40 protein-coding genes and 11 pseudogenes (2 of these 51 only partly in view) are annotated in these 57,671 nt (G+C 69.7%); 22 read left to right on the top strand and 29 right to left on the bottom strand.

The features are described 5' to 3' along the window. Both OHT74_RS06130 and OHT74_RS06125 read left to right on the top strand, forming a co-directional pair. Positions 1–70 (top strand): annotated as a pseudogene (locus tag OHT74_RS06130) (transposase) (its annotated part extends 340 nt beyond the left edge of the window); the annotation flags it as partial. 534 nt (positions 71–604) lie between these two features. After that, positions 605–2,386, top strand: a complete 1,782-nt coding sequence (locus OHT74_RS06125) for a reverse transcriptase/maturase family protein (RefSeq protein WP_328619621.1) — start codon at positions 605–607, stop codon at positions 2,384–2,386. 397 nt (positions 2,387–2,783) lie between these two features. Here OHT74_RS06125 and OHT74_RS06120 read toward each other — a convergent pair. From OHT74_RS06120 to OHT74_RS06100, 5 genes and pseudogenes are all read right to left on the bottom strand, one after another. Continuing rightward, positions 2,784–3,181, bottom strand: a pseudogene (locus OHT74_RS06120) (helix-turn-helix domain-containing protein); the annotation flags it as partial. A gap of 78 nt (positions 3,182–3,259) precedes the next feature. Beyond that, positions 3,260–4,323, bottom strand: a pseudogene (locus OHT74_RS06115) (NAD-dependent epimerase/dehydratase family protein). 125 nt (positions 4,324–4,448) lie between these two features. Next, complete coding sequence (locus OHT74_RS06110) at positions 4,449–4,859, bottom strand: nuclear transport factor 2 family protein (RefSeq protein ID WP_328619620.1); 411 nt, start codon at positions 4,857–4,859, stop codon at positions 4,449–4,451. Positions 4,860–5,736: 877 nt separating this feature from the next. After that, positions 5,737–6,388, bottom strand: a pseudogene (locus OHT74_RS06105) (PucR family transcriptional regulator); the annotation flags it as partial. Between the two features lie 8 nt (positions 6,389–6,396). Beyond that, positions 6,397–7,192, bottom strand: a pseudogene (locus OHT74_RS06100) (NAD-binding protein); the annotation flags it as partial. 185 nt (positions 7,193–7,377) lie between these two features. Here OHT74_RS06100 and OHT74_RS06095 point away from each other — a divergent pair. Further along, positions 7,378–8,034: a class I SAM-dependent methyltransferase gene (locus OHT74_RS06095; protein ID WP_266998534.1), complete on the top strand. Its 657-nt coding sequence runs from the start codon at positions 7,378–7,380 to the stop codon at positions 8,032–8,034. Positions 8,035–8,426: 392 nt separating this feature from the next. Continuing rightward, positions 8,427–8,588 (top strand): annotated as a pseudogene (locus tag OHT74_RS06090) (pirin family protein); the annotation flags it as partial. Positions 8,589–9,447: 859 nt separating this feature from the next. Here the strand turns inward: OHT74_RS06090 and cas7c are convergent. The 3 genes and pseudogenes from cas7c to OHT74_RS06080 all read right to left on the bottom strand — a co-directional run bounded on the left by cas7c (position 9,448) and on the right by OHT74_RS06080 (position 13,159). Next, a pseudogene (gene cas7c, locus OHT74_RS06085) lies at positions 9,448–10,344 on the bottom strand (type I-C CRISPR-associated protein Cas7/Csd2). A gap of 70 nt (positions 10,345–10,414) precedes the next feature. After that, positions 10,415–10,663 carry a type I-C CRISPR-associated protein Cas8c/Csd1 gene (locus OHT74_RS42080; RefSeq protein WP_353962365.1) on the bottom strand — a complete coding sequence of 83 codons (249 nt, stop codon included), beginning with the start codon at positions 10,661–10,663 and terminating at the stop codon, positions 10,415–10,417. Positions 10,664–10,888: 225 nt separating this feature from the next. After that, positions 10,889–13,159 (bottom strand): MMPL family transporter, encoded by a 2,271-nt coding sequence (locus OHT74_RS06080; RefSeq protein ID WP_328619619.1) that lies wholly within the window; start codon positions 13,157–13,159, stop codon positions 10,889–10,891. A 175-nt stretch (positions 13,160–13,334) separates the two neighbouring features. Between OHT74_RS06080 and OHT74_RS06075 the strand changes: the two genes are divergently transcribed. From OHT74_RS06075 to OHT74_RS06045, 7 genes and pseudogenes are all read left to right on the top strand, one after another. After that, the gene (locus OHT74_RS06075) at positions 13,335–14,507 is read left to right on the top strand and encodes a sensor histidine kinase (protein WP_328619618.1); all 1,173 of its coding nucleotides are present in this window, start codon (positions 13,335–13,337) and stop codon (positions 14,505–14,507) included. Beyond that, positions 14,482–15,144 (top strand): response regulator, encoded by a 663-nt coding sequence (locus OHT74_RS06070; RefSeq protein ID WP_030832911.1) that lies wholly within the window; start codon positions 14,482–14,484, stop codon positions 15,142–15,144. Before OHT74_RS06075 ends, OHT74_RS06070 begins: the two co-directional genes overlap by 26 nt. 580 nt (positions 15,145–15,724) lie before the next feature. Next, a complete protein-coding gene (locus OHT74_RS06065) occupies positions 15,725–16,642 on the top strand; it encodes a caspase, EACC1-associated type (RefSeq protein ID WP_328619617.1) in 918 nt (305 codons plus the stop codon). A 354-nt stretch (positions 16,643–16,996) separates the two neighbouring features. Continuing rightward, a pseudogene (locus tag OHT74_RS06060) lies at positions 16,997–17,191 on the top strand (cation:proton antiporter domain-containing protein); the annotation flags it as partial. Positions 17,192–17,690: 499 nt separating this feature from the next. Continuing rightward, positions 17,691–17,870: pseudogene (locus tag OHT74_RS06055) on the top strand (response regulator transcription factor); the annotation flags it as partial. 669 nt (positions 17,871–18,539) lie between these two features. Beyond that, entirely contained in the window at positions 18,540–18,746 is a 207-nt protein-coding gene (locus OHT74_RS06050; RefSeq protein WP_328619616.1) for a hypothetical protein, read from the top strand. 92 nt (positions 18,747–18,838) lie between these two features. Then, on the top strand, positions 18,839–19,075 hold the full coding sequence (locus OHT74_RS06045; protein ID WP_443047291.1) for a transcriptional regulator: 237 nt from the start codon (positions 18,839–18,841) through the stop codon (positions 19,073–19,075). A 66-nt stretch (positions 19,076–19,141) separates the two neighbouring features. Here OHT74_RS06045 and OHT74_RS06040 read toward each other — a convergent pair whose 3' ends face one another. The 6 genes from OHT74_RS06040 to kdpF all read right to left on the bottom strand — a co-directional run bounded on the left by OHT74_RS06040 (position 19,142) and on the right by kdpF (position 27,202). Further along, complete coding sequence (locus OHT74_RS06040; RefSeq protein ID WP_328619615.1) at positions 19,142–21,685, bottom strand: sensor histidine kinase KdpD; 2,544 nt, start codon at positions 21,683–21,685, stop codon at positions 19,142–19,144. Positions 21,686–21,742: 57 nt separating this feature from the next. Further along, positions 21,743–22,432 carry a response regulator gene (locus OHT74_RS06035; protein WP_328619614.1) on the bottom strand — a complete coding sequence of 230 codons (690 nt, stop codon included), beginning with the start codon at positions 22,430–22,432 and terminating at the stop codon, positions 21,743–21,745. 152 nt (positions 22,433–22,584) lie between these two features. Beyond that, on the bottom strand, positions 22,585–23,301 hold the full coding sequence (locus tag OHT74_RS06030) for a potassium-transporting ATPase subunit C (RefSeq protein WP_328619613.1): 717 nt from the start codon (positions 23,299–23,301) through the stop codon (positions 22,585–22,587). Between the two features lie 23 nt (positions 23,302–23,324). Beyond that, positions 23,325–25,430: a potassium-transporting ATPase subunit KdpB gene (gene kdpB, locus OHT74_RS06025; RefSeq protein ID WP_328619612.1), complete on the bottom strand. Its 2,106-nt coding sequence runs from the start codon at positions 25,428–25,430 to the stop codon at positions 23,325–23,327. Next, a complete protein-coding gene (gene kdpA / locus OHT74_RS06020) occupies positions 25,427–27,106 on the bottom strand; it encodes a potassium-transporting ATPase subunit KdpA (protein WP_328619611.1) in 1,680 nt (559 codons plus the stop codon). Before kdpA ends, kdpB (OHT74_RS06025) begins: the two co-directional genes overlap by 4 nt. Before the next feature lie 6 nt (positions 27,107–27,112). Then, positions 27,113–27,202, bottom strand: a complete 90-nt coding sequence (kdpF, locus tag OHT74_RS06015; protein ID WP_328619610.1) for a K(+)-transporting ATPase subunit F — start codon at positions 27,200–27,202, stop codon at positions 27,113–27,115. A gap of 433 nt (positions 27,203–27,635) precedes the next feature. Between kdpF and OHT74_RS06010 the strand changes: the two genes are divergently transcribed. The 3 genes from OHT74_RS06010 (at position 27,636) to OHT74_RS06000 (ending at position 34,029) form a co-directional block, all read left to right on the top strand. Then, a complete protein-coding gene (locus OHT74_RS06010) occupies positions 27,636–29,510 on the top strand; it encodes an APC family permease (protein WP_443047290.1) in 1,875 nt (624 codons plus the stop codon). A 262-nt stretch (positions 29,511–29,772) separates the two neighbouring features. Further along, on the top strand, positions 29,773–31,923 hold the full coding sequence (gene kdpB, locus OHT74_RS06005) for a potassium-transporting ATPase subunit KdpB (protein ID WP_328619608.1): 2,151 nt from the start codon (positions 29,773–29,775) through the stop codon (positions 31,921–31,923). Positions 31,924–32,091: 168 nt separating this feature from the next. Next, on the top strand, positions 32,092–34,029 hold the full coding sequence (locus tag OHT74_RS06000; RefSeq protein ID WP_328619607.1) for an amino acid transporter: 1,938 nt from the start codon (positions 32,092–32,094) through the stop codon (positions 34,027–34,029). A gap of 72 nt (positions 34,030–34,101) precedes the next feature. Here OHT74_RS06000 and OHT74_RS05995 read toward each other — a convergent pair. Beyond that, a pseudogene (locus OHT74_RS05995) lies at positions 34,102–34,218 on the bottom strand (helix-turn-helix domain-containing protein); the annotation flags it as partial. 135 nt (positions 34,219–34,353) lie between these two features. Between OHT74_RS05995 and OHT74_RS05990 the strand changes: the two are divergent. Beyond that, positions 34,354–35,544 (top strand): cytochrome P450, encoded by a 1,191-nt coding sequence (locus OHT74_RS05990; protein WP_328619606.1) that lies wholly within the window; start codon positions 34,354–34,356, stop codon positions 35,542–35,544. A gap of 311 nt (positions 35,545–35,855) precedes the next feature. Here OHT74_RS05990 and OHT74_RS05985 read toward each other — a convergent pair whose 3' ends face one another. Beyond that, the gene (locus OHT74_RS05985) at positions 35,856–36,218 is read right to left on the bottom strand and encodes an SAV_915 family protein (protein ID WP_328619605.1); all 363 of its coding nucleotides are present in this window, start codon (positions 36,216–36,218) and stop codon (positions 35,856–35,858) included. Positions 36,219–36,449: 231 nt separating this feature from the next. After that, positions 36,450–38,147: a flavin monoamine oxidase family protein gene (locus OHT74_RS05980; protein WP_328619604.1), complete on the bottom strand. Its 1,698-nt coding sequence runs from the start codon at positions 38,145–38,147 to the stop codon at positions 36,450–36,452. Between the two features lie 479 nt (positions 38,148–38,626). Here OHT74_RS05980 and OHT74_RS05975 point away from each other — a divergent pair, with 479 nt between their 5' ends. After that, the gene (locus OHT74_RS05975) at positions 38,627–39,040 is read left to right on the top strand and encodes a hypothetical protein (protein ID WP_266661374.1); all 414 of its coding nucleotides are present in this window, start codon (positions 38,627–38,629) and stop codon (positions 39,038–39,040) included. Positions 39,041–39,055: 15 nt separating this feature from the next. Next, positions 39,056–39,481: a hypothetical protein gene (locus OHT74_RS05970; RefSeq protein ID WP_328619603.1), complete on the top strand. Its 426-nt coding sequence runs from the start codon at positions 39,056–39,058 to the stop codon at positions 39,479–39,481. A gap of 204 nt (positions 39,482–39,685) precedes the next feature. Here the strand turns inward: OHT74_RS05970 and OHT74_RS05965 are convergent, their stop codons facing one another. Both OHT74_RS05965 and OHT74_RS05960 read right to left on the bottom strand, forming a co-directional pair. Continuing rightward, a complete protein-coding gene (locus tag OHT74_RS05965) occupies positions 39,686–40,681 on the bottom strand; it encodes a Vgb family protein (protein WP_443047690.1) in 996 nt (331 codons plus the stop codon). 703 nt (positions 40,682–41,384) lie between these two features. Next, complete coding sequence (locus OHT74_RS05960; RefSeq protein WP_328619601.1) at positions 41,385–41,843, bottom strand: nuclear transport factor 2 family protein; 459 nt, start codon at positions 41,841–41,843, stop codon at positions 41,385–41,387. A 277-nt stretch (positions 41,844–42,120) separates the two neighbouring features. On the opposite strand from OHT74_RS05960, the gene OHT74_RS05955 reads away from it, so the two are divergent. The 3 genes from OHT74_RS05955 to OHT74_RS05945 all read left to right on the top strand — a co-directional run bounded on the left by OHT74_RS05955 (position 42,121) and on the right by OHT74_RS05945 (position 44,888). Then, positions 42,121–43,002 (top strand): NmrA/HSCARG family protein, encoded by an 882-nt coding sequence (locus tag OHT74_RS05955; RefSeq protein ID WP_328619600.1) that lies wholly within the window; start codon positions 42,121–42,123, stop codon positions 43,000–43,002. Positions 43,003–43,090: 88 nt separating this feature from the next. Continuing rightward, positions 43,091–43,624 (top strand): DUF1611 domain-containing protein, encoded by a 534-nt coding sequence (locus OHT74_RS05950; protein ID WP_328619599.1) that lies wholly within the window; start codon positions 43,091–43,093, stop codon positions 43,622–43,624. A gap of 820 nt (positions 43,625–44,444) precedes the next feature. Continuing rightward, positions 44,445–44,888, top strand: coding sequence for a transglycosylase SLT domain-containing protein (locus OHT74_RS05945; protein WP_266998588.1), 444 nt, complete (start codon positions 44,445–44,447; stop codon positions 44,886–44,888). A 128-nt stretch (positions 44,889–45,016) separates the two neighbouring features. Here OHT74_RS05945 and OHT74_RS05940 read toward each other — a convergent pair whose 3' ends face one another. The 7 genes from OHT74_RS05940 to OHT74_RS05910 form a co-directional block, all read right to left on the bottom strand. After that, on the bottom strand, positions 45,017–45,250 hold the full coding sequence (locus tag OHT74_RS05940) for a hypothetical protein (protein ID WP_328619598.1): 234 nt from the start codon (positions 45,248–45,250) through the stop codon (positions 45,017–45,019). A 294-nt stretch (positions 45,251–45,544) separates the two neighbouring features. Continuing rightward, positions 45,545–46,051 (bottom strand): Pycsar system effector family protein, encoded by a 507-nt coding sequence (locus OHT74_RS05935; RefSeq protein WP_328619597.1) that lies wholly within the window; start codon positions 46,049–46,051, stop codon positions 45,545–45,547. Further along, the gene (locus tag OHT74_RS05930) at positions 46,048–47,214 is read right to left on the bottom strand and encodes a hypothetical protein (protein WP_328619596.1); all 1,167 of its coding nucleotides are present in this window, start codon (positions 47,212–47,214) and stop codon (positions 46,048–46,050) included. Before OHT74_RS05930 ends, OHT74_RS05935 begins: the two co-directional genes overlap by 4 nt. A 12-nt stretch (positions 47,215–47,226) precedes the next feature. Next, positions 47,227–49,563 (bottom strand): hypothetical protein, encoded by a 2,337-nt coding sequence (locus OHT74_RS05925; RefSeq protein ID WP_328619595.1) that lies wholly within the window; start codon positions 49,561–49,563, stop codon positions 47,227–47,229. Then, positions 49,556–50,509 carry a hypothetical protein gene (locus OHT74_RS05920; RefSeq protein WP_266661351.1) on the bottom strand — a complete coding sequence of 318 codons (954 nt, stop codon included), beginning with the start codon at positions 50,507–50,509 and terminating at the stop codon, positions 49,556–49,558. The genes OHT74_RS05925 and OHT74_RS05920 overlap by 8 nt, the downstream gene beginning before the upstream one ends. Before the next feature lie 68 nt (positions 50,510–50,577). After that, entirely contained in the window at positions 50,578–51,285 is a 708-nt protein-coding gene (locus tag OHT74_RS05915; protein ID WP_328619594.1) for a Crp/Fnr family transcriptional regulator, read from the bottom strand. A gap of 234 nt (positions 51,286–51,519) precedes the next feature. Next, a complete protein-coding gene (locus OHT74_RS05910; protein WP_328619593.1) occupies positions 51,520–53,352 on the bottom strand; it encodes a copper resistance CopC/CopD family protein in 1,833 nt (610 codons plus the stop codon). Positions 53,353–53,833: 481 nt separating this feature from the next. On the opposite strand from OHT74_RS05910, the gene OHT74_RS05905 reads away from it, so the two are divergent. Beyond that, the gene (locus OHT74_RS05905) at positions 53,834–54,565 is read left to right on the top strand and encodes a CPBP family intramembrane glutamic endopeptidase (RefSeq protein ID WP_328619592.1); all 732 of its coding nucleotides are present in this window, start codon (positions 53,834–53,836) and stop codon (positions 54,563–54,565) included. 16 nt (positions 54,566–54,581) lie between these two features. Here OHT74_RS05905 and OHT74_RS05900 read toward each other — a convergent pair whose 3' ends face one another. Together OHT74_RS05900 and OHT74_RS05895 are read right to left on the bottom strand one after the other, a co-directional pair. Beyond that, positions 54,582–55,001, bottom strand: coding sequence for an alpha/beta-hydrolase family protein (locus OHT74_RS05900; protein ID WP_328619591.1), 420 nt, complete (start codon positions 54,999–55,001; stop codon positions 54,582–54,584). Beyond that, positions 54,937–55,662: pseudogene (locus OHT74_RS05895) on the bottom strand (alpha/beta-hydrolase N-terminal domain-containing protein); the annotation flags it as partial. The gene OHT74_RS05900 and the pseudogene OHT74_RS05895, both read right to left, overlap by 65 nt. 108 nt (positions 55,663–55,770) lie before the next feature. Here OHT74_RS05895 and OHT74_RS05890 point away from each other — a divergent pair. Beyond that, positions 55,771–57,108: a diacylglycerol/lipid kinase family protein gene (locus OHT74_RS05890; protein ID WP_266661343.1), complete on the top strand. Its 1,338-nt coding sequence runs from the start codon at positions 55,771–55,773 to the stop codon at positions 57,106–57,108. Positions 57,109–57,152: 44 nt separating this feature from the next. On the opposite strand, the gene OHT74_RS05885 is transcribed toward OHT74_RS05890, so the two are convergent. Next, positions 57,153–57,671, bottom strand: partial view of a SulP family inorganic anion transporter gene (locus OHT74_RS05885; protein WP_328619590.1) — the 3' end only. The gene runs 1,287 nt beyond the window's last position; only the last 519 of its 1,806 coding nucleotides appear in the window; its start codon lies beyond the right edge, outside the window; the stop codon is at positions 57,153–57,155.

The raw sequence follows: 57,671 nt of genomic DNA, 5'->3' as shown, positions 1-57,671 counted from the left end.
CGCGATCGCCCGCCGCGGAGTCCCACACGGCTCCGGCCTCGGCGTCTACCGGTGGGTCGTAGAGCGGACCATGTGCGCCACGAGGCGCTCTGTTTGTATCCCCGGCTGAGCCGGGAGGAACTCGGAAGGAGGTTCCTGGGCCGAATGACTTACCTGGATCCGAAAGGTGAAGGGGACAACAGCATGTCAGGAAACCAGTAACCGGGCCCAGTTGTCAGGGACGGTGTACTGGGCGGCCCGCGCGATATGGCGAAGACTGGATTGTTTGAAGCCCAATCTCCAGAAGATGCAAGTTCCCATCCGCCGGAAAGACTACTGAAACCGGCGCCGCACTCTGCTTTGGCTTCGATTGTTGGCCGGGGCACTTCCGGGGTGCGGGGCGATGTCCAGCGAGGACATTCAAGGAGATGAGTGGGACGCCTAAGTCGCGCTAGAACGTACAGATAGAGACGAACGTGGGATCGCCTACGGGACGCGAGTCCCATGGCGACGGAGGCCTCGTAGTAGTCGCCGGAGTCACGACCGGCCAAGGGGGACGGGAAAGCTGTCCGCAGGGCGAAGGGGGCCAGGTGATTCGGACACCGAGACCTGGGAGGTATGCGTAATGCAGAGCGCCAAAACGGTGCTGGGTGTCCTGCGTGAGCGCGGCAGGCGCGGCCTGTCGTGCGACGAACTGTATCGACAGCTTTTCAACCCGCAGTTGTATCTCATGGCCTACGGTCGCATCTATGCCAACCATGGTGCGATGACGCCCGGGGTCACGCCGGAAACCGTGGACGCGATGTCTCAGCGGAAGATCAGCCGGATCATCGAAGCGGTGCGTCACGAGCGATACCGCTTCCGGCCGGTCCGGCGCGTGTTCATCCCGAAGAAGGATGGGAAGACACGCCCGCTGGGATTGCCGACCTGGTCGGACAAACTCGTCGGTGAAGTCGTCCGCCTCTTGTTGGAGGCGTACTACGATCCGGCATTCTCCGACCGCTCTCATGGGTTTCGCCCCCGCCGGGGCTGCCACACCGCTCTGCGGGAGGTGGCCCACACGTGGACCGGGACATCTTGGTTCATCGAGGGCGACATTGCCGATTGCTTCGGCAGCCTGGACCACGAGGTCCTGCTGTCGATCATTGGCGAGAAGATCCATGACCAGCGGTTTCTGCGGCTGGTGCGCAACATGCTGACAGCCGGATACCTGGAGGACTGGAAGTGGGGCGCCACACTCTCCGGAGCGCCGCAAGGTGGAGTGGCATCCCCGGTCCTGTCCAACATCTACCTGCACAAGCTGGACGAGTTCGTCGAGAAAGTTCTGATCCCGGAATACACCCGGGGAGACCGCCGGGCCCGCAACCCCGCCTATCTGGAGTTGCAGAATCTCCTGGCGAAAGCCCGCCGGCGCGGCGACCGGGCAGAAGCCCGGGCACTTCGTCAGCAGATGGTCAGCCTGCCGAGCGCGGATCCGAACGATCCTGGATACCGGAGGCTGCGTTACATCCGCTATGCGGACGACCATCTCCTCGGATTCACCGGACCGAAAGCCGAGGCCGAGCAGATCAAGCACCGCCTGGCGGAGTTCCTGCGTGACGAACTCAGGCTGGAACTATCCCAGGCCAAAACGCTGATCACTCATGCCCGTACCGGGGCTGCGAGGTTCCTCGGCTACGAGATCACGACTCAGCACAACGACACGAAGAAGACTGGCCGTTACCGGCGTGTCAACGGCCAGATCGCACTCCGTGTCCCACGGGACGTGATCAAAGCCAAATGTTCCCCTTACCTGTTCCGCGGGAAACCCGCGAGAAGGAACGCTCTGATCAACAGTGGCGATCATGCGATCGTCGCGACCTACGGAGCGGTCTACCGGGGCATTGTCCAGTACTACCTGCTTGCCGGAGATGTTTTCCGGCTGCACCGCATGCAATGGGTCATGGAGACCTCCATGCTCAAGACCCTCGCGGCCAAGCACCGCTCGACGGTGTCGAAAATGGCGGCCAAGCACAAGGCCAGGATCGATACACCCAACGGGCCCCGAGTCTGTTTCGAGGCCCGCGTCGAGCGGAAGAACAGGAATCCACTGGTGGCAAGGTTCGGTGGAATTCCACTCCAGCAGCAACGGTCGGCGAAGGTCGTCGACCGTCGCCCCGCCTGGGTGGACTATCCGCAGAAAGAGCTGATCACACGGCTCCTGGCGGATACCTGCGAGATCTGCGGAAGCATCGGGGATGTTGAGGTACATCACATCCGTGCACTCGCTGATCTCGCGCATTCCGGATGGCCGCCGTCCGACTGGGCGCGCGTGATGCTCGATCGGCGCCGCAAGACAGTTGTGGCCTGTGTCAGCTGTCATGACCGTATCCATGTCACACGATCGGCTGAATCACTCACGCGGTGATCACTGGAGAGCCGGATGATCGGGAAACCATCACGTCCGGTTCGGCGGGAGGCCGCGCGGAAAAGGAACCTGCCAACAGCAGACACCTCGCCGCGCGGCCGACCCAACCGCCTGGCTCCACGGCTTCCGCCGACTACGGATCCGGTAGCTCTGCAGGCGATGGAGGACGCCGGGGAGGAGGTTTTCCATCTTTGCGCCGCACCGCAGCGGAGCGGCAGCCCGCGAGGCCTGACGTCTCCTTCGCTGCTGACGCGGCGATTCCCGGAGACGCCGCCCGCCAGGCTGGTGCTGTCGGCACGGTCACGATCGCATCCAGATCTCTCGAGTCGCCCGCCCCCGGGCAGTGGCCGTGGCGAACCAGCGGGTTCCCGCTCTACGAGCACGCCACAGAGCTACCTGCCTTGCGGTGCAATACATTCCGCACAGGCTCACCGGTCGCGTCGGATTCCTCCACGGCTTGGGCGAGGAGCTTTCCGGCCAGCTCGTAACGGCGGTCCGGCAGGTTGACGGCGACCTGCTTCGCCGAGCGGAGGTAGAGCTTGGCCGGCCTCCCCGCGCCCGCGCCGGAGCGTCCGCTGCGGCGCTCGTAGACGACAGCAAGCAGTAACTCTCGGCCAGCCGGTCAAGGTGTAACGCCGCTGTCCTACGAGCCAGCCCAAGGGCAGCGGCAGCCTCGTCCCGGCTGACCGGGCCGGGCTGGCGCACCACGTAGTCGTAGAGCCTCCTGCGGGTCGACTCGTCGATCGCGGCGATGGCGGAGACGTCGGGGTCGCGTACTTCCTTAGGGGCATCCAGGTGACGCGGGTGCTGTCCAACCTGCTGGTCAACGCCATCCGTCACACCCCGGCCGACGACGTCGGCCGGTTCCCGGGCTCAGCCGATCACACCCGCCGACTCGCGCTGGCCGGCCCGGGCGAACTCGGCCATCCCTTCGGCGAAGCCGACCGTCGGATGCCAGCCCAGCTCCTTGCGCAGCCGGGCGGAATCGGCGGTGATGTGCCGTACGTCGCCGAGGCGGAACTCGCCCGTCACCACCGGGGCGGGTCCGCCGTGCGCCGAGGCGAGCTCGGCGGCCATCTCTCCGACCGTGTGCGGTTCCCCGCTGCCGGTGTTGTACGCGGACAGTGTGCCCGCACGCCGGGTACCGGCCGCCTCGATCGCCACCGCATTGGCCGCGGCCACGTCCGTGACGTGGACGAAGTCCCTTCGCTGCGCACCGTCTTCGAAGACCCGGGGGCTTCGCCCCGGGCGAGCGAGGAGCGGAAGAAGGAGGCCACCCCGGCGTACGGGGTGTCGCGCGGCATCCCCGGCCCGTACACGTTGTGGTAGCGCAGCGACACCGCCCGACCCTCCACGCACCGGGCCCAGCTCGCCGCGAGGTGCTCCTGGGCCAGTTTCGTCGTCGCGTACACGTTCCGCGGATCCGTCGGGGCGTCCTCACCGACCAGGCCCGGCGCGAGTTCGGCTCCGCAGTCGGGGCAGCGGGGTTCGAACCGGCCCGCCGTCAGGTCCTCGGTCCGACGCGGCCCGGGGCGTATCGTCCCGTGCCGTTCGCACGTGTACCAGCCCTCCCCGTAGACCACCATCGACCCGGCGAGCACGAGCTCCCGCACCCCGGCGGTCGCCATCTCCGCCAGCAGCACCGCTGTCCCGAGATCGTTGCAACCGACATAGTCCGGGGCGTCCGCGAAGTCCTTGCCGAGGCCGACCACGGCCGCCTGGTGGCACACCGCGTCGATCCCGCAGAGCGCGGCCCGGACCGCGACGGCGTCCCGTACGTCGGCGCGCACGAACCCGGCGTCGGGCAGGGGCGGGGTGCCGGGGTGGGCGGCTGGGAGCAGGGCGTCGAGGACGACGGACTCGTGTCCGTGGGCCGTGAGGGCGGAGACGATGTGGGAGCCGACGAACCCGGCCCCTCCGGTGACGAGTACGCGAATGCTCCGGACGCTACGCAGTGCGGAGTATGCGGAGGGTCTCCCACGCGTGCACGTAAGACTTCCGTCATACGGGAGCGCTGGGAACGGCGACCGGGGCGTGACGGCCGGGGGCTTCGGGCGGGAAGTCAGTGGTGACCGAGGTGGTCGTGGTCCTTCCAGATGCCGTCGCCCGGCATGTCGAGGCGGGCGGTGAGCGGTCGGCGCCACGAGGGAGTGGCGGTGGGTTCGCCCCAGTAGTCGGTGACCCGTACGGCCCGGCCGTCGCGGAGCTCGGCGATGGTGACGTTGCGGTAGAGGCGGCCGTCGCCGTAGTCGCAGGTCCATTCCACGACGATGACGTCGTCGTCGAGGCGCAGCCGCCGCCCCACTTCGAGCGTGAGCTCGGGGAAGTTCCCCTCGACCTCACCGATGAGCTTGCTGCCGCGGACGACCTCGCCCATCTGGGGCCACTGCCGCTCGACGTCCGGGGCGAGCGGCACCCCGAGGATGTAGGCGAGGCGGGTGTGGCCGTTCGATTCCGGTGTCGGCTCGTTCATTGCCATCAGTCCTTCCTGTGCGGTGGGCGGCGGACCGGATGGGGCGCGCGTCGTGGTGCGCCGGAGCCGTCGACCACGCTGCCGATGTGGAAGCGGACCCGGCGGCCGGTACCGCCCTCATCGTCGTCGGAGCCACCAGGAGACCACTCCAGGACCGCGGTGCCGGACAGGTGCACGGTGCGCCCCGTGGCGAAATCGGCGAACAGCAGTGCCGCGGTGCTGTCGACGGCCAGATTGCCGAGGCTGTTGGCATGAGGCCGCCTCGTCCGCGGTGGTGAGCGTCCCGTTGACCCGGAAGCGACGGCGGGTGGCGAAGTCGATGGCCAGCAGGCCGACCAGTTGACCGTGAGGGAGCCCGTGAAGCGGCGCGCGACGACTCCAGCCGGCTGTGGATCTCACCGCTGACCGGACCGCCTGGCGCCTTCGACGTCATCGCGGCATCCACTCCGCGCGTACGCACGGCACCCGCCGCCGACGACCCACCCACCCGACCTGCGTGGCGTGGCGGGGCGGCCAGCTTCCTCGCCGCCCGCACACTCGCCGCGACAGCGGTGGGGAGCGCGGGCGTCTGGTCGGGGTCGTGACGGCCGCGGCCCTGATGCAGCACTTCCTCGCTGCGGGGGACCAAGTGTGAGCGACTGGCACAGCTGGGCCGCGATCGCCTGTTCGCCGGCGCGTACGCGCTGATCATCAGCGAGAAGGTGCACCGCCACCGCCATCGGAGCTTCCGCCAACGTCGTGGTGCTCGGTATCGCCGAGCGCAACCGCCACCCCATCAGCTTCTGGGAGTTCACCACGTACGGCCTCGTGGTCATGGTGGCGACCGTCGCCCTCTCCGCCCTCTACCTGTGGCTGCGCTACTTCGCCCTCGCCTGGATCAGCTTTCGTCGCCGGGCCAGCCGAGGAGCCGGGCGCCGATCACGGCGGTCTGGAGGTGTGGCGGTTCACGGGGTCGGCCGGGTCGGCGGCGGTGAGGGAGTGGATGCGTTCCAGCCGGTAGGTGAGCGCCCGAACGCTCAGCGACAGGCGGCCTCGGTGGAGACGCATCCGCTGTCGAAGTAGGCGGTGAGCGTGTCGATCAGGGGCTGGGCGCCGCCCCGGGCCGTGCTCAGGGGACCGAGCGTGCTCTCCACCAGGTCTTCCATGGCCTGCCGGTCCCGGGTCAGGACCGGGTAGACGAGGAGGTCGACCGTGTGCAGTACGGGCCCGTCGAGCCCCATGCGCTCCGCGATGTCGAGGGCGCTCAGGGCTTGCTCGTAGGAGTGGACCACCCCGCCGGCACCCGGGTGGGAGCGCCCGATGGCGATCCGGCCGCCATCGGTGGCGGCGTAGGCCTGTTTGGCAAAGAAGGACAGGACGTCCGGCTGGTCCCCGGGAGCGACACAGATGAGCCGGCCGTCCTTGGTGGTCAGCAGGATCTGTCGGCCCGGGAAGCGGGTGAGCACAGCCGTCTCGATGCCCCGGGCCACAAGGAAGCCGTCGCCGTACGGCTCTGCCCCGGCCGCGACGGCCACGGCGTGGGCCTGAGCCTGGCTTGGGACGCGTCCGTGTGGGCGACCGTCTCCAGGGCCACGATGTCCCGTCCCGTCGCCGCGGCCACGGCCCGGTCGTCGGGCAGCAGTTGCGGGCCGCGATCCCCGCTGGACTCCGCGCCCTCCGCGTCGGCCGGGTCACTCGTCGTCGCGGACAGGAGGGCGAGGGTGCACAGTCCCGGATCGGCCACCTCGCCCCTCCCTGGAGGCGTACGCTCCACCGCTCGCAGCAGGAGGCCGTCGGCCTGGACCACCTTGCTGGTACCGGCGACGGCGCTGGCCGCCAGCGCGGGGGGCCGTGGTGTCGGCGTCCGAGGCACGGTCGTCGAGGAGTCCAGCTCCCGCAGGTCGATCCCGGGCACCGCCACCATCGCGGCCTGGTCGAGGAGTTCCTCCAGGTGCTGGCCGAGCTTGCGGTTGTACAGCCGGATCACGAGCCGCAGCCTCGGGTTGAGCCGACGTGCGACCAGGGCGGCCCGGATGTTGGTATCGTCGGCCTCGTACACCAGGGCCAACGGGGGTGGCCCCGGCCACCCCCGCAGCGGCCAGCACCTCCTCGTCGGGCTCCACCGCCTCCAGGACCCATGGCTCCCGCGCCGGCGGCCGTTCCCCGGCAGGGTTCCGCAGCCGCGTGAGCGAGACCCGGCCCAGCAGGCCTCGTCCCGGTGCGCCGGTTGCACGGCCCACGCTCGGCTGGGCATCACGGTCGGCAGGCGCTACGAGCGTCACCCGTTCCTTGTAGACCTCCTGTAGCTCGGAGGCCAGACGACGGGCCAGCCCGTCGTCACCGCACACGACCATCCGCCCATCGGCGTACGGCGGTTGAGGCTGCGCTGATATCGAAGACACCGCCTCAGGATGTCCTGAGTAGTGGCGGGTCCCGCCCCGCCCGCCCACGTGTCGCCGTGATCGTGGGGAGGGGGCCGTCCGGGGGAATCATTGGTCCGGAACGCACCACGGTCACGGGTCGCGGCGAGACATGGGGGATGACCGCTCATGAATACCGGGCCTGGAGCACCGGCTCCTACGCGCGGGCGATCCACGCCCCACAGAGTGCCCTGTCCCTGTGCGATGCGGAGGGCTGGTCCTTCCCCCTGGACCTGGAAAGGTGGTGCGCCCGGGCGGACGCGGCCGACAGGACCGTGCTGCGGCGGTGCACCGGCCGGGTACTGGACATCGGGTGCGGCGCCGGCCGTATGGTCGAGGCACTTGCGGGGCGTGGCCACCACGTCCTCGGCATCGACGTCTGTCCTGTCGCAGTGATCACGACCGCCTGCCGGGGTGGCTCAGCGGTGAGCAGATCGGTCTTCGACCCGCTCCCCGACGAGGGCCGGTGGGGAACGGCGCTGCTGATCGACGGCAACATCGGGATCGGTGGCGAGCCCCGGCGGCTGCTGCACCGGATCAGGGAAGTCGTGGCTCCGGAGGGACTCCTCCTGGTGGAGACCGCAGTCGGGGAGGTCGACGAGCGCCGCCGCGTCCGGATCCACTCCGGCCACCAGCCGGTCAGCACCGTCTTCCCCTGGGCCGTGGTCGGGGCTACCGCCCTCGGCGGCCATGCCACGGCGTCGGGGTGGACCGAGGCCGAACGGTGGAGCAGCGCTCGCGGTCGTCACTTCGTCGCGCTGCGCGCCTGCCGCTGAGCCCGGCTCCAGCGCCAGTCTCAGCGGTGTGCTCGCGGAACTGCATTGCGCCGTACTTCTGGATGCGCTCGGCCTTGCCTTGGTTCCTTGGGGCGGCCTTCTTCTCCTGGTAGACCGTGGTGAGGCGATCGATGGCCTTGTCCTGGGTGGGGAAGCCGGCCTCCTCGGTCTGCTTACCGGCCGCACTGCGGTAACGGATCGTGTACTCGTGCGGGCACTTCGACCAGCGGGACTGCGGGTGCTCGCAGTCCTTGAAGAAGGTGCACATTCCGTGGGCGAGCGACTTCGTTGCCAGCGGTGCGGGACCCCTCGGGCGCCAATGCTGACCCTTTGCTGACGCCGGAGGGTCCACCATGTTCCTGACCTGCACGAAGACGGATATCTCGTCTACGTTCTGGAACTGGATCGGACGGTCCCAAGAGGACATCGCAGGCTTCCGCGAGGACTGGATGAACGGCACCCGCTACGGCGAGGTGAAGGGCTATGACGGCGCTCCGATTCCGGCCCCAGAACTCCCCCCAACTCGCCTGAAACCTCGGGGTCGTGTGCGCTGACCTGTGTTGATGCCGGAAGCGGGGTCGCGTGAGTGGCTACGTAGGCCCTTCCGCTTGTGGTGCCCCTTCGGAAGTCGACACGGCAACCGAAGGGGCCAGTCGATCTTGCTCTTGGATATCAAGTGAGGCGGTCTGTGGTCGACTCTGGTCGGACGGATGCTGACACTCTACTGACGAGTAGTTAGATTGTTGAGGGGCCCGAGGAGTGTGCCCCTGTCTAAGGGCGGCAGGACTGCGCGAGGCGCATCAGCCTAGATCTGAGTCTCGTCATGGAAGCCTGATCCGAGCTGTCGGCCGGGGTGAAGGACGACCGCCGATTCGGCGGTGAGCCCATCGACGAGTTGTGGACAGTCGCCAAATGGTGCCGCGCGATGAAACCTGGACGACCACCAGGACACCTCCCGGCGCCTGGACAGGCTCAGGCAGCGTCCCAGGCCGGTGGAGCGCCCGCTGCATGCTTACCTTGTAGGAGCGGACCGAGTTTCACACTGCGCCCGCTCCGGAGGACGTTCTGCCACGACCGCCGAGCGATCCCAGACCCCCGTGGAGGGATCACGTTGCGGCCCTCGGCTGCCCCGGAGGGCGACCGCCATCGGGTCCTGATCATCCAGCTCGGGCGAGGGTGGTGTGTTGCGATCCTCGGCTCCCGGAGGACGAGCGCCACTACGGGCGCGCAGACGCGGGCCGACGCCAACTACCGGGCGTTGCGATCCTCGGTCACCCGGAGGGCGACCGACGCGCCCACGGGTGCCGCTCCGCCGCCCCAAAGGGCCGTGAAGGGGGGCTGGTCTTCGGAGCCTTGGCGGACGGCCGAGGCAATTCGGCTGTCGGGCGACTACTCGCCTGTCGGAGTGTGCGTTCAGCCGATGAGGCGGGTCAGGGTGATGCCGGCGGGAAGGTCGGTGTCGCGGATCTCGACGGTGCCGTAGTCGGTGAAGCTGCGGGCGCTGACGTCGCCGAGGGGCTTGATGTGGATTCGGTCGAGGAGGGTGTGGGCTGGGGCGCGGCCGAAGGCGTCGTCGTGGGTGAAGACGTACAGTCCGCGCAGTGCGAGGGCGCCTCGGGCTGCGGCCCGGTCGTGGTCGAGCATGAGGGTGAATGCGCGCCAGAAGGCTGCAAGGTCTTCGCTGGTGACTCCGGTCTTGGCGGCGAGTGGGGCGCTGAAGTGGCCGGCGCCGCGGTAGAGACCGTAGGGGACGATGTGCTTGGAGCCCATCTCGGTCTCTTTGCCCTTCTTGCCTTCTTCGGGGTTGTGTCAGGCGTCGATGTCTTCCTGCTTGGTGGGGGTGACGCGGGTGACGCCGATGTCGAAGGGGGTGATGGGGTCGATGGAGCGGGAGAAGGAGATTTGCATGGGCCCTTGGACGCGGCCGGCTGTCTTGTCCCTCTTGCCGGTGGACATGACGGCGCCGAACATGCGGACGTCGAAGAAGTTGCGGCACATCCAGGTGCGGGCTTCGCTCTGGTTTGTGGCCCCGTTCTCGGGGGTGTAGGCCCTTTCGTGCTGGGCGTTGAGGGCGACGCCGGCTTCCACATAGATCTCGTAGCCGGGCTTGTTCTCGTCGCGGTTGATCAGGGCGATCGTGTTGCGGATCTTCCGCTTGATGGCGACGTCGGCGATCAGGCCTTGGCCGGTGACCGGGTCGGTGCGGGGGATGCCGCCGTTGTCCGGGTCTCTGTTGGGGTTGCTGTCGGTGGCGTCGATGAGGAAGACGAAGTCGTGCTTGCGGGTCGGGTCGAGGTGCGCCTGGGTCATGTCGGTCCGTTCTCGGGAGGCTGCCAGCTGTGGGTGGTGTCCGTTGAGGGCGTGGCTGTCCGGAGGTGGGTCATGGCTGAGACGGGAGGCTGACGCTCTTGTCGTCGGTGCTGCGGGACTTGGCAGCGGCCCGGTCGGCGGCGCGCTGCTGTTCGTAGCCGATGACGAAGCGGCCTTGCTCGCGGGGTGTTAGGTGCAGGGGGAGGTCGTCGCGGAAGGCGCTGAAGACCTCACCGAGCCGGCTCTCCAGTGCGACTCCTGCCCCGGGACGGTCCCTTCGCAGGAACTGCGCATGATTCCGCGGGCTGTTCGCAGGCAGGGGTGGGAACGCGGGTCCACCACACCATCACGCTGTCTCTCAAAGCATGGCGAGGCATCGCCACCCGATACGACAAGACTCCCGACAGCTACCCCGCCGGTCTCCACCTGCGCGCCTCGATGATCTGGATCAAGGACCTCACCAGGACCACCCGATGATCACGACTCGATATGCCCCTAGGTGACGCGCTGAGGTGCCGGACGCCAAGGGCGGGCAGGAGTTGAGTCAACGGTCAACCGGCCGTGGACGCGGGGCCTCACCCGTGGATTCCGCGTCGGTGTCGTCGGTGCCGACCGGGCCGCGGGGAAGCATCCGGTCCAGCCACTTCGGCAGCCACCAGTTGGTCCGGCCGAGGAGTGTCATGGTCGCCGGTACCAGCACCATGCGTACGACCGTGGCGTCGATGAAGATCGCGGTGGCCAGGCCGAGCCCGAACATTTTGGTGGAGGGGTCCTCGGCGACGGCGAAGGACAGGAAGACCGCCACCATGATGAGGGCGGCCGAGGTGATGATCCGGGCGGTGCCCGAGACGCCCTCAACGATCGCGGTGCCGTTGTCGCCGGTGCGCAGGTACTCCTCGCGTACGCGGGAGAGGAGGAACACCTCGTAGTCCATCGACAGGCCGAACAGGATGGCGAAGAGGAACATCGGGATGAACGACACGATCGGAACCGTCGCTTCCAGCCCGATGAGTGCGCCTCCCCAGCCCCACTGGAAGACCGCGACCATGATGCCGTAGGCCGCGCCGATGCTCAGCAGATTCAGCAGTACCGCCTTGAGCGGTACGAGTATCGAGCGGAAGACCAGCATCAGCAGCAGGAACGACATCGCCAGCACGGCGGCGACGAACACCGGCAGGCGTTGGCTGGTGCGTTGGCCCACATCGGACAGGCTCGCGGCGGCGCCGCCGACGTGGGCCCTGGCCGGGCCGTGCCCGATCGCCGTGGGCAGCACGTCGGTGCGCAGCCGGGCGATGGTGTCGGCCGTGGCCTTGTCCTGAGGGCTGGTGGTCGGGAACACCACGAGGGTCGCGATGCCGGTGGCCCGATCGATGTGCGTCGGCGCGACGGATGCGATGCCCGGATCCGCTGCGACTGTTGCGACGAGTCGGTCCAGCACTCCCGGATCACGGGCGGGGTCCGCGGCGATGACGAGGGGACCGTTGGTGCCCGGGCCGAACCCCTCGGCGACGAGGTCGTAGGCCCGGCGCTCGGTACGGCTGTGGGGCAGTGAGCCGTCGTCGGGCAGGCCGACGCGCAGGCCGAGCACGGGCAGCGTCGCCGTCAGCAGCAGCCCCGCCGCGCCGATCGCGTACAGCACCGGGTGCCGGCTGACGTGCCCGATCCAGCCCCGCCAACCGGCGGCGGGAGCGGCGCCCGCCACCGTGTCCCGCTGCCGTGCGAGTCGGCCCAGCTTCCCGGTCTGCAGAGCCCGGCCGATCCGGCCGGCCCGGGCCAGGCGTGGGCCGGCGGCGCCGAGGAAGGCTGGCAGCAGCGTCACCGACGCGAGCACCATGGTCAGGACGACGATCGAGACGGCAACCCCGCCCACCGTCATGAACGGCACGTTCGCGACCGCCATGCCGAGGATCGACACGACGACGGTTCCGCCGGCGAAGACCACCGGCCGCCCCGCCGTGGCCACCGCTCGTCCGGCCGCCTCGTGCGGATCGAGCCCGCGCGCGAGGTACTCCCGGTGCCTGGCGAGCACGAACAGCGCGTAGTCGATGCCCACTCCGAGCCCGACCATGCTGCCCAGGACCGGTGCGAAGGTGGGGACCTCTGTCACCCCCGCCAGTACCGTCATCGTGGCGACCCCGACGGTCAGTCCGAAGACCGCCATGCCGATCGGCAGCGCGGCGGCGGCGAGCGAACCGAACGCCAGGAACAGGATCGCGGCCGCGGCGAGGAGGCCGATCAACTCGCTCGCGCCGCCGTCGGGGTCGGAGAAGGCGTAGAAGAGGTTCCCGCCCATCTCGATGCGCAGGGGCAGCTCGGCGCGCAGCCGGTCGCCGAGATCGACGAGGGCGTCGAGGTCTTCGGCCGACAGCCGGCTCTGGTCGGGATACTGCACCCGGACGACCGCGATCCGCCCGTCGGCCGAGACAAGGCCGCCGAGCACGGCGGTGTCCCCGCCCGCGTCGAGTGCCCCCGCCGGGTCGCTCGTGCCGAGCACGTGCGGCAGCCGCTTCACCTCGGCCCGCAGCCGCGTGAGAGCGGTGCGCGCGCTGTCGTCGTCGAAGAACGTCGCACCGTCGTCGAGGGGGGTGACGACCACTTGGGCGGTCATCCCCTCCTGGCCGGTGCCGGCCCGCTCGATCAGTTCCGCGGCCCGTCGGGAGTCCAGCCCCGGAGCGGTCATCGAGTCCGCGGTCCGCCCGCCGAAGGCGATCGCGGCGAGGACGGCAAGCGTGGCGGCGATCAGCCATGCCGCGATCACCCGCCAGGGATGGCGGGCGGCGCTTGCGCCCAGGCGCAACAGGGCTTTCGAGAGCATCGGGTCCTCCAACCACCTCGGCGGCCGTCCTTGTACGGCCGCCGATGTCGAGGCTCGTCGCCACGGCGCTCCGCGGCATCGGCCCGCGGGCCGCGGATCCGTCGGCCCCGGGGCGGAGTGACGACCCGTCCTTTCGGCCGATGCGCGGCACGCCGCGGTCCCTAGGCTGAGAACCGTGCTACGAGACGACCTGCGAACCCTGTGGACCGAACCCCGGCCGCCCGACGCGCCCGCCCGGGTGCGGCGGGACTGGGCGCTGCTCGCCGCGGGCCTTGCCGGTGTGGCGCTGGAGGCCACCCTGCGCGAGAACGTCGTGTGGCGGCCGGTGGCGGTGGTGCTCGCCGTATGGCTGTGCCTGCTGCCCCTGTGGCGCCGGACCCGCCCGCTGGCGATGGTGACGCTGGCGTTCGGCTCGGTGATCCTGCTTCCGGTGGCCTCGCTCGTCGCCGCACCGCGCGAGCCCGTCGGCCTGTACACCGGCACGGTCGTGCTCGTGCTGGTGTACGCGCTGCCCCGGTGGGGATCGGGACGCGAGATCGTGCTGGGCGGCGCGGTGATCCTCGCGGCCGGCGCGCTGTGTGTCGTCACGGACGAGACCCCGGTCGTCGAAAAGGTCGTGGGCTTCGTCTTCCTGCTGCTGCCCGGCGTGGTCGGGGCTGCCGTGCGGTTCCGGGCGACCGCTCGCGAGCGGCAGTTGGAGCAGGTGCGCTCCCGCGAGCGCGAGCAGCTCGCCCGGGAACTGCACGACACGGTGGCCCACCACGTGTCGGCCATGGTGATCATCGCCCAGGCGGGCCGGGTGCTCGCGGGCACCGACCCGTCCGCCGCCGTCGAGGCGCTGGAGGGGGTCGAGGAGGAAGGGGCGCGCACGCTGGAGGAAATGCGCGCCATGGTCGCCGCGCTGCGCGACCGCGGGGTCGGCGCCGAGCTGGCGCCCCCTGCCGGAGTCGCGGATCTGGAGCGCCTGGTGCGCACCCCGGGTGGTCGCCTCAGGGTCGACCTGGGGCTCGACGGCGAACTGGACGCGCTGCCCCCGGCCGTGGACGCGGCCGTCTACCGGATCGTGCAGGAGTCGGTGACCAACGCGCTGCGCCATGCGGTCGACGCGACCGAGGTCGTCGTCCGGGTTGCCGCGGAACGGCACACGGTACGGGTGAGCGTGCGCGACAACGGCCGGCGCACCGGCCGGGGTCGCGACGGATACGGACTTACCGGATTGCGCGAGCGCGCGACGCTGCTCGGCGGCACACTACGAGCCGGCCCGGGTACCGACCGGGGCTGGCATGTCGACGCCGAACTGCCGAGAGCGAGGAGCGAGAGCGGTGTCCATTCGCGTCCTCGTCGCTGACGATCAGACGATCATCCGCACCGGGTTGCGGATCATGCTGAACGCCCAGCCCGGCATCGAGGTGGTCGGCGAGGCCGCCGACGGGCGGGAAGCGGTACGTCTGGCCCGCGAACTGCGCCCCGACGTCTGTCTGTTCGACATCCGCATGCCCGTACTCGACGGGCTCGAGGCCACCCGGCTGGTCGCCGGCCCGGGCGTCGCCGACCCGCTGGCCGTGGTCGTCATCACCACGTTCGACCTCGACGAGTACGTCTACGGCGCGCTGCGTGCCGGCGCCCGCGGATTCCTCCTCAAGGACACGGGACCAGACCTTCTGGCCCAGGCCGTACGGTCGGCGTCCGGCGGTGAGGCGCTCATTGCGCCCAGCGTCACCGTCCGTCTGCTCCAGGCATTCGCGGACCTGCCCGCCGGCCGGCCCGTGGCCCAGCCGGTCTCCCCCGTCACCGCCCGCGAGGAGCAGGTGCTCCTCGCCGTCGCTCGCGGGCTGACCAACACCGAGATCGCCGATGCACTGCACATCAGCCTCAGCACGGTGAAGACGCATCTGGCCAGCCTGATGGCCAAACTCGGCGCCCGCAACCGGGTCGAGATCGCGATGTGGGCCTACGAAACGCGCCGTATCCTCCCCGGAACCTGAGCCGGTGCCGGGCCATGTCCCATGAGTCCCCGCCCGGACATCAGTGCACCGGTCGGCTCACGTCGGCTCCACGTGCCTCACCCGCCCCAGAGCGTGACGTACCAGGAGGCCGGAACTGGGACGGTGAGACACCCGATACGACAAGACTCCCGACAGCTACCTCGCCAGTCTCCACCTGCACGCCTCGATGATCTGGATCAAAGACCTCACCAGGACCACCCGGTGATCACGACTCGATACGCGCCCTAGCAGGGCCATCGCGGTGATCTGTGCGGCGAGCTGTTGTCCGGTCGCCACCATCGTCGCGTCGGAGCGGGCGGCTCGGCCAGTCACAGGACGGCCGATGTCAGTCCTACCCTCAGTGGCAGAATGATGATCAGGACGCCGCGGCGGAACGGGGGTAGAGGGGTGTCGGCACGGGCTGACTTGTACAGTCCCGTTCTTCCTCCTCCACCTGTAATCAGGTCATCCGCGTGTCACCCCGGCGCCGCCAGCGCCCAGGCACAAGTCCCCGGATTCTCCGCCGCCCCGACCATCAACGGAACCGGACGACCGGTTCGGCCCATGGCTTGCCCGGCAGTTGCGGCGAGCCGGTCTGACGCAGTCGGATCTGGCCATGGAGTTGGGCCTGACCAGGGCCGCGGTCAGTGCTTGGGTTACGGGCCGTGCGGAGCCGCGTAGCGAAGTACGTCGGCAAATGACCAAGGTCCTTGAAGGAATTCGGCAGTTCGCTCCGCTGGAGCGGTGGAGGACTGGCGCTGCGGTGCTGATCGGCGTATCCGATTACACGCATTTGCCCTCGGTGCCCTCCATCAAGAACAATCTGTCCGCGCTCACCGAGGTGGCGTTGACGGGGCTCGGGATCCCGCACAGCAACGTGCACACGGTAGAGAATCCCACTTCAGCGGCACAGGTGCACGAGAAGATCGACCTCGCCATGGACGCCGCGGATCCCGTGTCCGGTGGTCTCTTCATTTACTACGCCGGTCACGGCTGGACCGATCCTCGGAACGGACGCCTCTTGCTCCGTCTGGTCGAGTCGAACCAGCATAAGACCTGGACTGCCATGGAGTTCGACCGACTCCGCGAGCAGATTGCGGATTCGCCGGTCGGCTCGCGTCTGTTGGTCCTGGACAGCTGTTACAGCGGGGCAGCGCTTGACACCCTCTCAGCCGGCCTGAGTAGCGCGTCACGGATCGATGGCACCTACGTGATGACGTCCTCCAATGCCACCAACGCGTCACGCGCCCCGCAGGGCGACCATTCACTACCATTTCCGGTGAGATCGTTGAGGATCACGAAAGGCCGGGGCCGACGGGCCGGCAGACGAGGCGCATCCCCGGTGGTGGCGTGTGTCGTGCGAACGGTCAGGATGCCATCCCAGCCGGCATCGTCTTGGCGGGGGATGAAGCGCAGAATGCACTCGTTGGGTAGGCAGATGTGCGCTGCATCGTCGGCGATCAGGTCCGGTCCCGCGAGCGCATCGCCGAGGACTTGAGGGATGCGGTCGTCATGCACCGGATGTTCGGGCACCACGACCCTCTCCAGATGCCAGTCGAGACCGTGCTCCGCCTCCACCGCAGTGGCGGTGATCTTCTGGTGGCCTGCCAGACGGCTCCAGATGCCAGGCCGGCGCATCAGGGCGCTGGCGAGGAAGCGCGAGGTTCGATGGTGTGTCAGGGGCGTAATCGGGTCGGACTTCCGCCGCATCGACCTGCGCAGCGCGTTTTGACGGCCTCCCTTTGGCTTTGGGCGCGGTGCGCTCTGCGTCCACAGAGGGCGGTGCCCGGCGGACTCGACTCCGATTCGATGCTCGGTCAATAGGTGCGCTAGATCCAATCCGCGGGACCAGCCGGGCACTCCGGAGATCCGGGTCAGTCCGGAGGTCATCGGCCTCATCGTCCTGCCGCCGCTGCTGTACGCCAGCGCCGAGGAACTGTCCTGGCGCGAGCTGCGGCTGGTGTGGAAGCCGGTCAGCGTGCTCGCGGTCGGTCTGGTCCTGGCCTCGGCGGCCGCGGTCGTCGTCGCCGCGGCCTCCGCCGGGCCTCCCCCGTTGCCTACCGCCGATGCCCATGACATTCCCCCTCGTGAACCACGTAGATCACAGCAAACGCACCGATGGTACGACCGATGCCGGTGGTGTTTACGACTCATTTACGGCACCCCGGTGCCTGGCATCAGCGGCGCGTCAGGAAGTGCGGATGTGCCGTAAGAGGGGCGTCAACGTGGTGCGTTGGTACACGGCGGTGATCGCAGACTGAGTGGCAGGGGAAGCGGACGGCCGTCCGTGATGCGAGGTTGGAGGGCGCGTGACGATCACCGCCGAGGCCACGCCCAGTCCGGACCGCGGGGGGTCGGGCTGGAGCCGGGACGCGTCACGGACGGGCCGTCCCGTGCACTGCCGCGCGAGTCTCGTCGTATGGAAGCCGTCAAAGTCGCACCCACGGCCGTATGGACGTCGTCAACGCCTCCCGAGGCGGCCGAAAACCGCTGTTCCCTCCGGTTATCCGTACTCACAGGACGTACGACAGGAAGGCGGCACGGCGATGTCCCGGGTGCTGGTGGTGGATGACGAACCGCAGCTTGCGCGGTTGCTGGTGATCAATCTGAAGGCGCGGAGGTACGACGTGGACTGCGCGCAGGACGGGGGCACAGCCCTGGAGGCCGTGGCGGCCGGCCGCCCGGACGCGGTCCTGCCGGACCTCGGGCTGCCCGACATGGACGGGAAACACCGGCACGGCTTCGCCATGACGGTGGCCGATCGTCGTAGCGCGGACCGCTGTTCATGACTCCATCCCAGCGCATCACGGATGCCGGGGCAAGATCCTGAACGGGACTTTGACGGCCTTCTGATGGCCGTCGGGTGACCGCGCGAATCAGGTCTTCGCGCAGGTCATCAGGGCCGCGTCAAAGATCGACGGCAGTGCGGAACGAACGCGTCAAGGAACGTTGCCATGGACGCCGGCCGGGAACAGACTGGCGGAGCGACGGAGCCGGTGACGGTCCGGTGGCACGCGGCTGGAGGTCGGTGACCTGAACACCGTCGAAGGTGCGCATGGTCCGGCCGTGGGGGTACGGGCCGATGCGACCGCGTGCTGGTCACCGTCGCACAACACATGAGCCGTCCAGCTCCCGGTGTGGGGATACCGGAGCTGGGCGGCTCGCGTGTTTCGGGCATCAACGCGCACACCGACAAGTGATCCCTCCTGGCAAGTAGTTGCTAATGCGGCAAGTAGGTGCCGAGTGGGCAGGTTCAAGGCTGCTCGGCGACGACGGGAGGGGGGCTGTTCGCCGCGTGGCAGCTCGCTCTCGTTCCGGCGGTGCTGATGTGGCACGGGCGGACGGGGACACTCGTCAGCACGTTGGCGAACGCCGTTGTGGTCATGGGGCTGTCCATGTTCGCCACGAGGCAGCCCGTGGTCCCGCGCGGCCACGGCGGCAGGCATCTCAGGGTGATCGGCGCCTGGGCGGTCGCCTACGTCCTGACGCTCGTGCTCGGCTTCACCGTCTTCCTGGACAGTCTCGCCTTTGTGGACGTGGCCGCCGTCGCCTGCGCACTGCCGGCCGCCGCCGCGGCCTGGCGTGAGGCGCGCGCCGTATGACGCCGGACGTCTCCGTGGGTGGCAGTCAGGGCCCTCATCCGCGACACGGACTCGCACCCCTGCTGGCGTCGGCCGTGCGACTGTCGATCGTCGTGGCTCTCGCTCCTGTGGAGAAGGCCGAGTTCGCCTATGTGCGGGACCTCGTGGAGATCACGGACTCTGCCTTGTCGAAACGGGTCTCGCGCCTGGAAGAAGTGGGCTGGGTGACGGTGGAGAAGGGGCAGGTCGGGCGCCGGCCCCGGACCTGGCTGTCTCTGACCGAGGAGGGGATGACCACCTATCGGCGTCACCTCGCCGCCCTCACGGCCATCGCGGGCCCACTGAGTTGATGCGGGGGGATGATCGCCGGCCACAGGATGTGACCGGCGATCATCGGGCCTGGTCTGGGGGCTGGTTCAGGTGACCGCCGACGTCGGGAGAACCGCCGTGACCGGCGGTGCGCCGCCCGCTATGGGGAGGGTGATGACCATGGTGAGGCCGCCGCCGGGAGTGTCCTCGGCCGTCAGCGTGCCGCCGATGGCCTCGGTGAAGCCGCGGGCGACCGCGAGGCCGAGTCCCACGCCCGCGCCGCGCGGGGCGTCGCCGTGGCGCTGGAAGGGTTCGAAGATGCGGTCCTTGGCCTCGTCCGGGACGCCGGGGCCGCGGTCGACGACGCGCAGTTCCACGCGCTCGTGCAGGGCGCTGGCCGTGACGTTGACGGGCTGGCCGTCGGGGCTGTATTTGACGGCGTTCTCGACGATGTTGGCGACGGCTCGTTCGAGCAGGCCGCGGTCGACGGCGATCATGGGGAGGGTTTCGGGGATGTCGAGCTCGACGCTGTCCTCCGGGACGCCGCCCAGGGCCATCGGTACGACCTCGTCGAGGTCGGTCTCGCGGATCAGCGGGACGACGGTGCCGGTGTTGAGGCGGGACATGTCGAGGAGGTTCCCGATCAGGGCGGCGAGGCGGTCAGCGCCGTCCTCGATGCCTTCGAGGAGTTCGGCCTTGTCTTCCTCGGACCATTCGACGTCGTCGGAGCGGAGCGAGCTTACCGAGGCCTTGATGCCGGCGAGTGGGGTCCGTAGATCGTGGCTGACTGCGGCGAGCAGCGCGGTGCGGATGCGGTTGGCTTCGGCGAGTTCGCGCGACTTCTCGGCCTCGTCGACGAGGCGCTGGCGGTCGAGTACGACGGCTGCCTGGGCGGCGAAGGCGCCGAGGACCCGCCGGTCCTCGGCGCGCAGGACCCGGCCGATCAGGGCGAGCGCCATGTTGTCGCCGATGGGCAGGTCGACGTCCGCGTCCTCGGGCCGGCTGACGGGGCTGGTGCCGACGGCTGCGGCCGTGGTCCAGGGTTCGACCTCGCTGGTCCGTTCGAGGAGCACAACCGACTGCATGGCGAAGGTTTCGCGCAGGCGCTCGAGGAGGGCATCGAGGGAGTTCTCGCCGCGCAGGACGCTGCCTGCGAGGAAGGAGAGGATCTCGGACTCTGCGCGCAGCCGCGCCGCTTGGTGGGTGCGGCGGGCGGCCAGGTCGACCACGGAGGCCACCGACACCGCGACGCCGACGAAGATCGCGATGGCGACGATGTTCTTCGGGTCGGAGATGGTGAACTCGTGCAGCGGCGGCGTGAAGTAGTAGTTCAGGAGCAGGGATCCGAAGGCCGCCGAGGCCAGCGCGGGGAGCAGGCCGCCGAGCAGGGCGGCCGCCACCGTGCAGGTGAGGAAGAGCAGCATGTCGTTGGCGAGCCCGAGGTCGGGGACGACCTGGTTCAGCAGGACGGTGAGCAGGGCGGGGCCGGCGAGGCCGGCGAGCCACCCCCAGATGAGCCGGGAGCGGCCGAGCCGCGCGCCTCGGGCGACGGGCAGGCCGCGGCCCTTGGCGGCCTCGTCGTGGGTGACGATGTGGACGTCGAGGTCCGGTCCGGACTCGCGGGCGACGGTGGCGCTCACGCCGGGGCTGAAAACGGATTGCCAGGAGCGGCGCCGGCTGACTCCCAGCACGATCTGGGTGGCGTTGCACCCGCGGGCGAACTCGAGGAGCGCGTCGGGGACGTTGTCGCCTATGACGTGGTGGAAGGTGCCGCCGAGGTCTTCGACCAGCGTGCGCTGGACGGCGAGTTCCTTGGGGGATGCGGAGGTGAGGCCGTCACTCGCCGCGATGTAGACGGCAAGTACCTCGCCGCCCGCACCCTTCTCGGCGAGCCGGGCGGCACGGCGGATGAGCGTACGTCCCTCGGGGCCGCCGGTGAGGCCGACGACGATGCGTTCGCGGGCTTGCCAGGTGGAGCGGATGTTGTGCTCGCCGCGGTACTCCTGGAGGTATTCGTCGACGCGGTCGGCGACCCACAGCAGGGCCAGTTCACGCAGGGCGGTGAGGTTGCCGGGCCGGAAGTAGTTGGACAGGGCGGCGTCGACCTTGTCGGGCTTGTAGATGTTTCCGTGGGCCATGCGGCGGCGCAGGGCCTGCGGGGACATGTCGACCAGCTCGATCTGGTCGGCGCGCCGGGCCACTTCGTCGGGGACGGTCTCGCGCTGACGGACCCCGGTGATCGTCTCGACCACGTCGCCCAGTGATTCCAGGTGCTGGATGTTGACGGTGGACACGACGTCGATGCCGGCTTGGAGGAGCTCCTCCACGTCCTGCCACCGCTTGGCATTGCGGGAGCCGGGCACGTTGGTGTGGGCCAGCTCGTCCACCAGCGCCACAGCGGGGCGGCGGGCGAGGATCGCGTCCACGTCCATCTCGGTGAAGGTGCTGCCCCGGTACTCGATCTCGCGCCGCTCGATCAGTTCCAGGCCGTGCAGCATCACCTCGGTGCGTGGGCGCTTGTGGTGTTCTACGAAGCCGACGACGCAGTCGGTGCCCCGCTCGATCCGGCGGTGTGCCTCGGAGAGCATCGCGTACGTCTTGCCGACGCCCGGCGCCGCGCCGAGGTAGATGCGGAGCTTGCCGCGTCCCATGTTCCGACTCTTCTTCTCTGCTGACGACGGGGTCCGTGCCGTGGATCGGGCGGGTGATCAGGGTTCGAAGCGGTAGCCCATGCCAGGCTCGGTGATCAGATACCGCGGGTGCGAGGGGTCCGCCTCCAGTTTGCGCCGTAGCTGGGCCATGTAGACACGCAGGTAGTTGGTGTTCTCCCCGTAGGTCGGTCCCCAGACCTCCAGCAGGAGCTGCCCCTGCGTGATCAATCGGCCCGGGTGGGTGATGAGGATCTCCAGCAGGTGCCACTCGGTCGGGGTCAGCCGTACGGTGCGCTCGCCCCGTCGCACCTTCTTCGCGACCAGGTCAACGGTGAACTCGTCGGTCGTGACCACGGCGACTTCGTCAGCCGGTGAAGCTCCTGGTGTTTCCTGTCTCCGGGCAGCTGCCCGCAGCCGGGCCAGGAGCTCGTCCATGCTGAACGGTTTCGTCACGTAGTCGTCGGCGCCGGCGTCCAAGGCCCTGATCTTGTCCTCCGACGTGTGGCGTGCGGACAGGACCAGGATGGGGACCTTGCTCCAGTCGCGGACACCCTTGATGACGTCGATGCCGTCCATGTCGGGCAGCCCGAGGTCAAGCACTATGACATCCGGCTTGCGGGCGGCCGCGAGCCGCAGGGCCGATCCGCCGTCTGAAGCCTCTTCGACCTCGAAATTGCGCGCCTGGAGATTGATCTTCAGCGCGCGGACGAGCTGAGGGTCGTCCTCCACCACCAGCACCCGGGTCATCGGTGTGCAGCCTTTCCGTTCGTCAGGGGCACGGCAGGAAGCCGGCGGGGCGCTGGGGCACTCACCCAGCCTCCGGCCGGGGGCTCCCCCACCCAGCAGTGGCTGGGGGAGCTCCGCGCCCCGCCGGCTCTCAGTCCGTGCGGATGCGGACCTCAGCTCTTGGACAGCGACTTCAGGGCGATGTTGAGCTCCAGGACGTTGACGCGGGGCTCGCCCATGAAGCCGAGCGTGCGGCCCTCGGTGTGGTCCTCGACCAGCTTCTCGACCTGCTTGACGTCGAGCTTGTTCTGCTCGGCGACCCGGTGGACCTGGATCTTCGCGTACTCGGGGGAGATGTTCGGGTCGAGGCCGGAGCCGGAGGAGGTGACGGCGTCGGCCGGCACGTCCTCGGGCTTGACCTGGTAGCCGGCGGTGGAGTTGTCCGCGACGACCGCGTCCTTGGCGGCGACGACCTGGGCGCAGAGGGTGCCCTCCTCGGCGTCCTTGGTGCACTTGCCGCTGACCGCGCCGTTGTCGGCGGAGCGGTTGGTGGCGCCGGAGAGGATCAGCGAGTACTGCGTGTTGACGCTGTTGCTGCCCAAGCCGTTGGAGGGGCGCGGCTGGAACCACTTCAGGTCCGGCTTGGCTGCCTCGTCCGCGTCGTTCGGGTCCTTCTTCGGCAGGTTGTAGCTCTGCCCGATGAGCGAGGAGCCGACGACCTGGCCGCTCTTGTCCTTGATCTCGGAACCGTTGGCCTTGTCGTTGAACAGGGCCTGGGCGATGCCGGTGACGGCGAGGGGGTAGATGACCCCGCAGATCACGGTCAGGACGAGCAGGGCCCGGAGGCCCGCACCGATCAGGCGCGCTGTGTTGCCTACAGAGTTGTTCATTGTCGTCTCAGCACGTTCCTAGTTCAGGCGAGCCCGGGGATGAGGGAGATGAGCATGTCGATGATCTTGATGCCGATGAACGGGGCGATCAGGCCGCCCACGCCGTACAGCCCCAGGTTGCGGCGGAGCATCTTGTCGGCGCTGGTGGGCTTGTACTGGACGCCCTTCAGGGCGAGCGGTACCAGCGCGATGATGATCAGCGCGTTGAAGATGACCGCGGACAGGATCGCCGAGTTCGGCGAGTGCAGGCCCATGATGTTGAGCTTGTCCAGGCCCGGGTAGACCACGGCGAACATGGCCGGGATGATCGCGAAGTACTTCGCGACGTCGTTGGCGATGGAGAACGTCGTCAGGGCGCCTCGGGTGATGAGGAGTTGTTTGCCGATCTCGACGATCTCGATGAGTTTGGTGGGGTTGGAGTCCAGGTCCACCATGTTCCCGGCCTCCTTGGCGGCCGAGGTGCCGGTGTTCATGGCCACGCCGACGTCGGCCTGCGCGAGGGCCGGGGCGTCGTTCGTACCGTCACCGGTCATCGCGACGAGCTTGCCTCCCGCCTGCTCCCGCTTGATGAGGGCCATCTTGTCCTCGGGCGTCGCTTCCGCGAGGAAGTCGTCCACGCCCGCTTCTTCCGCGATGGCCTTCGCGGTCAGCGGGTTGTCACCCGTGATCATGACGGTCTTGATGCCCATGCGGCGCAGTTCGTCGAACCGCTCGCGCATGCCCTCCTTGACGACGTCCTTGAGGTGGATGACACCCAGGATCCGGGCGCCCTTCTCGTCCTTGACGGCGACGAGGAGCGGGGTGCCGCCGGCTTCCGAGATCTGGTTGGCGAGGAGGTCGGCGTCGTCGGAGACCTGGCCGCCCTGCTCCTTGACCCAGGTGATGACCGAACCGGCAGCGCCCTTACGGGTCTTGCGGCCGTCGACGTCAACGCCCGACATACGGGTCTGGGCGGTGAACGCGATCCACTCGGCGTGGGCCAGCTCGCCCTGGTGGCGTTCGCGCAGCCCGTACTTCTCCTTCGCCAGCACGACGATGGAGCGGCCCTCGGGGGTCTCGTCCGCGAGGGAGGACAGCTGGGCGGCGTCGGCCAGCTCCGCTGCCGTGGTGCCCTTGACGGGGACGAACTCCGACGCCTGGCGGTTGCCGAGGGTGATCGTGCCCGTCTTGTCGAGCAGGAGGGTCGAGACGTCGCCCGCGGCCTCGACGGCCCGGCCGGACATGGCGAGGACGTTGCGCTGGACCAGGCGGTCCATGCCCGCGATGCCGATCGCGGAGAGCAGCGCGCCGATCGTGGTCGGGATCAGGCAGACCAGCAGGGCCGTGAGCACGATCATCGACTGCTCGGCCCCCGCATAGATCGCGAAGGGCTGCAGCGTGACGACCGCGAGCAGGAAGACGATCGTCAGCGAGGCGAGCAGGATGTTCAGCGCGATCTCGTTCGGCGTCTTCTGCCGGGCCGCGCCCTCGACCAGGGCGATCATGCGGTCAATGAACGTCTCGCCCGGCTTCGTCGTGATCTTGATGACGATCCGGTCGGACAGCACCTTCGTACCACCCGTGACCGCCGAGCGGTCGCCGCCGGACTCGCGGATCACCGGAGCGGACTCGCCCGTGATCGCGGACTCGTCGACGGAAGCGACGCCCTCGACGACGTCACCGTCGCCGGGGATGGTGTCGCCGGCCTCGCAGACCACCAGGTCGCCGATCTTGAGCTCGGTACCGGGGACCTGTTCCTCGCCCGTACCGTCCCTCGTCAGGCGGCGGGCGACGGAGTCGGTCTTGGCCTTGCGCAGGGTGTCGGCCTGGGCCTTTCCGCGGCCCTCGGCGACGGCCTCCGCCAGGTTGGCGAAGATGGTGGTCAGCCACAGCCATGCCGTGATGGCCCAGCCGAACCAGTCCGTCGGGTCCTTCAGCGCGAGGACGGTGGTGACCACCGAGCCGATCAGGACGACGAACATGACCGGCGACTTGATCATGATGCGCGGGTCGAGCTTCTTCACCGCGTCGGGGAAGGACTTGAGCAGGGCCTTCGGGTCGAACAGGCCGCCGCCGACGCGCCCTGCCGGGGCCTTGTGTCCGGTGGGCAGGTCTTCGTGCGGAGCACGGGTGGGGGTGATGGTGCTCATGAGGCGAGCCCTTCGGCGAGCGGACCCAGCGCGAGGGCGGGGAAGTAGGTCAGACCGGTGATGATGAGGATCGTGCCGACGAGGAGGCCCGCGTAGAGCGGCTTGTCGGTACGGAGGGTGCCCGTCGTCTCGGGTACGGGTTTCTGCTCGGCGAGCGAGCCGGCCAGTGCCAGGACGAACACCATCGGCAGGAAGCGGCCCAGCAGCATGGCGATGCCGATGGTGCTGTTGAACCACTGGGTGTCGGCGTTCAGGCCGGCGAAGGCCGAGCCGTTGTTGTTGGCGCCCGAGGTGTAGGCGTACAGGACCTCGGAGAACCCGTGCGCCCCGGAGTTCAGCATCGAGTGCGGCGGGGTCGGCATGGCCATCGCGGCTGCGGTGAAGCAGAGCACCAGGGCCGGGGTGATGAGGATGTAGCAGGCGGCGAGTTTGATCTGGCGGGTGCCGATCTTCTTGCCCAGGTACTCGGGGGTCCGGCCGACCATCAGGCCGGCGATGAACACCGCGATGATCGCCATGATCAGCATGCCGTAGAGGCCGGAGCCGACGCCGCCGGGCGCGATCTCGCCGAGCTGCATGCCCAGCAGCTGGATGCCGCCGCCCAGGCCTGTGTAGGAGGAGTGGAAGGAGTTGACCGCACCGGTCGAGGTCAGTGTCGTGGTGACCGAGAAGATCGCGGAGGCGCCGATCCCGAAGCGGGTCTCCTTGCCCTCCATCGCCCCGCCGGCGACGTCGAACGCCGGACCGTGGTGGGCGAATTCGGTCCACATCATCAGGGCGGTGAAGCCGAGCCAGATGACGCCCATGGTCGCGAGGATCGCGTAACCCTGGCGCAGGTTGCCGACCATGCGGCCGAAGGTGCGGGTCAGCGCGAACGGGATGACGAGGATCAGGAAGATCTCGAACAGGTTCGAGAACGGGGTCGGGTTCTCGAAGGGGTGGGCGGAGTTGGCGTTGAAGTAACCGCCGCCGTTCGTGCCGAGCTCCTTGATGACCTCCTGGGAGGCGACGGCGCCGCCGTTCCACTGCTGCGTGCCGCCCATGCCGTGCCCATTCAAAAACTGGCCGACCTCGTGGATCCCGGAGAAGTTCTGGATCGCGCCGCAGGCGACCAGGACGATCGCGCCGATCACCGAGATCGGCAGCAGGATGCGGAAGACACCGCGGACCAGATCGGACCAGAAGTTGCCGAGCTCACCGGTGCGGGAGCGGGCGAAGCCCCGTACGAGGGCCACCGCGACGGCCATGCCCACGGCCGCCGAGACGAAGTTCTGGACCGCGAGGCCGCCGGTCTGCACGACGTGGCCCATGGCCTGCTCGCCGTAGTACGACTGCCAGTTCGTGTTCGCCACGAACGACGCGGCGGTGTTGAAGGCCTGGTCCGGGTCGATCGCGGAGAACCCGAGCGAGCCGGGCAGGACGCCCTGCGCCCTCTGCAGGGCATAGAGGAACAGGACACTCACCGCTGAGAAGGCGAGGACGGCACGCAGGTAGGCGGGCCAGCGCATCTCGGCCGTCGGGTTGGCGCCGATCGCCTTGTAGATCCACTTCTCCGGCTTGTAGTGCTTCTCGGAGGAGTAGACGCGGGCCATGTAGTCGCCCAGCGGGCGGTAGGCCAGCGCGAGCGCGGCGATCAGTGCGAGGAGCTGGAGCACACCAGCGAGAACGGGACTCATCGGTGGCTAGAACCTCTCCGGGTACACAAGGGCGAGGACGAGGTATCCGAGCAGGGAGACGGCCACGAGCAGGCCGACGATGTTTTCGGCGTTCACAGCTTGGTCACCCCCCGGGCGATGAGAGCCACCAGCGCGAACACCGCGACCGTGGTGACGACGAAGGCCAGATCGGCCACCGTGAGCTCCTGGATGAAGAGGGAGGAAATGAATCGGCCAGATGGCCGATGACGAGATAACCGTGTCTTCAGCCCGGCGTTAAGACGCCTTGACGGGGTCCATACGGGCGCAGGGGAACTCTTAACGCCACGCTGACGCGTGAGGCCGTGAATCGGTGCACCGGCCGCTCGAGTGCCGAGCGCACGCGGTCTTGACGCACCTCATACGACATACCGATCCCGGCGTCAGGAGTGCGTGAAGAGTGGGGCGGCGGTCGTATGGATTCCGCCAAGAGCACTGGTCATTCGGCCATCCCATCCCGACGCTGTCCTCACTTTGTCCAATCGGAGGAACAGCGAAGATGGCCATAGACATGCGAAAGACGACCGCGGCAGGACAGGCCCCGGGCGCGGAGGAGCCTCCTGATACCGGCGTACGGATGCCTCCCGAGGCGGGAGACCGTCACCGGCTGACCGCGCTCCAGGGCCTGGCCGCGCTGTCGCTGGACGCGATGGCCTCCGTCGCATACGGGCCCGAGTCGATCGTGCTGGTCCTGGCGGCAGCCGGTGCCTACGGCCTCGGGTTCACCCTCCCCGTCACCCTGGCGATCGCCGCGCTGCTCGCCGTACTGGTGGCCTCGTACCGGCAGGTCATCGCCGCGTTCCCGGACGGCGGCGGGTCGTACGCCGTCGCCAAGAAACACCTCGGCCGACGCACCAGCCTGGTCGCCGCGGCCTCGCTGATCCTCGACTACGTACTGAACGTGGCCGTCTCCGTCACCGCTGGTGTCGCCGCCCTGACCTCGGCTTTCCCGGAGCTGTACGGGGAACGGGTGTGGATCTGCCTCGGGGTGCTGGTCCTGGTCACGGCGGTGAACCTGCGCGGGGTCGTGGACTCCGCCAAGGCGTTCCTCGTGCCGACCGCCGTGTTCGTGGGGTCGATTCTGGCCATGGTCGTGGTCGGCCTGCTGCGTGACGGGCCGGTGAGCACCGCCTCGGCCGCCGGACACGCTTCCGCGCTCGGGGAAGGCGCCACCACCGTTGGCGCCCTGTTGCTGCTGAAGGCCTTCGCGGCCGGCTGCTCCGCCCTGACCGGCGTTGAAGCCGTGGCCAATGCCGTCCCGTCCTTCCGCGCCCCGGCGGCCCGCCGGGCCCAGCGCACCGAAGTGGCGCTCGGCGCCCTGCTCGGCGTGATGCTGATCGGGTTGTCGGTCCTGATCGGCCGCTTCCACCTCCAGCCCGTGGAGGGCGTCACCGTCCTGGCCCAGCTCGCGGACGCCTCGTTCGGCCACAACGCCGCCTTCTACGTGGTCCAGTTCGCCACCATGGTGCTGCTGGCGCTCGCCGCGAACACCTCATTCGCCGGGCTGCCCGTCCTGATGAGTCTGCTGGCACGCGACAACTACCTGCCGCACGTGTTCGCCCTCAAGGCGGACCGCCAGGTGCACCGCCACGGCGTGGTGTGGCTCGCATTCGTGTCGGGTGCCCTGCTGGTGTTCTCCGGCGGCGACACCAACACCCTCGTCCCGCTCTTCGCGATCGGCGTCTTCGTCGGCTTCACCATCTGCCAGGTCGGCATGGTCCGGCATTGGTTCGGCGAGCGGCCCAAGGGCTGGCAGGCCAAGGCCGCCCTCAACGGCTTCGGCGCCCTGCTCACCGGAGTTTCGGCGATCGTCGTGACCGCCACCAAGTTCACCGAGGGCGCCTGGCTGATCGTGCTCGCCCTGCCGCTGATCGTCCTCGCGTTCGAGACGATCCACCGCGCCTACGGACAGATCGGCGAACGCCTGGAACTCGGCCGCATCCCTCAGCCGCCCCACCGCTCCCGCTCCCTGGTCGTCGTGCCCGTCTCAGGGTTGTCCCGCCTGACCTGCCAGGCCCTCACCGCTGCCCGCTCGCTCGGCGACGAGGTCCTCGCCGTGACCGTCACCCACTCCGGGCCGGAGGACCGGCAGGCAGCCGAAGCGCTGCGCCGGGACTGGGAGTTGTGGAAGCCGGGCGTCGAGCTGATCGAGGTCTCCTCCGATACCCGTTCGCTCGGCCGCCCGGTGTCGGCGTACGTGCGCGAGCTGACGCAGGCACACCCGGACGCCCAGGTCACCGTCCTCATCCCGGAAACCGAACCCGCCCACCTGTGGCAGCGGATGCTGCAGAACCAGCGCGGTTCCGTCGTCGCCCACGCAGTCCGCCGCGACACCGACGCAGTCATCTGCCGACTGCGTTTCCGCATCACCTCCGACGTGCGTTGACGAGCCGTTGACGGTGGCTTGACGCGTCTCGTGCGTCGCCGTCAAGAAGGTGCCAATTCCCCCGCACACATGGGGTTTTCCGCTGGAACGGGCAGTAGTTTCCTGCCTGTTGCGCCGCCGGGGAGCTCGACTACTCACATGACGGCCGAGGGGGTCCATGCGAGACAGTCCCCGGCGGCGACACCCCTCACCCGCGCCCGCTCCTTGCCCGACCTTGCCGGCTAGGGGGGTGCCCCAGCCGAACTCACCAGAAGGTCGCTTCATGCCTCCCGCCGCCGCGCAGCACGTTCCCCCGGATCTCGGCACCCCTCCGCGGACCCCGGTCAACCGACCGTCCCGGAAACGCTCCGGCCAGGTGAACGTGCTGGAGCCCGAGCTCCTCGCCACCTCGGCCAGGGAGGCCGTCGCCAAGCTCCATCCGCGTGAGCTGGTGAAGAAGCCGGTGCTGTTCGTCGTTGCGGTCGGATCGGTCCTGACCACGCTGTCGGCGCTCATCCATCCGTCGGTCTTCACCTGGGTGATCAGCGTCTGGCTGTGGCTGACGGTCCTGTTCGCCAACCTCGCCGAGGCCGTCGCCGAGGGCCGCGGCCGCGCCCAGGCCGAATCGCTGCGCAAGGCGCGTACGGACACGGTCGCGCTGCGGCTGAAGCACTGGACGTACGGGACGAACCTGCGCAGCGCCGAGACCGAGGTGGTGACCCCGGCCGAGCTTCAGCCCTTCGACTTCGTGCTCGTCGAAGCGGGGGAGCTGGTCCCGGCGGACGGAGACGTGGTCGACGGTGCGGCGATGGTGGACGAGTCGGCCGTCACCGGTGAATCGGCCCCCGTGCTCCGGGAGTCGGGTGGTGACCGGTCCGGTGTCACCGGCGGTACGACGGTCCTCTCCGACTCGATTGTCGTACGGGTCACCTCCCGTTCCGGGAACAGCTTCATCGACCGGATGATCGCGCTGGTCGAGGGTGCGTCGCGGCAGAAGACCCCGAACGAGATAGCGCTGAACATCCTGCTGGCAGCCCTGACCTTCATCTTCATCCTGATCGTGGTCAGCATCCAGCCGATGGCCGCGTACGCGGGCGCCGCCCAGTCCACGACCGTCCTGGTCGCCCTCCACGTCACCCTCATCCCCACCACGATCGGCGCCCTCCTGTCCGCGATCGGCATCGCGGGCATGGACCGCCTGGTCCAGCGCAACGTCATCGCGATGAGCGGCCGGGCCGTCGAGGCGGCCGGCGACGTCAATACCCTGCTCCTCGACAAGACCGGCACCATCACCCACGGCAACCGCGAGGCAGCCGCCTTCATCCCGCTCCCCGGGATCGACGACATCAAGCTCGCGGACGCCGCCCAGCTGTCCTCCCTCGCCGACGAGACCCCCGAAGGCCGCTCCGTCGTCGCACTGGCCCAGCAGTACGGGCTCCAGCCGGTCGCCGCCGATGACCTCAGCAACCCCCGCTTCACCGAGTTCAGCGCCCGCACCCGCATGAGCGGCATCAACCTCAGCTGGGACAACGGCGCGGGCTGCGCCATCCGCAAGGGCGCGGCGGCACAGGTCATGGACTGGGTGGCGATGCGCGGCGGAACCGTGCAGGCGGAGGCCGCTGCCTGGTCCGCTCAGGTCTCGCAGTCCGGCGGAACCCCTCTGCTGGTAGCGGTCCACGACTGGGACGGGCCGCGGGTCCTCGGCATCATCCACCTCAAGGACGTCGTCAAGGAGGGAATCCGGGAGCGGTTCGCGGAGCTGCGGAGCATGGGGATCCGTACGGTCATGGTGACCGGCGACAACGAGCTGACGGCCCGCGCCATCGCGGCCGAGGCCGGTGTGGACGAGTACCTCGCCGAGGCGACGCCCGAGGACAAGCTGGCTCTGATCAAGCGGGAGCAGGCGGGCGGCAAGCTCGTCGCGATGACCGGTGACGGTACGAACGACGCCCCGGCCCTCGCGCAGGCCGACGTCGGCGTGGCCATGAACACGGGCACCTCGGCCGCCAAGGAGGCCGGGAACATGGTGGACCTGGACTCCAACCCCACGAAACTCATCGACATCGTGGAGATCGGCAAGCAACTCCTCATCACCCGAGGCGCGCTCACCACCTTCTCCATCACCAACGACGTCGCCAAGTACTTCGCGATCATCCCCGCCATGTTCGCCTCGGCCTACCCGGGGCTGGAAGCCCTGAACATCATGGGCCTGAGCAGCCCCACCTCCGCGATCACCTCGGCGATCATCTTCAACGCCCTGATCATCGTCGCCCTCATCCCGCTGGCCCTGCGTGGCGTCCGCTACAAGCCTGCCTCCGCACACGACCTGCTTCGCCGCAACCTCGGCGTCTACGGCCTCGGCGGCCTGATCCTGCCCTTCGTCGGCATCAAGCTCATCGATCTGCTGGTGTCCACCATCCCCGGCCTCGGCTGACGTTCGGCAACGGCTCGAAGACGTTCACTACGCCACAGGTGGCTCTGTACGCGTTAAGGACGCGTCAGGATTGGCTCAGCCGCGGGCACAAGAGATCAGTCTGCGTACGCTTGCTCCGCCGTCGATGTCGATGGCTGATTCTTTGCCGTACGACAGGAGCACCCCACGATGGCCACCCCTGCCCGCTCCTCGCGCCTGCGCGCGTGGCTGCTGGAAGGCCTGACCGCCGAGAACAGTTCACCCGCCGCCAAGGAGGCAGCGGCCCAGCCCCACGGGCGGCCCTGGTGGCGGGTCATGTGCCTGACGGGTCTCGACTACTTCTCCACCCTCGGCTACCAGCCCGGCATTGCTGCGCTCGCGGCCGGCCTGCTGTCGCCGCTGGCAACCATCGTGCTCGTGCTGCTGACCCTCTTCGGCGCCCTGCCGGTGTACCGGCGGGTCGCCGAGGAGAGCCCGCACGGCGAGGGCTCGATCGCCATGCTGGAGCGGTTGCTGACGTTCTGGAAGGGGAAGCTGTTCGTCCTGACCCTGCTCGGGTTCGCGGCGACGGACTTCCTCATCACCATCACGCTGTCGGCGGCCGACGCCACCGCGCACCTGGTGGAGAACCCGCACCTCACCAGCACCCTCAACGGTCACCAGGTGCTCATCACCCTGATCATGATCGCGCTCCTCGGCGCGGTGTTCCTCAAGGGCTTCAGCGAGGCCATCGGCGTGGCCGTGGTCCTGGTGGCTGCCTACCTCGCGCTGAACGTCGTCGTCGTGGCCGTCGGCATTTGGGAGGTGCTCAGTGCACCACAGGTCATCACCGACTGGACGGAGGCCCTGACCGCCGAGCACGGCAACCCGTTCATGATGATCGCCATCGCCCTCGTCGTGTTCCCGAAGCTGGCGCTCGGCCTGTCCGGGTTCGAGACCGGTGTGGCGGTCATGCCGCATGTCGAGGGCGACTCCGGTGACACCGAGGAGAAGCCCGCCGGCCGGATCCGCGGAGCCAAGAAGCTGCTGACGACCGCGGCCCTCATCATGAGCGTCTTCCTCATCACCAGCAGCTTCGTCACCACGCTGCTGATCCCGCCCGCCCAGTTCCAGCCGGGCGGCGAGGCCAACGGCCGCGCCCTGGCCTACCTCGCCCACGAGTACCTCGGCTCCGCCTTCGGCACCGTCTACGACATCTCGACCATCCTGATCCTCTGGTTCGCCGGCTCCTCGGCCATGGCCGGCCTGCTCAACCTGATGCCGCGCTACCTGCCCCGCTACGGCATGGCCCCCTCCTGGGCCCGCGCCCTGCGCCCGATGGTCATCGTCTTCACTCTCATCGCGTTCCTGGTGACCTGGATCTTCGACGCCGACGTCGACGCCCAGGGCGGCGCGTACGCCACCGGTGTCCTCGTCCTGATCACCTCGGCCGCCGTCGCCGTGACCATCGCCGCTCGGAAGGCCGGGCAGCGGGGCTGGACGATCGGCTTCGGCGTGATCTCCGCGGTCTTCGTCTACACGACCGCCATCAACGTCGCCGAGCGCCCCGACGGCGTGAAGATCGGCGCCTGCTTCATCGCCGGCATCATGGCCCTCTCCCTTCTCTCCCGCCTCGCCCGTGTCTTCGAGCTGCGCGTCACCCACATGGAATTCGACGACATGGCGCAGCGGTTCATCCGCGACACCGCCAACCGGACGATCCGCTTCATCGCCAACGAGCCGGACAGCCGGGACCTTGAGGAGTACCGGCAGAAGAAGCAGCAGATCCGCGCGGACAACGACATCCCGGCCGAGGACGACGTCATGTTCGTCGAGGTCACCGTCCTGGACGCATCCGAGTTCGAGTCCGGGATGCGGGTACGCGGCGAGGTGCTGCACGACCGCTACCGCGTCCTGACCCTGGAGAGCTCCAGCATCCCCAACGCGCTGGCGGCGCTACTCCTGCACGTCCGCGACGAGACCGGCCAGCGCCCCCACATCTACTTCGAGTGGACCGAGGGCAACCCGATGGCCAACTTCTTCCGCTTCTTCCTCTTCGGCCAGGGCGAGGTCGCCCCCGTCACCCGCGAGGTCATCCGCGAGGCCGAACCCGACCGCAACCGCCGCCCCCACGTCCACGCAGGTTGACGTCAGCGCAAAGACGCCGACCATGTGGTCGACGTCAGCGGGGAAACCAGGCGTAACCGCGATGCCGCTGCGGCCGGATGGCGCGCCGTTGAGTGCGACCTCCCGGCTGATCGTCGAGGCCCGCCGGTCGAGCCGCCTGGCGATCTCTGCGTAGGGGAGCCTGTCGCTCAGTGCAACGCGCCATTGCATTCGAGTCCAGGGTCATTGCATCAATTTGCCGCTGTCTACCTGCACTTATGCCTTCCGGTGGATTGCAGGCACCCTGCATGCAACGTAGCTTTCGAGATATAGCAAACGCGCACTATCGCGAAGTGAGGAATGGTCATGGATGAATCCCTCCACACTGTGACGACGCTGCCGGCGGAGCGTCAGCCCGGCTGTCCCTTCGACCCGCCGGCAGAGCTGATCGATGCCCGCGGGCACGGCCCCATCAGCCACTACACCCACCCCGGCGGAAAGCCCGGCTGGCTGATCACCGGATACGACCTGGTCAGGTCGGTCCTGGCCGACGCGCGGTTCAGCTCGCGCAAGGACCTGCTGAACGTGGTCGACTTCGAGCTCCCTCCGGCGCCGCCCGGCGAGTTCCTCCTCATGGACGAACCACAGCACGGGCGCTACCGGAAGCCGCTGGTGGGCAAGTTCACCGCACGGCGGATGCGACTGCTCACCGAGCGCATCGAGCAGATCACCACCGACTGCCTGGACGCCATGGAGAGGACCGGGCCGTCGGCCGACCTGGTGACGGCGTTCGCAAAGCCCATCCCCACCATCATCATCTGTGAGCTGCTGGGGGTGCCGTACGAGGACCGGGCCTCCTTCCAGGAACAGATCGACAAGTTCATGGACGGGGAGACGGGCGACGAGGAGCTGATGGCGGCCTACACCGCGACGCAGCAGTACCTCGCACGGCTGGTGGCCGCCAAGCGCGCGAACCCCACCGACGACGTGCTCAGCGAACTCACCGACAGCGACCTGACCGATGAGGAGCTGCAGGGGATCAGTCTGATCCTGCTGGCGGCGGGCTTCGACACCACTGCCAACATGCTGTCCCTCGGGGCCTTCGCGTTGCTGCAGAACCCGGAGCAACTGGCGGCGCTGCGCGCCGATCCCGCGCTCATCGACCAGGCGGTGGAGGAGCTGCTCCGGTATCTGAGCGTCGCCAAGTCGTTCATGCGGACGGCAACGGTGGACGTCGAGGTGAGCGGCCAGACCATCAAGGCCGGCACGACGGTCGTCCTGTCGTACAACACCGCCAACCGCGACCCCGAGCGCTACGCCGATCCCCACCTGCTCGACCTCCAGAGGGACTCCGGCGGGCACCTGGCCTTCGGACACGGCATCCACCTGTGCCTGGGCGCACAGCTGGCCCGTGTCGAGATGCGGGTCGCGTTCTCCGCACTGCTGGGCCGCTTTCCCACGCTGCGCCTGGCCGTACCGGCCGAAGACGTCGCCCTGCGCCCGGAGACCGCGGACATCTACGGGGTGAAGAGCCTCCCGGTCACCTGGGACGCCTGACCGTCAGCCAGAGGCGGGTGAGGTTGCGTTGGCCGCCGGCCACCGCCGTGGTTGCCCGCCTGCCGATCGTGTCCGCGGCGCCGCGCCGGACGGTGAACACGACCCTGGCCGCGCCATGCGAGTCGACCTGTCAGAAGGTGCGCCTGCACCTGCGCCCTCGCCCACCCTGCACCGCAGCACGCTGCCGATGACGGCGATCCCGCCCCGAGTGATGGGGCCCGCCGCCATCGGGCCCCCTGCCGCGGCTGCCGCTCGTCGGCGATCTCTCCCAGCGACTGGCGGAATTCCTCGTCGCTCGCCGCTCGCCGCTCTCAGAACTCGGATACCTGCGCGAGCGGGACTGCGGCTGGGCTGGCGCCCGCCGCGGTGACCGGCGGCGCGGTGAGAGCCGGGTCGACGGTCAGCAGGGATGCGCCGAGGGGTTCGGCCATCGCGCGGAGTGCGGCCTCGGAGAGCCGGATCCAGGGCTGGGCCGTACCGAGCGTGGCGGCCAGCCGTTCCGGGCTGGTGAAACCAACGGCGGTAGGGGCTCCCAGCGGGGTGCGGAACAGCCGCACGACGACGTGCGCTCCTCCCGGCCGGGCAGGCACGTACAGAGGCCCGGCCGGGCTCTGTTCCTCAGGCTCGGAGTCGGATTCGTCGTACTGGAACAGGCACATGGAGCCCTCCGTCATCAGGGAGGTGTGACCGGGACTTCCGGCACCATCCGACCGGGCCCCGTGGGCCACCCCAAGAACCCGGTCCCGCGTACGGCCTTCGTCGTCTTGACGCGACTGCGCTCTTGGCGGACGGGGCTGCTCCCCGCTGTCCGCCGGTCGTGGGCGGAGGCCGCCCGACGCCGGCCAGGAGGCAGAGTGCGGGGCGATCGGCTGTGTCCTGGCCGGCCGACGTGCTGCCTTGGCGGCCTACGAACCGAGGTAGGCGCTGGACGAGAGCCACGTCGGACGGGCCAGGCCGAAGTGCTCCTCGAGCATCAGCTCGGCCTGGGTGAGCGCGCCGTATACCCAGCCCTGCCCCGTCGACCATGCGGATCCGCAGATGTACAGGTTGGCGTCGGGAAGCGGGTGGCGCATCCGCGGCATGACCTCCCAGCTCTTCGCCCCCACCTGCCAGAAGTGGTAGGCCCCTCCGTAGGGGTCCTGCACCCAGTCCTGGAAGTAGGCCGTCGTCGGATCGGGGATGCGGGCGTCGGGGCCGTGTAGCTCGCGCAGCTGGCGCTGGGCCTCGTCGACCAGCACCCCCGGCGCCGCCGCGTCCATCGGCCGTGGCGGTCGGGTCGCCGCAACCGGGGCAAGGCGGTTCGGCTGCGGCAGCAGCTCGTTCCAGAACTCCACGTCGCTGACGTCGTTGTAGGAGGCCAGCAGCAGGGCGTTGCGGTTGGCGGGATCAGCCCCGGTCTGGTCCCCCTCGACGCCCCAGTAGTAGACCTGGCGCAGCGGCAGGTCGGTCACCGAGCGGCCGGCCCGCAGGCCTAGATCCTCCCACCACGGCCGGTCGTAGCCGAGGAAGAGCTTGGAGGCCGGCCGAGGGATGATCGAGCCGAGGTCGGACAGGAACTGGTCGCTGGCGAAGAGGAAGGTGTCCGGGTCCAGCAGTTCGATCGAGCGCTGAGGCATCGCCAGAATGACGTGTCGCGCCCGGACCGTGAGCGGCCGGCCCTCGGGCCAAACGGAGAGGGCAAGTTTCAGCACCTGTTCGCCGTCGACCGTCTCCCGGTCGATGCGGCGCACCTGGTGGTGCAGGTGGACGGTCCCGCCCTCGGCCACGAACCGCCTGACCAGCTCCTCGGGCATCGTCTGATAGCCGTCGCGCAGGAACAGATAGTTCGGCGGCGGGGAGCCGACGAAGTCCGCCACTGACGCCTCCATCGCCTCGATGCCGTTGACGTTGGCCACCACCGCGCCGTAGCCGAAGCCGTCATCGAGGAACTTCCACCCCTCTTGCCCGACCGCGTCGAGCAGCAGGTTCCAGAACCCGACGTCGTAGAGCGGTCTGCTGTCGGCCGTCGCCGTCGCCGTCGCCTTGACCTTGTCCCACGCCTGGTGGTCCATGGAGGCGGCATCGGGGAAGAAGCGCTCGATGACAGACAGGAGCGCCTCGTCCGGCGTTCTACCCCGGATCGCGGCCGGCAGGTCATAGGGCACGACCTCCGGATCAGCGAATTGGGGCAGGGTGAAGCGGCGTTGGCGCAGATAGGCGAGGTTCTTCGGCTCATCGACCGGGAAGGGGCCTGACGGCAACCCGAGATGGTCCACGAGGTCGGCCACGACCGGGTGGTTGCTCAGGTAGCGCATCCCGCCGAGCTCGGCGTGCAGGTGCGGCATACCGGGCGGCGTTACCGAGAAGAGGCGGCCGCCGACGCGCTCGCTGCTCTCGAACAGGCTTACCGTCAGAGGGCCGCGGCGACGTCGCCGAAGATCCCCCAGCATGCTGCTGCTCTCGGCTTCCGGGCCGAGCAGCCGCCAGGCGGCGTACGCCCCCGACACTCCGGCGCCGATGACCGCTACGTCGATCACGCCGTCCCGCGTCTGCGCCGGCGCATCCGTCGCCCCGTCGAGTGCCTCGGTTCCCTTGAGCACATTGCGGTGCGTTGGTTCGCCCATCTCTGCCAGCCTCCCAGCTCACAGGTCCTCGGGAGACCACCTCCCGTGACCATCGGACTCCCATAACATAACAATGGAGACATTTGCCGACCCGTTGTCGACGGCGAACGGGCGAGTGGCCGGGGCATGCCTCGAGTGGAGGAACCGGACGGCGCGCACGGAGTGCGCGGCACTGGGGCGTGCCAGGAGAGTCGTGCCGGCCGGTGGTGCGGCCGGTGGTGCGGGCGGTGTTGTTGTGGTGGCAGCGGCAGGGTGCGCAACGCACGAGGCTCCAGCGTGCACTGGTCGACCGGGAGTACCTGCGCGAAACGCTCACCGGGAGCAGTCATGCGGCCGCTCCGGGTGCGCTGACTCCACTGGAGGCCTAGTCTGGTGATCAGCCCTGCGGTGCTTTTTCGTCGATATCGATCGATGCCAGCACTGGAGTAGACATGTTCCTAGCGTCAAGCCTCGGAGGCTACTTCCACTGGGAGTTGCTCTTGGCGGCTGTTTTCGGCTTCGTGGGAAGCTGCGCTTTCCTTGGTGCACTCTTTCTCGGCTTTCTTGGAGAGCAGGCTGCTGCGCGAATACGACCGGGCTTCGTGAAGCTGGATCTCCGCCCCAAGGGCCAGCCGGCGACAACACGCTTGAGTGCTTCCAAGACTTGCTCGTTCCCCATGCTGGGGGCTGCGCTGGCCGTGATCTTCCAGTTTCCGTACGGCACTCAGTTCGCCTATCTTCAAGCGCTCATCGTAGGTGTCGCGTGGCCCACGCTGATAGGACAGATCCTGCGCCAGGCGGAGAGCGAGAAGATCTTGGGGCTTGCTGACCAGGTGCAGAATCCCGCAGGAAATCCCGCAGGATCTCCCACCAGCGCCCCTGCGGGGCAGTCCGCTGTGAATGTGGCGAGGTGACGGCGAGGTGAAATCGTGGTCGCCTACAAAGACGTCGCCAGTCTGCCGGTAGAGCAGCTACTCTCCAGCGCCGACGCGCCGTTCGTGGTCACGCCTCAAACCAGTGTCGCCGATGCACTGATGGGCCTTAGGCAAAGGCGCCATGGAATTGCTCTGGTAAGGATAAACGCAACAGGCTTCAGGACTGTCAGCCTCGAGCGGCTAAGTGGGGCTGCGCAAGCTGTCGGGGTCGATGCGCGCAATGTTCTGGTTGATGGCATCGTCAGTGATGAGGAATCCGCCGAGGTATTCGTGGTACCCGCAACGGTGACGATTGCAGGTCTGGCTGAGCGGGGTATTCCCGACGAGATACTGATCGTTACCGACCCTGAAAGCGGCGAGCCTCAAGCGGTCATCAATCGCACGCAGCTGGCCGACCGCATTCGAGGGCTGGTTTCCTGATGGTTCGCTGCTTCCTGTGCTCTGATCGCGAAGCTGTACCGGTCCGGGCTGACCGGTCCGGGCTGACCCGGCCGGGTGTGGGCAAGTGCCCTCGAACGGAACCTGCCTGCCGTCAACAAGGCGCGTACCCAGGCCCAACTCGCGAGTTGGACACGCCGGTTCTTCCATCGTCGCCGGCGCCGGCCACACGGCGTCCGCGGCAGCTCACGCAGTCGGCTCAGGAAGCCGGTCTGGGAGTGGGCAGCCGGTGGTGATGGAGCCGACGGTGTCGGCAGCCAGTTCCGTGAACCACATGGAGCCGTCCGGGCCGGAGATGATGCGGTGGCCGACCGGAGCGGTGGTCGGCAGTGCGTAGCGGCTGGTGGTCAAGTCCGGGCGGACACGGTCGATCAGTCCGGGCTGGTTGTACTGGACCCACAGATTGCCGAAGCAGTCGAAGTCCAGTCCGGCCAGCTCGGCGCCCTCGACGTCGGTGCGATGCTCGGTGATGCGGCCGGTGACGGGGTCGAGTTCGGCGTAGGCAGCGCCGGCCTCCTCGGTGAACCAGACATGGTCGCTCCGGCCGGCAGCGACGGCGATGGGCCGGCTGTCAGGGGTGGGGATGGGGTATTCGCGCAATAGGCCGTTCGTGTCGATACGGCCGATGCGGTTTCCCGTCAGTTCGGTGAAGAACATGGCGCAGTGGGGCCCTCGCGCCAGGTAGATCGGCTGACTGTCGGGAGCGAGGCGGTGCACGGTCCATGTGCGGGTGCGGGGATCGAAACTTCCGACGGTTCCGTTGGCCTTCCCCGTCCACCACACGGTGTGCCCGTCGCATCCGATGCGCAGACCGTGCGGCCCCTCGCTGCTTTGCGGGAGAGGGAAGCGGGCGATGAGTTTGCCGGTGGTGTCCAGTTCCACCAGGGCGTTGGTGAATTCCTCGGTGACCCAGACGTGGCCGCGCCAGTCCTTGTCGATGCCGTGGGGTCCGCTGTTGTCGGGGAAGTCGGTAATTCCGGCCACGCGGCCGGTCGTGGATACGCGGAGGACGCGGTTCTCGAGTTGCTGGGAGACCCATAGGTTGCCGTCCGGTCCGGTGATCAACTCATGTGTGCTGCCCAGTCGGGGCAGGGGCATCCGGTACTCGTGCACAGTGCCCACCGGAGGAACAGCGCGACCTGCGGGCGCGGCTGCCGCTCCGGGCACCCCGGGGGCCACCATCAGGACCGCCGCGCTCAGAACCGCGGCCAGGACAGGCGCACGCCGCCCTCTCGACAACTGCACTACACGATGCACGGCGAACTCCTCGATCGCGGCAGGCGGAGGGCTCGGAGCGTCGGAGAGCACCGAAGCCGCAGACACCCGCCCACCCAGGAGTCGCGCCCACCTCACCGGACTACCTTGAAATGGCCGGAATGTCCGATACTGGTTGAGGCTAGCTCAGCGAGCCTGCGCGGTAGCCGATCTGGACCGTGTCCAGCGCGCTCGGCGTCCACGCGGACCCGTCTGGGGGTTGGTGTACGCGGTCAGCCGTCGTACTCGCCCGAGTTGAACCCCGGCGAACTCGTCAACGCCGACCGTGGACGCAGCCTGATTGCCAGCAGCAAGGCACTACCCAAGCCCAACTCGCAAGCGAGACACCTCGAAGAGAAGCCAATGATTTTCTGATCAATACCAGTGGGCCCAGGACGGCAAGAAGTGGCACAGCCGGTGCGGAGAAGACACCGGGCGCGCCGACCGGATCGGGACCGCGATCGTCGTCAAGGGCCAGATCAGCGACGCCCGCCAGTGTCCGCCGCGGCTGACGAGCCTCCCACCCAGCCCCGAACATCCACACCGCCGCCCCTTTACCGGCCGCACCCCTGGCTCGCCGAGCTGGTGGAGCGGAAACGGGGGCAACGCCGGGGCTCGGCCGCCCGCGCTTTCACGGGGCGCAGGCCTCGGCGATCGACAAGCTGTTCTCGTAGAGGTGGTGCCGGGTGATACGGCCGTCCTCAACGGTGAGGTGCAGCGCGAACGGGCCCTCGAAGGACTTCCCCGTCGCGCGCACGGTCCCCGACAGGTACCCCATCAGGACGGCGTCGGCGCCGTCGACGAGGAAGGTGTCGACGGAGGCGCTCGCGTCTTCGGGCACGGTGTGCTCCATCAAGTCCGCGAACTGACCCGCGCATTCGGCGGCGGTAAACCGCGGGCGGATCCACGGGACGACTGGGTTCTCGGCGAGCTGCCAGTCGACCTGGTCGGCGAAGAGCGCGACGAGCCGCCCCGTGTCCCCGGCCACGCGGGCGGCGAGAAACTCCTGTACGACGGCCCGGGTGGCCTCGGCGACGGAACTCGCTGTGGTGGGTGAACTCCATGTGGTGCCACTTGACTTGACGGACATGGCGCGCTCCTCGCGGCTGCGGCTGGATCCCGGCGGAGGTTCCCGTCGATGTGCTTGATCCTGCCCGGGGAGGGGTGAGCGGTCGATTACCCCGAGGGTAATGAACGGCCGGCAGCGACAGGGCCATCGGCAACTGCAACTCCTCGTACAGCCGCGCCCGATGCGACCTGTTACCGGGATCGCACGCCCACATAGCTGCGCGGCGCAGCATTCTCGTGTAATCTACTGCGTGACGCAGTTGATGCGTCGCGCAACTACTCAATCTCTGGGAGAACCCATGCTCACCGTTGCCGTCACCGGAGCCACCGGAGCTCAGGGCGGGGCCACCGCCCGCGCGCTGCTTTCCTCCGGCCACCACGTGCGCGCGCTCACACGCCATCCCGACTCACCCGCCGCCAACGCCCTGCACGGCCTCGGAGCCGACGTACGCCACGCCGACTTCGACGACCGTGCCTCCCTCGACGCCGCCCTCGCCGGAGCGGACTCGCTCTTCGCGGTGACCACCCCGTTCGGCACCGACACCGCCACCGAAACCCGGCAGGGCAAAGCCCTCGTCGACGCCGCCTCAACCGCCGGCCTCGGGCATGTCGTGCTCACATCCGCCGCTCACGCCGACCGCGACACCGGCGTCCCGCACTACGAGAGCAAGCGCCTGATCGAGCAGCACCTGCTTGCGACTGGCTTGCCCTGGACGGTGATTGCCCCAGCGGCGTTCATGGACAACTACGCCAGCGGCTGGACCCTCGACGGACTGTGCGACGGTACATTCGCCTGGCCCATGCCTGCCGACCGGCCGCTCACGCTCATCCCCGCCGACGACATCGGCGCATTTGCCGCGCTGGCCCTCCGGCGCCGCGACGAGTTCACCGGACGACGGATCGACATCGCCTCAGACGAGCGCACCCCTGGCCAGATCGCGGAAATCCTCGCGGCGGCCACAGGCCGCCCGATCGCCCACCAGGAGGTCCCCCTGGCCTATGTGCGGACCCGTTCCGCAGACCTGGCTGCCATGTTCGAGTACTTCACCACCTCCGGCCTCGACGTCGACGTCGCCGGGCTGCACCGTGACTATCCCGAAGTCGGCTGGCACAGCTTCACTGACTGGGCCGTCGGCCAGGACTGGAGCGCGCTCCTGGCCCCCGCGCCCGCTCATCACTGACCCTCTGGGCGTACGCCCGACATCAGCCCGCCTCGGGCCATGTACCTCGCCCTCGGGATCGCCACCCACAACGGCCGGGGCGGTCCTGGTGACCTTCATCGTCACCACCCTGATCCACGAACTCGCCTCGATCGTCACCCTGCCGGCCATTCTGGCGATCAGTGCCGGCTGGATTTCGGCCAGCATGGACGGCGCGGCGGCCGGACCGGCAACTCCACGGCCGTGCACGGCGGCTGACCGCGGCACGACCGAGACGACCGCCGTGCATGGTCAGTTGCCAGAGCCGCGCCCGGCGTTCGGCGGCATGGCCGGCGCGATCCTCCAGGGTTCGCAGCCTGACGCGGTCATCTTCGCGCACGACGCCGAGCGCGCGTCGTGCTACCACTGGGACCATCTGCCCCTCGCCGACCTGGAGGCGGAGATCCGCATGGCCGAAGCCCTCGGCGGCGCCCCCGTCGCGGCCATCACCACCCGCGGCCGGGACAACGTGTGCCGACTCCGCCGTCTGGGACTTCCTGTCGCCGACGTCCTCGACGGTGACGGTGCGGCGGTCCTGCCGGACGCGGCCGAGGCCGTGTGGTCCGCACCCCAGGGCGCCGGCCGGGCGGGGGCAGCGCGGTGAGCGTGGAGGTGGCGCTGCGCGCGGTGGCCACGGCGTTCGCCGGCTGAGGACGGTCACGGGGCGGCCGTGCGGTGGGGCTCCGGCCGGCGCGACGGCCACGACAGGCAAGTGGGCGAAGGCCTGGGAGGCCTGGACCAGCCACCGCACCTCGGCGGAGAAGCCCAGGTCGTCCGACCGACGCACGTGCGGCGACGTCCACCCGGACCTGCCTCCCGCCGCGCCCGGGCCGTGCCGCAAGGGCGGCCGCGATGCGCGCCGCTTCCCAGCGCGCCCGCTCCTCCTCGCTCCCGTCAGGCTCCGGGGCGGGAGGCGGCCCGGGGGAGACCTGCCCGCCCAGGGCCAGGCAGCCGTCCCGCGTGCCGGGCGGTGGCCGCTTCACGTCGGTACCGAGGTGGTGCTGCGCCACCCGGTCGTCGTCGGCGACCACCCGGATCTGATGGCGGAGGCCGGCCGGCGCGGCCGGCGCCACCTGGCGGGCGTCCCGGCCTGACCTCTAGAAGGGGTACGAGCGGTTACATTTTGTGAGGTTCGGGCGTTCTGGGGGTGAGCCGCCCCATAGGGCCCACGTCACACACGAACCGGGATAGTAGCTCCGACAAGGCTCGATATCGCTACTGCGTACCAGCTCCCACCTGTACGGATCTCTGCGGTGTCGCCGGGGGTGGGGGGTCCTTGGCTGCGAGGGCTGCTAGTAGGTGGGGTCGTTGCCAGGGGGTGGGGGCGTGGGTAGAACTGGATGTGTCGCCGGGCGGCCCGGGTGCTTCACCCGCCGCTGACGATCCCCTCTCCTCCGTGTGAGTGGCTCTCGCATGTCTTCGGCATGCCGCGACCGTCCTTGTTCCCGTCGGAAGGTTCGTCCGTGTCCCACGCTGTCATCCGCCGCATCGCCGCTTCGAAGAAGACCCTCGCGGGTGCCGTCGTCGCCCTGGGTGTCGCCGGTTCGATGCTTGCCACGGTGCCCGCTCAGGCGGCTCCGACGAGTGCCAAGGCGATCGCCCAGCAGATGATCAAGGACCCGGCGCAGTTTGCGGCGTTCAACAACATCGTTTCCCGTGAGAGCGGCTGGAACCACACCGCCACGAATGCCTCCTCGGGTGCTTATGGCCTGGTCCAGGCCCTGCCGGCCTCGAAGATGGCTTCTGCGGGTGCGGACTGGAAGACCAACCCGGCCACCCAGATCAAGTGGGGCCTGGACTACATGAACGACCGCTATGGCAGCCCCGTCGGCGCCTGGAACTTCTGGCAGACCCACCACTGGTACTGAGTCGCCAGTAGGTAAAGCAGACACGCGAAGACGCCCGGCCGGGACCTCCCGGCCGGGCGTCTTCGCGTATGCGCCCGTCCACGCTCCGCCGACGTCGCGCGTGGGTCCGTCCGGCGGTGCGTTCCGGACTATGGGTCTCCGGGTGTGCTCGTGTCGATGTCGTGGCTGCTGTGGCTGCTGTGGCTGTCCGGGCTGTGCTTGGAGAGGGGGTGGTGGCTCAGGAGGCCCCTGGCTGCCTTTCCCCTGGTGCTGGTAGGGCTGATCAGCACGATGGTCACGAGCAGTACGTAGGAGCCTGCGATGGTGGAGGCAAGGATGAGAGCGGCGCTGATGCCGCTGTGGAGGAGTCCGTGGATAGTCATGATCACGCTCGCCGAGCTGCCCCCTTTTGAGGCGCCCGGGGGGAGCGTCAGGGCCTAGGAGGGGAGCGACCGGGCGCCGAGTCGGTCATGGCCATGAGGAAGGCGAAGCGCTCATTCATCTCGGTGGTCATTTCGGCGGATCCTTGGCGATCGGGGTCGGTGGGCAGGGGGCGGTTTGTCCGCGTTCTGCCTTCGTACATGTCCCATTGCGCCCCACCGGCAGCGTCGGGGCACGTCACGGAAACTCGTGTCTTGACAGCCCGGACCGGAAGGTCGGCCGCTCGGAGCCGGCCCTCACCACAGGGCTGCCGCGAACGCGGCGGCGCCCAGCAGCAGGCAGCACACCGCCGCGCGCATCCACCGGTACTTGACCGCCAGGATCGTTCCGAGGACGCGGCACTGTTCCAGCATCCAGCGCCCCGGGTCCGCCCCGGCCGCGACCACCGCGGCCGTCAGGCCGGGGGAGTCGGTGCCGCTCCGGAGGGTGGCCACCGAGGGGTCCGCCGCGCCGCCGGACCGCCCCCGGCCGTGCCCGGTGCGCGGCAGGATCACCAGCGCCAGCATCGCGATTCCCGCCAGCCAGGCGGCGGCTCCGGCCACGGCCGCCGGGCCGGAGCCCAGGCGGGCTTGGCCGGCCGACACGAGGAGCGCGGGCAGGGCGACGGCGCCCGACAGGAGGATCGAGGCCTTGGCGTCGGCCCGCGCGATCTCCTCGCGCACCGAGGCGAGCAGCCGCTCCGCGATCAGCCGGGCGCCCGGCTCGGACAGCGCCGGGCCCGGCTCGGGCCGGGCGGCCGTCACCGGTCGGCGTCCGCTGCCGGGCCTGCGGCGGTCCCGTCCTCGGCAGCAGCGGCGGCCGGGCCGTCGGAGCGCTGGTCGGGCTCGCGCTCCCAGAAGAGGGCGCGCCTGCGCCGACGTCCGTCCGTCAGTTCGGGTAGCGGCTCGGAGGCCACCCGGCGGGCGCCCGACCGCAGGAACTCCACGACCACCATGGCCTGTTCGCCCAGCTCCCAGCGCTCCAGCAACCCGCCGTCGATCAACCGGGTCATGAGCTCCATGCCGTCCTGGCGCTCCTCGCGCCGCTCACTGCGGAACAGCTTCCGGATCTCCTGCACGTCCTGCGGGTTGCGGGCCATCATCTGTGCCATCACGGCGTCGTCGCCCTTCTCCATGGCGCGCTGGAAGCTTTCCGCCCAGCGCTCGATGAGGAGGCGCTCGTTGTCGTCCCGGATCTCCCGCAGCCGCTGGCGGAACTGCTCCACGGCGGTCTGGTTGAGGACCTCGCCGACCTGTGCGCCGTGCTCCCGGATCAGTCGGTCCGCCTGGATCGTCACGAACACGTCCAGTTCCAGTCCGAAGCGGACGCCCAGGTCGTGCCCGGCCAGCGCCTCGTTGACCGCGTCGCGGACCTCCTCGGCGTGATTGATCGAGTAGGCGCGCGATACGTCACGCAGCCGCTGCTCCAGTTCCGGTACGAGGAGTTCGCCGACGTCGGTGACCTGGCTCCGGGCAACCGTGCAGGGGTCTGCCACCCGCCACCGGACGGCCACGTCGGCGGGGAAGGACCGGCCTCTCTCCGACGCCGGCAGCTGAGCCCGGAACGAGACGGTGTGCCAGCCCAGCTGGAGTTCGAACGCGGTGTAGGGGCGGTTCAACCAGCGCAGCAGGAAGCTTTCGTCGCCCTCGGGTCCCACCGCCCGTGGCGGACGGTTGCGGTAGTAGAGCACCGCCACGTACTGGGCGCTGCGGTGCCGGTACGGCCAGGCCGGACGGTACTCGCGGACGAAGGGGCCGGCCAGTGCCTGCTTGGACGCCGGGAGTTCGCCGTCCGACCGGGGGGCGCCGGCAGCCGGATGCGGCGGCCGAGCGTCCCACGGGCGGACCGGCGCAGTAGGCGGCGAGGGCGGGGCCGGCGGCCACTGCGGCGCGGCCGGGCCGGCCTGCGCGGGGTAGTTCATGGTCATCACTCCGTCTTCTCAGCTCGTGGCGCCGGACACACCCGGCGGGATGATCACGGTCCGCGGCACGGCCTCGTGCAGCCGCCGCGCGGTGGTCCCGGTCAGGGACTCGTCGGGGTCGCGCTCCATGCGTCGTACGAGGTTCCGCAGCCGCTCGATGTCCTCCGGCGTGCTCACCAGGTGCGGGATGAAGCCGCACAGAACGTCCAGCAGCCCGGCGTCGTCGTCGGCGTCGCGCATCCACATGACGAGGGAGGTCTCCACCTCCTCCCGCCACCGGGCGGTGTCCAGTCCGGTCCACACCAGGTCTGCCAGCAGGGGGGCGGCCTCCGGCCGGGCGGTGAGCAGTCCCGCCACCACCGGCCGGCCCGGGTGTTCGGCGAGCCAGGGGACGTCCTCCAGGCCCCACAGGGCGGACGGCCTCTGCCAGAGCAGCCGGTCCACGGTGAACAGGGCCAGATCGTGGCGGCTCCGGCGGCGATCACCCAGCCATGTGCCCAGCCGGGCCAGTGCGGTCGCCCCGTGGGAGCCGACGACCAGGCGCGCCACGCTGTACGAGGCGTGCGTCAGCAACTCCCCGTCGTTGCGCCCTGCCAGCAGCCCGAGTTCGTCGAGCGATGCGGACACGGACCGCTCGACGGTGCCGTAGCCGTGCACCAGGGCCGCCGTGCTGCGCAGGCCCGCGTCGTCCGGGTCACGGGCCCAGGCCCACACCGTGTCACGCACGATCGGCCGGACCGTCTCGTCCAGGGCCGCCGCGTGGGCCAACGCCGTTGCCGCGGCCATGTGCTGCTGGGGGGAATCCGAGGTCGCCATCGGCAGCACGACCTCGTGGAGCAGGAACACCAGGTCGCGGGTGCACAGTGCCCCGACAGTGAGTCCGGCGGGCACCCATGCCGCGGGCCGGACGTCGTCGCACAGTGTCCGCAGCCAGCGGCCCAGGGGCCCGCGCACATTGGGGTAGCCCTCCCAAGCGTGGGACAGCACCGCCCAGGGCAGCGCCCGGCCCTGGAGGCGCACCTTGCGCACGCTCAGGGGCCGGCTGCCGAACGACACGTCCCCGGTGAGCAGTTCGGCCCGCGTGGCCGCGAGCCGGGCGTCCTGGTGGTCGTGGAACAGCGCCCGGCCCGGGTCCTTCGACGGGTCCGTGGTCACCGCGAACTCCCAGGCCAGCCGCTCGGCAGCCTCGGCGGTCACGCTGTACGGCGAACCGCTGAACACCGCCACCGTGGTGCGGAAGGCCGTCAGCCGCGTCGCCGCGGCCACAGCCGCCCGGTTGCGTGGCGGTACGCGCCCCGGCGCCGCGAACCAGGCCTCCGCCTGCCGCACGGCAAAGGTCCGCAGCTCGGCCAGCAGTTCCTCCTCGGGCAGTTTCCCCGCGAGGTGGTCGACGAGAAGCCGGGCCAGCGACTCGACCTCGTGCGGCCGCAGCAGGTCCAGCCCGAGGGCCGCCGTCACGTCGGCCCGGTCCGCCAGAGCCAGGGCCGCCGCCAGCCGCTCCGCCTCGCCGTGCCCCAGCAGGGCCACCAGGTGCTTGCGCAGCATGCCGCCGGCCGAGGGCGGCCGGAACAGCGTGCCGTACCGCCCGCGCAACAGCTCGTCGGCGAAGCCGCCCGCCTCGACGACCAGGATCGCGTACGCGCCGCGCTGCTCCAGCAGCGAGCCGAGCCGGTCCAGGTGCAGTTCGGCAGGGGGTTCGGCGAACCGTACCCGGTCCCCGTGCCGGTCATCGTCCGCCGGGCGCTGCTCGGGGAGGAACATGCCGTCCCCGGTGATCTCCACCAGGTAGCCGTGCTCCGCCTGGAGGTCCGCCCCGTCGATGCGGTGCAGCTCGGTGCGCGGGTCCAGCCGCTCGATGCGGCCGCGCGTGGCCTCGTCGAGCAGCGACAGTGCCGCGTACGTACGTCCGCTGCCCGGGTCGCCGCACAGCGCGATCAGCCGCTGCCGCTCCAGGCGGGTCTGCTCCTCCCCGTAGCCGGGCGGCTCCTCGAACACCCGGCGCAGCCGCCGCAGTTCGTCGCGGTGCACGGAACCGGTGACCAGCCGGGCGGCTGCGGCCCGCCCGCCGTGGTAGTGGTGGTGGTCGCCCACGTGGACGTCGCCCCGGGTGCCGTCGACGACGGCGTTGCGCCCGTGCACGTCGAAGAAGTGGGCGCGTGCCTGTCGTGCGGCGTCGTAGCCGCCGCCCGCCAGCCTGTTGCCGAGCGGGCCGCTGCGGGCCGCGCCGTAGTCGCGGCCGTCGCCCCCTGCGCCCGGTCCGCCGCCGGCCGCCCCGTCGCCACCGCCGGCCGCGTTCCCGCCCGCGTCCGCTCCGCCGCCGTGTGCGCCTGCTCCGGCGCCGCCTCCGTCACTCATCTCCGCCGCCCCGCTCTGCGCCGCCGGCCTCGTCGCGCGTCAGGGTCACACCGGTGATGTTCCCGTGCACCTCCGCGCCGTCCACGATCTGGTTGGGTCCGTGCACGGTGATCGCGTACTTCGCGGGCGGCAGCCCGGGCTGCGCGCCGTTGCGCCGCTCTCCGGTCCGCCGATCCCCGGCCCTCCGCTCTCCGGCCCTCCGCTCTCCGGTCCGCCGGTCCCCGGCCCGTTGGTCCTCGGTCCTCCGCTCTCCGGCCCGTCGGTCCCCGCCCTGCTGTCGGTCGCCTTCCCCCCGTTCCCCGGCGCCGGTCCCGTCCGTGCCGCCGCCGTCCTGCCGTAATCGCCCGGGCTCCGGCAGCGGTGGCCGGGCCCGCCGGGGCACGTGGAACCAGGCCGCCTCGTCGGTCTCCTTGAAGCGCACGGGGTGCGGCGCGTAGCACTCGGGCTCGACGAACCGGCCGCCCTCGGCGACCACCGTGCGGAACAGCACGTCCGAGACCACGAACACCAGCCCGATCGTCTCGTCCGCGGCCAGTACCTCCCGCGCCGGCTCGCTGTCGCACAGCCGGCAGGCCAGGTCCACGGTCCGGCCCACCAGCCCCCTGCCGTCGTCGCTGACGGGCCCGCTGTGCATGGCGACGCGCAGCCGCAGCGGCTCGAGCCGCCCACGATTGTGCTCGCGCAGGCCCTGGTGGACCTCTTCGAGCCACACCCCCACCAGGGCCCCGGGCGGTACGGCAGGGTCCAGTGCGGCCAGCACCCCGTCGCCGCGGTCCTCGACGTGCACCTGTCCGACCGGTACGCCGATCGCGTCGAAGGCCGCCTCGAAGACCCTGTACATCGCGCGCCGCGACCGGAGCTTGGCGTGCTGGTCCAGCTGCCCCGACCCCTTGATGTCCGCGCTCACCACCAGCCGGTGCACGGCCGCTTCATGATTGCTGTTCACTCCGCCCCCTCGAACGACGAACCGACACGCCCAGGATGGCGGCGTACCGGCATGGTGTATGTAGCCGTTTACACAACCGGACGCGGTGCGGGCGGCCCGCCGCCGGCGAGCAGCCGCAGCGGTTCGAGGTCGGTGACGACCAGCTGGCGGGATCCGGTGCGGACGATGCCCCGCTCGCGCAGCAGGCGTAGGGCCTTGGCCACCGCCTCGCGGGTCGAGCCCACGGACGCGGCCAGGTCGTGCTGGGGGAGCGGCAGGTCGATGGTGACGCTCGTGTCGGGGTTGTGGCGGCCGGTCCGCTCGACGAGTTCCACGAGCCGTGCGGCGAGCCGCTGGAGCACGTTCTCCGAGGCCAGCGACCGGCGTTCGCCGTCGGAGCTGCGCAGCCGCGAGCTGAGCTGACGCAGCACCAGCGCGCTGGTGGCGGGGCTGGCGGCGAGGAAGCCGCGGAACCGGTCGCCCGGGATCACCACGGCGGACACCGCTCCCAGGGCCGCCACCGTGGCGCTGCGTGGCCGCAGGTCCATGGCGGCCAGCTCGCCCACCAGCTCCCCGGCGCCGCGCAGGGCGAGGAGCAGGCGGTTACCGCGCTCGGTGGTCACGGACACCACCGCCCAGCCGCCGGTGATCGCCACGACGTGGGAGGTGGTGGCGCGTTCCGACAGGATGACCGCACCGGGCTCGTAGCGGCGCGGTACGCCGAGGGCCAGCAGCGCTGCCCGGTCCTGCGGGCGTAACCCGTTGAGCAGGGGCTGCTCCTGTTCGATGAGACTCACGTCGACCGCTCCCCGTCCAGCACCGGCCCGCCGACCTCGTGGCGAGCCCAGGGAATGACACATACACGTCAACGGTGGCGGCTGTACGGCAGTTTCCGGAATCCGCCGGGATGTTCACGGTGATCCGCCGCGCGCCCGACGGCGCCCACGGCTCGTACGGCGTTCCGGAAGAACTCGGTGCAGACCGCGAGGTGGTGGCTCGGGGGAGGCCGACACGCTCCGCTCGCCGCCCGGTCACGGCGTGATGCGCAGAGCCGTGCTCACGGTGACCTGGTCGATCTCGGTGGTGCGAATCGTGACGTCCAGGTTCCACGTACCGGCCAAGGGCAGCCTCAGGTCGTAGGTGGCCCAATAGCCCTTCTGATTCTTGAGCTTGGCGTCGAGCGGGCCGATCCCCTGATCGCGTTGGGTGAGGGCGAGCCGTAGCTCGGGGACGCTGGAGATGCCGCCGTCCGGAGTGAACACCACCGCTTCCACCGTGTTCTCGCCGACGTGGCCCGGCGCCAGAGTGATCTGCACCGTGCCCCGGTGGTTCGCCGTCCCCATGTCGAACGGGACGGTGACCACCTTCACCGCCGGTTCCTGCCCGGCGGGTGCCGTAGTGGCGGCGGCGCGGCTCGGCTGGGTACCGGTGAGCAGGGTGGAGAGCACCAGGACGGCGGCGGCGACTGCGGCCTCGACAGCCACGGTGCGGCGCAAGCGGCGCCGGTACTTCTCGGCGTCGAAGGCCGGCGGCTCGATGTCGATGCCGTCGCCGGGCATGCTCCGAGCAGCCGCGACCTTCTTGCCGCCCGGCCCGGATCCCTCCGGCGAACTCGGCCCGCCAACCGTCTGCGGGACACGCACCTGCTCGAGTTCGACGGCGGCCGGCTCCGTCGCGTTCGGCGACGCGTCGCCCACCAGGCGGGCGGTCCACCTTCGGGAGAGAGCTGCCGCGCACAGCACCAGGACCACTGCGGCGACCTTCAGGCAGAGGGTCCTCCCGTACGACGTGGTGGCGAGGGCAGCCCAGGAGCCCACCTGCCGCCAGGACTGGTACACCCCGGTGCCGACCAGAACGACCACGGCGGCGAAGGCCAGCGCCGAGAAGCGACTGACGGCGGAAGCGGGGATCTCACAGCTGTCGGGCCCCCGGTGGCGGAGGGCGCCCGACAGAGTGATCAGACCGCCCAGCCACACGGCCATGGCCACCAGGTGCAGCACGGCGACGGGAATGGCGAGGGGCACCTGGATGCCGGCGGATGCGTGCTCTGCGGCAGCCCAGGTGAGCGCCAAGCCCAGGGCGAGGGCCGCTCCGGCGACGAGCCGGAGACGGACACCGAGTCGTACGGGCGTCTGCCGCAAGAACACGGCGGCGAGCGCGAGCAGTACGAGCCGTGCGGTCAGGGCGATCCCCGATCTCCCCGTGAGCGTTCGGCCGAGCAGGGACGGGTCGAACGCCGACGACAAGGGGCCGCCCGCCTCGTACGGGCCGCGCAGCAGCAACAGGGCCACCGTGGAAGCCACCAGCGCCGCCCAGCCGACGGCCGGCAGTCGGCGCAGCGGACGGATCTCCATCGCGCCCGGCCAGCAGACGAGGACGAACGCCGCAGCTCCGACGAGCAGCGCCAGGCCGCTGTAGGCGACGTAGCGGAAGAAGCCGTACAGGCGGCTGGCCGCCGTGTCGTCCGGGGAGGTCTTCGCCACTACCGCGGTGGTCTCGGACGGCTTTCCGATGGAGAAGGTGAACGCGCCGGAGATCGGGTGACCGTCGGCGGAGACCACCCGCCAGGCCACGGTGTAGGTTCCCTGGGCCAGGTTCCCCTCCAGTGCCACCCGGGCCGTGTTCGCCTGGCCGTCCGCATGTTGCGCCTGGCGCGGGTTCACGCGGTCATTGGCGGGTGACAGTACGCGCAGGGATCCGTCGAGGAAGCTCACCGATTCGGTGAACGTGAGGGTGACCTGCTTCGGCGCTGAGTCGAGGACGGCACCGTCCGCAGGGTCGGAGCCGCTCAGCCCGGCATGCGCGAGGGCAGGGCCGGCCCCGGCGAGCATCAGGGCCCACAGGGCGGCAACAAGCGTCAGCACGGCCGCGGACTTCCTCGTGAGGCTCGATCCGCTGGGCATGAACGGCGGCCTCCGGGGCGGTCGTCATCGGCGGCATCGCCGTCCGCGCCGGTCGCTCGGGGCCGCAGTCGGACGGTGTGGCTCGCCTGAGGTTGCAGAGAACTCCGGCAGGTACGGGGTCCCTGCCGCAGTGCTGGACGATAGCCCCGCCGACCACGGGACAGGACGGGTTGCGCAACTTCCGCTAAAGGCCACCGCCTTGTGCGCGGCCGGTGCTTCCCTCCTGTATGGGTTCGGCCGTCGCGCGGAGCCCGGGCGTCAATGCCGGCCTTTTGCCGGCGGCCGAGGGTGCAAGAAGATGAGGGTGCAAGAAAATGCTGACCTGCATGGGGACGGAAATAATCTGGAACGTCCTGGAACTGCACCGGCCGCAGCCAGGCGGACATCGAGGAGTTCCACGACGCATGGATGACCGGCACCCGCTGTGGCGAGGTCAAGGGCCATGACGGTCGATGCAGCCGGGCGCCGCCGCCGCCGACGGCGGATCGGTACCTGGCCTGCTGTCGGCGTCACGGTAGTCGTCCTCGTTGCCGCCAACCTGGCCGTGCACCGCTGGCCGGGCCTGTGGGGCGTGGTGGCGGCCGTCGTGGTCAGCGGCGTGCTGCTCGGTGTGCTCCGCCGGGCCGGCGGCACCCTCGCGGACGCGGGCCTGGCCCCCGGCACGTACGCCCGCGGTGCCCGTTGGGCGCTGGCCCTGATCGGTCTGGTCGGCGTCGTCTACCTGGCAGGTGCCCTGCTGCCAGCGACCAGGACGCTGTTCGAGGACCGGCGGTACGCCGCGATGGACGGGGGCGAGGTGATGCTCCGCGTCGTCGTGCTGGTCCCCGTCGGCACGGTTCTCATGGAGGAGATCGCCTTCCGCGGCGTGCTCTACGGACTGGTGCGCCGCGCCCGCGGCGCGGTGTGGGCGACCGCCGTGTCGAGCCTGCTGTTCGGCCTGTGGCACGTGCTGCCGTCGCTGCACCTGGCGACCGCGAAACCGGCCCTGACCACGGTCTTCGGCCGATCCGAGCTCGGCGCCGCCCTGGCGGTCGTGGGGGCCGTGCTGTTCACGGCGGCGGCGGGCGTCCTGTTCTGCGAACTGCGCCGCCGCAGCGGCAGTCTGCTGGCTCCGATGGGCCTGCACTGGGCAGTCAACGCGCTCGGCTACCTCGTCGGCTTCCTGCTGCGCTGACTGCGTGGCGGTGGGCTCACTTCGGTGGCGAGACGATGTCCCTCAGCCGGTCCAGGTCCTGCGCGGTGAACCCGTCGGGCCGTATCGCAGCGTTCCAGGCGTAGGCGTACGCCGACTTGTACGTGTGGCCGTGGCCGTCCGGTACGCCCGTGGAGAACGGCAGGTCGGCGGTGACCTGCCAGAAGGTCACGAACGGGATCCAGAACATCGAGCCGAGCACGTCCGAGCCGGGCCGCTCGCCGATCCAGTCGGGTTCGGAGAGGGCCAGCTTGGGGCTCCACCAGACGATCGGATGCGATGGTCTGGGCCGACGGTCCGCTGCCGGTGAATGCCCGGCCCTCCCTGCCCAGCGTGTCCCACGGCACCAGCGAGCCGGGCCCGCCCGAGCGCAGGGTCGACGTGGGCTGGTGTACGCCTTCCGGAGTCTCGGTGTCACGCAGCGAAAAGGCCTCGTTGGCCGCGTTCACGATGCCGCTCAGCAGCAGCCCGGAGAACGCGGCCCACGCCAGACCCGCCACCAGGAGCCAGCCGACCACCCGCGCCGCCCGCGCGCCGATCCAGCGCCCGAGCAGACGGGCCGCCGAGCGGTACAGGCGCCGGATTCCTCGCCCGGCCAGGAGCAGGAGCAGAAGGACGAGTGCGGCGAGAAAGGGGCAGGCGACGGCGGCGAGGGCGTCGTGGTCGCTGACCTCCATGAGTTGGCGGATCTGGTGCTGCCAGTACTGTCCGAGCCCGAACGAGAGGCCGAAGAGCACGATCGCGCTGCCGAGCAGGACCAGCCATGACCTGCGCGAGGGGCTGCGCGCCTCCCGGTCGGCGAATGCGCGCCACACGTGGGCCGCGACCACGCCCAGCCCGTAGCCGATGGCGGCGCTGATGCCGCAGATCAGTCCCTGGAGTACGCCTCCGCGGGGGAGCAGCGACGGGGTGAAGGACAGGCATGCCAGGAGGAGCGCGCCCCAGCAGCCGGGCAGCGTGAGGTGGGGCAGCCAACGGTGCCTGCGCGGTGCCGGCTCCTCCGACGGAGGGACCGGCGGGGGGCATGGGTCATGATGTCCTCCGCGGTCATGCTCCCAAGGCCCGCTCGGTCGTGCCATCCGACGCGGGCGGCCGCGGTCGGCAGGCCGCGCGGGGTCGGCGCTCGTAGCCTGAAGTGGGTGCCCGACCCCTGTCCGGCAGCCCGTGGAGCGGCGGGAGGTTGTCCCATGAACAGGCGTTGGACCGCGCGTCTGGCCCTGGCGACGGGCCTGGCGGCGCTCGTCGTGCTGGTGGTGTTCGGCGGCCTCGCGAGCCTCCTGCTGATGGTGGTGGGCTGGGCAGGACTGGTCCTCACGGCGGCAGGCGTGTGGTGGATGCTGACCCACACCGGCTGGATCAGGGTGCTCGCCGCGCTGCTGGTGGTCGTCGCACCGCTCGCCGTCCTGCTTCTGTACTCGGCCGCCGGGCTGCTGTGGGTCGTGCTGGTCTCGCTCGCCCTGTGGGCGCTGGCCGTTGCCGCGGGCAGCGCCGCTCTTGCCGAGGACGCCTCGAGCATGCCGGAGCGCTCTGCCGTCCGGGCCGAGCGGCCCTTCCTGATCATGAATCCCCGCTCGGGTGGCGGAAAGGTCGAGAAGTTCCGCCTGGCGGAGCGGGCCAGGGCACTGGGAGCCGAGGTCGTCGTGCTGGATCCGGCCCGGCGGCAGGACGTGGCCGAGCTGGCGCGGCAGGCCGTCGAGGGCGGGGCCGACCTGCTGGGCGTCGCAGGCGGCGACGGTACGCAGGCCCTGGTCGCCGCCGTGGCCGTGGAGCACGACATTCCGTTCATGGTGATCAGCGCCGGCACGCGCAACCACTTCGCCATGGATCTGGGCTTGGACCGGCAGGATCCCTCCCGGTGCCTGGAGGCCCTGACCGACGGCGTCGAACTGCGCGTCGACCTCGGCTACATCCATGAGGGAGAACCGGCGGACGAGAACACGGGGCGCGTCTTCGTCAACAGCGCCTCGTTCGGCGTGTACGCGGAGGTCGTGCAGAGTCCGGCCTATCGTGACGACAAGGCCCGCACCATTCTGGAGATGCTGCCGGCTCTGCTGACCCACGACAGCGGCTCGCGGCTGACCGTCCGTGCGGATGCGCTGGTCCTGGACGGCCCCCAGGCCGTGCTGGTGAGCAACAACCCTTATCAGAAGGGTGATTCGGCGGGGCTCGGGCGCCGGGAGCGACTGGACTCAGGTGAGCTGGGGGTGCTCGGCGTCGAGGTCTCGAGCGCCGCCGAAGCGGCGGGGCTGCTGCTGCACGGCAGGCAGGGCCGCGGGCTGACCGCCGTCACCGCCCGTGAGGTCGTCGTCGACGCCGACGCTCCCGCCATCCCGGTCGGTGTCGACGGCGAGGCCCTGGTGCTGTCCACACCCGTGCGCTGCCGTATCGCGTCCGGCGCCCTGCGCGTGCGCGTGCCCCGGCACCGTCCCGGGGTGCCGCGTACCACGCCGCCGATGGACTGGCGCCGGGTGCGGCGGCTGGCGCTGACCATGGGACGGACCGCGGCGGGACGCGGTGCCGCCTGAGCGGCGGCCGTCGGCGCCTTCGGTGTCTCCCATCCGGCGGGCGGTCACATCTCGCCGGTGGGCGCCGGACCGGTGGGCCCGGGTTCGGGCCCGGCGGGCGGTTCGGCGGTGGTGGGGGACGTCCACTGCGCTCCGGTGCGCAGGCGGAAGGCGGCGACGGCGGCCTCCACCGTGGGGAAGAAGTGCCGGGGGTCGATGGTCCGGGTGAGTTCGTACCGCTCGATCTTCCGCCGCACGGGGTCCTTGAGCTCGGCGAACACGAGGTGGATGTCTTCCGCGTTGAGCGCCTCGTCGAGCTCTTCCAGGACGTCGGCGGCGGTCGTGTCCACGTCGGTCATGGGCTCGGCCGCGACCACGATCCAGCTCGGCCGCGGATCCGCTCCGGCCAGCCGCCTGACCTCGTCACGGAAGGCCCTGGCATTGGCGAAGAAGAGCGGGGCGTCGAAGCGGTAGATCACCAGGCCCGGCAGCTGCTCGGCCTGCGGGTAGGAACGGATGTCGTGGTAGCCCTCCAGGCCCTGCACCCGCCCCAGTACGGTGTCGTACGGCCACCAGGCCCGCCG

The sequence above is a fragment of the Streptomyces sp. NBC_00354 genome (assembly GCF_036106915.1).
Classification (GTDB): Bacteria; Actinomycetota; Actinomycetes; order Streptomycetales; family Streptomycetaceae; genus Streptomyces.
This window is presented reverse-complemented; position numbering and strand designations above follow the sequence as displayed.

Bases quoted from the DNA above. Each gene is read 5' to 3' on its own strand.
- OHT74_RS05980 (WP_328619604.1), bottom strand. From the start codon at position 38,147: ATGGGCGAACCAACGCACCGCAATGTGCTCAAGGGAACCGAGGCACTC.
- OHT74_RS05955 (WP_328619600.1), top strand. From the start codon at position 42,121: ATGCTCACCGTTGCCGTCACCGGAGCCACCGGAGCTCAGGGCGGGGCC.
- OHT74_RS05925 (WP_328619595.1), bottom strand. From the start codon at position 49,563: ATGAGTGACGGAGGCGGCGCCGGAGCAGGCGCACACGGCGGCGGAGCG.
- OHT74_RS05985 (WP_328619605.1), bottom strand. From the start codon at position 36,218: ATGACGGAGGGCTCCATGTGCCTGTTCCAGTACGACGAATCCGACTCC.
- OHT74_RS05940 (WP_328619598.1), bottom strand. From the start codon at position 45,250: ATGACTATCCACGGACTCCTCCACAGCGGCATCAGCGCCGCTCTCATC.
- OHT74_RS06000 (WP_328619607.1), top strand. From the start codon at position 32,092: ATGGCCACCCCTGCCCGCTCCTCGCGCCTGCGCGCGTGGCTGCTGGAA.
- kdpB (WP_328619608.1), top strand. From the start codon at position 29,773: ATGCCTCCCGCCGCCGCGCAGCACGTTCCCCCGGATCTCGGCACCCCT.
- OHT74_RS05990 (WP_328619606.1), top strand. From the start codon at position 34,354: ATGGATGAATCCCTCCACACTGTGACGACGCTGCCGGCGGAGCGTCAG.
- OHT74_RS06010 (WP_443047290.1), top strand. From the start codon at position 27,636: ATGCGAAAGACGACCGCGGCAGGACAGGCCCCGGGCGCGGAGGAGCCT.
- OHT74_RS06080 (WP_328619619.1), bottom strand. From the start codon at position 13,159: ATGCTCTCGAAAGCCCTGTTGCGCCTGGGCGCAAGCGCCGCCCGCCAT.
- OHT74_RS06030 (WP_328619613.1), bottom strand. From the start codon at position 23,301: ATGAACAACTCTGTAGGCAACACAGCGCGCCTGATCGGTGCGGGCCTC.
- OHT74_RS05945 (WP_266998588.1), top strand. From the start codon at position 44,445: ATGCCGCGACCGTCCTTGTTCCCGTCGGAAGGTTCGTCCGTGTCCCAC.
- OHT74_RS05905 (WP_328619592.1), top strand. From the start codon at position 53,834: ATGACGGTCGATGCAGCCGGGCGCCGCCGCCGCCGACGGCGGATCGGT.
- OHT74_RS06110 (WP_328619620.1), bottom strand. From the start codon at position 4,859: ATGAACGAGCCGACACCGGAATCGAACGGCCACACCCGCCTCGCCTAC.
- OHT74_RS06095 (WP_266998534.1), top strand. From the start codon at position 7,378: ATGACCGCTCATGAATACCGGGCCTGGAGCACCGGCTCCTACGCGCGG.
- OHT74_RS05890 (WP_266661343.1), top strand. From the start codon at position 55,771: ATGAACAGGCGTTGGACCGCGCGTCTGGCCCTGGCGACGGGCCTGGCG.
- OHT74_RS05965 (WP_443047690.1), bottom strand. From the start codon at position 40,681: ATGGTGGCCCCCGGGGTGCCCGGAGCGGCAGCCGCGCCCGCAGGTCGC.
- kdpB (WP_328619612.1), bottom strand. From the start codon at position 25,430: ATGAGCACCATCACCCCCACCCGTGCTCCGCACGAAGACCTGCCCACC.
- OHT74_RS05960 (WP_328619601.1), bottom strand. From the start codon at position 41,843: ATGTCCGTCAAGTCAAGTGGCACCACATGGAGTTCACCCACCACAGCG.
- OHT74_RS05930 (WP_328619596.1), bottom strand. From the start codon at position 47,214: ATGACCATGAACTACCCCGCGCAGGCCGGCCCGGCCGCGCCGCAGTGG.
- OHT74_RS06040 (WP_328619615.1), bottom strand. From the start codon at position 21,685: ATGGGACGCGGCAAGCTCCGCATCTACCTCGGCGCGGCGCCGGGCGTC.
- OHT74_RS06035 (WP_328619614.1), bottom strand. From the start codon at position 22,432: ATGACCCGGGTGCTGGTGGTGGAGGACGACCCTCAGCTCGTCCGCGCG.
- OHT74_RS06050 (WP_328619616.1), top strand. From the start codon at position 18,540: ATGTTCGCCACGAGGCAGCCCGTGGTCCCGCGCGGCCACGGCGGCAGG.
- kdpA (WP_328619611.1), bottom strand. From the start codon at position 27,106: ATGAGTCCCGTTCTCGCTGGTGTGCTCCAGCTCCTCGCACTGATCGCC.
- OHT74_RS06125 (WP_328619621.1), top strand. From the start codon at position 605: ATGCAGAGCGCCAAAACGGTGCTGGGTGTCCTGCGTGAGCGCGGCAGG.